Annotated in this window: 45 protein-coding genes and 11 pseudogenes; 33 read left to right on the top strand and 23 right to left on the bottom strand. The window is 68.0% G+C overall.

Features of this window, described 5'->3' with window-relative positions; all coding sequences use genetic code 11:
• Positions 1 to 96 precede the first annotated feature (96 nt).
• From BZY54_RS00605 to BZY54_RS49060, 3 genes and pseudogenes are all read right to left on the bottom strand, one after another.
• Entirely contained in the window at positions 97 to 939 is an 843-nt protein-coding gene (locus BZY54_RS00605; RefSeq protein WP_086722346.1) for an alpha/beta fold hydrolase, read from the bottom strand.
• Positions 940 to 1,225: 286 nt separating this feature from the next.
• Positions 1,226 to 1,459: pseudogene (locus BZY54_RS00600) on the bottom strand (hypothetical protein); the annotation flags it as partial.
• 1,021 nt (positions 1,460 to 2,480) lie between these two features.
• Positions 2,481 to 2,596: pseudogene (locus BZY54_RS49060) on the bottom strand (IS5/IS1182 family transposase); the annotation flags it as partial.
• 67 nt (positions 2,597 to 2,663) lie between these two features.
• On the opposite strand from BZY54_RS49060, the pseudogene BZY54_RS00590 reads away from it, so the two are divergent.
• From BZY54_RS00590 to BZY54_RS00575, 4 genes and pseudogenes are all read left to right on the top strand, one after another.
• Positions 2,664 to 4,053 (top strand): annotated as a pseudogene (locus BZY54_RS00590) (NADP-dependent succinic semialdehyde dehydrogenase).
• A 37-nt stretch (positions 4,054 to 4,090) separates the two neighbouring features.
• Positions 4,091 to 4,999 (top strand): NAD(P)-dependent oxidoreductase, encoded by a 909-nt coding sequence (locus BZY54_RS00585; RefSeq protein WP_086722344.1) that lies wholly within the window; start codon positions 4,091 to 4,093, stop codon positions 4,997 to 4,999.
• A gap of 61 nt (positions 5,000 to 5,060) precedes the next feature.
• Positions 5,061 to 5,864, top strand: a complete 804-nt coding sequence (locus BZY54_RS00580) for a maleylpyruvate isomerase N-terminal domain-containing protein (RefSeq protein WP_086722343.1) — start codon at positions 5,061 to 5,063, stop codon at positions 5,862 to 5,864.
• 36 nt (positions 5,865 to 5,900) lie between these two features.
• Positions 5,901 to 6,123, top strand: a pseudogene (locus tag BZY54_RS00575) (IS5/IS1182 family transposase); the annotation flags it as partial.
• Between the two features lie 6 nt (positions 6,124 to 6,129).
• Here BZY54_RS00575 and fumC read toward each other — a convergent pair.
• The 4 genes from fumC to BZY54_RS00555 form a co-directional block, all read right to left on the bottom strand.
• Positions 6,130 to 7,587, bottom strand: coding sequence for a class II fumarate hydratase (fumC, locus tag BZY54_RS00570; RefSeq protein WP_086722342.1), 1,458 nt, complete (start codon positions 7,585 to 7,587; stop codon positions 6,130 to 6,132).
• Entirely contained in the window at positions 7,584 to 9,239 is a 1,656-nt protein-coding gene (locus BZY54_RS00565; RefSeq protein ID WP_086722341.1) for an NAD-dependent malic enzyme, read from the bottom strand. The genes fumC and BZY54_RS00565 overlap by 4 nt, the downstream gene beginning before the upstream one ends.
• A gap of 150 nt (positions 9,240 to 9,389) precedes the next feature.
• Positions 9,390 to 10,262: an SDR family oxidoreductase gene (locus BZY54_RS00560; RefSeq protein ID WP_086722340.1), complete on the bottom strand. Its 873-nt coding sequence runs from the start codon at positions 10,260 to 10,262 to the stop codon at positions 9,390 to 9,392.
• 346 nt (positions 10,263 to 10,608) lie between these two features.
• Positions 10,609 to 11,301 carry an acetate uptake transporter gene (locus BZY54_RS00555; RefSeq protein WP_086722339.1) on the bottom strand — a complete coding sequence of 231 codons (693 nt, stop codon included), beginning with the start codon at positions 11,299 to 11,301 and terminating at the stop codon, positions 10,609 to 10,611.
• A gap of 560 nt (positions 11,302 to 11,861) precedes the next feature.
• Between BZY54_RS00555 and BZY54_RS00550 the strand changes: the two genes are divergently transcribed.
• The 4 genes and pseudogenes from BZY54_RS00550 to BZY54_RS00540 all read left to right on the top strand — a co-directional run bounded on the left by BZY54_RS00550 (position 11,862) and on the right by BZY54_RS00540 (position 14,452).
• A complete protein-coding gene (locus BZY54_RS00550) occupies positions 11,862 to 12,557 on the top strand; it encodes a type 1 glutamine amidotransferase domain-containing protein (RefSeq protein ID WP_086722338.1) in 696 nt (231 codons plus the stop codon).
• Between the two features lie 77 nt (positions 12,558 to 12,634).
• Positions 12,635 to 13,414: an SDR family oxidoreductase gene (locus BZY54_RS00545; RefSeq protein ID WP_086722337.1), complete on the top strand. Its 780-nt coding sequence runs from the start codon at positions 12,635 to 12,637 to the stop codon at positions 13,412 to 13,414.
• 519 nt (positions 13,415 to 13,933) lie between these two features.
• Positions 13,934 to 14,065, top strand: a pseudogene (locus BZY54_RS52640) (cytochrome P450); the annotation flags it as partial.
• Between the two features lie 114 nt (positions 14,066 to 14,179).
• Positions 14,180 to 14,452 carry a hypothetical protein gene (locus BZY54_RS00540; protein WP_086722336.1) on the top strand — a complete coding sequence of 91 codons (273 nt, stop codon included), beginning with the start codon at positions 14,180 to 14,182 and terminating at the stop codon, positions 14,450 to 14,452.
• Positions 14,453 to 14,762: 310 nt separating this feature from the next.
• On the opposite strand, the gene phnE is transcribed toward BZY54_RS00540, so the two are convergent.
• Genes phnE through BZY54_RS00485 form a run of 12 tightly spaced genes read right to left on the bottom strand, consistent with a single transcriptional unit; the run spans position 14,763 to position 26,032 of the window.
• The gene (phnE, locus tag BZY54_RS00535) at positions 14,763 to 16,463 is read right to left on the bottom strand and encodes a phosphonate ABC transporter, permease protein PhnE (RefSeq protein WP_086722335.1); all 1,701 of its coding nucleotides are present in this window, start codon (positions 16,461 to 16,463) and stop codon (positions 14,763 to 14,765) included.
• Positions 16,463 to 17,308: a phosphonate ABC transporter ATP-binding protein gene (gene phnC / locus BZY54_RS00530; RefSeq protein ID WP_086722334.1), complete on the bottom strand. Its 846-nt coding sequence runs from the start codon at positions 17,306 to 17,308 to the stop codon at positions 16,463 to 16,465. The genes phnE and phnC overlap by 1 nt, the downstream gene beginning before the upstream one ends.
• A 22-nt stretch (positions 17,309 to 17,330) precedes the next feature.
• Positions 17,331 to 18,290, bottom strand: coding sequence for a phosphate/phosphite/phosphonate ABC transporter substrate-binding protein (locus BZY54_RS00525; protein WP_086722333.1), 960 nt, complete (start codon positions 18,288 to 18,290; stop codon positions 17,331 to 17,333).
• Positions 18,291 to 18,337: 47 nt separating this feature from the next.
• A complete protein-coding gene (locus BZY54_RS00520; RefSeq protein WP_086722332.1) occupies positions 18,338 to 19,153 on the bottom strand; it encodes an inositol monophosphatase family protein in 816 nt (271 codons plus the stop codon).
• A complete protein-coding gene (locus BZY54_RS00515) occupies positions 19,150 to 20,352 on the bottom strand; it encodes an alpha-D-ribose 1-methylphosphonate 5-triphosphate diphosphatase (RefSeq protein WP_086722331.1) in 1,203 nt (400 codons plus the stop codon). The genes BZY54_RS00520 and BZY54_RS00515 overlap by 4 nt, the downstream gene beginning before the upstream one ends.
• Entirely contained in the window at positions 20,349 to 21,149 is an 801-nt protein-coding gene (locus tag BZY54_RS00510; protein WP_208640502.1) for an ATP-binding cassette domain-containing protein, read from the bottom strand. Before BZY54_RS00510 ends, BZY54_RS00515 begins: the two co-directional genes overlap by 4 nt.
• Positions 21,150 to 21,157: 8 nt before the next feature.
• Positions 21,158 to 22,060 carry an ATP-binding cassette domain-containing protein gene (locus BZY54_RS50130; RefSeq protein WP_143667964.1) on the bottom strand — a complete coding sequence of 301 codons (903 nt, stop codon included), beginning with the start codon at positions 22,058 to 22,060 and terminating at the stop codon, positions 21,158 to 21,160.
• Positions 22,057 to 22,974 (bottom strand): alpha-D-ribose 1-methylphosphonate 5-phosphate C-P-lyase PhnJ, encoded by a 918-nt coding sequence (locus BZY54_RS50125; RefSeq protein ID WP_143667963.1) that lies wholly within the window; start codon positions 22,972 to 22,974, stop codon positions 22,057 to 22,059. The genes BZY54_RS50130 and BZY54_RS50125 overlap by 4 nt, the downstream gene beginning before the upstream one ends.
• Complete coding sequence (locus tag BZY54_RS00500; RefSeq protein WP_086722329.1) at positions 22,971 to 24,236, bottom strand: carbon-phosphorus lyase complex subunit PhnI; 1,266 nt, start codon at positions 24,234 to 24,236, stop codon at positions 22,971 to 22,973. Before BZY54_RS00500 ends, BZY54_RS50125 begins: the two co-directional genes overlap by 4 nt.
• 1 nt (position 24,237) lies before the next feature.
• Positions 24,238 to 24,861: a phosphonate C-P lyase system protein PhnH gene (gene phnH, locus BZY54_RS00495; RefSeq protein ID WP_158103784.1), complete on the bottom strand. Its 624-nt coding sequence runs from the start codon at positions 24,859 to 24,861 to the stop codon at positions 24,238 to 24,240.
• Positions 24,858 to 25,289, bottom strand: a complete 432-nt coding sequence (gene phnG / locus BZY54_RS00490; RefSeq protein ID WP_086722327.1) for a phosphonate C-P lyase system protein PhnG — start codon at positions 25,287 to 25,289, stop codon at positions 24,858 to 24,860. The genes phnH and phnG overlap by 4 nt, the downstream gene beginning before the upstream one ends.
• Positions 25,280 to 26,032 carry a GntR family transcriptional regulator gene (locus tag BZY54_RS00485; protein WP_158103783.1) on the bottom strand — a complete coding sequence of 251 codons (753 nt, stop codon included), beginning with the start codon at positions 26,030 to 26,032 and terminating at the stop codon, positions 25,280 to 25,282. Before BZY54_RS00485 ends, phnG begins: the two co-directional genes overlap by 10 nt.
• A gap of 530 nt (positions 26,033 to 26,562) precedes the next feature.
• Between BZY54_RS00485 and BZY54_RS00480 the strand changes: the two genes are divergently transcribed.
• From BZY54_RS00480 to BZY54_RS00425, 11 genes and pseudogenes are all read left to right on the top strand, one after another.
• On the top strand, positions 26,563 to 26,805 hold the full coding sequence (locus BZY54_RS00480) for a hypothetical protein (protein ID WP_143667962.1): 243 nt from the start codon (positions 26,563 to 26,565) through the stop codon (positions 26,803 to 26,805).
• A gap of 591 nt (positions 26,806 to 27,396) precedes the next feature.
• Positions 27,397 to 28,248, top strand: coding sequence for a PP2C family protein-serine/threonine phosphatase (locus BZY54_RS00470; RefSeq protein ID WP_244216875.1), 852 nt, complete (start codon positions 27,397 to 27,399; stop codon positions 28,246 to 28,248).
• Between the two features lie 107 nt (positions 28,249 to 28,355).
• Positions 28,356 to 28,574 (top strand): annotated as a pseudogene (locus BZY54_RS00465) (transposase); the annotation flags it as partial.
• Positions 28,575 to 28,960: 386 nt separating this feature from the next.
• Positions 28,961 to 30,019: a zinc-dependent alcohol dehydrogenase family protein gene (locus BZY54_RS00460; RefSeq protein WP_086722322.1), complete on the top strand. Its 1,059-nt coding sequence runs from the start codon at positions 28,961 to 28,963 to the stop codon at positions 30,017 to 30,019.
• Between the two features lie 83 nt (positions 30,020 to 30,102).
• Positions 30,103 to 30,552: a putative quinol monooxygenase gene (locus tag BZY54_RS00455; RefSeq protein WP_244216873.1), complete on the top strand. Its 450-nt coding sequence runs from the start codon at positions 30,103 to 30,105 to the stop codon at positions 30,550 to 30,552.
• A gap of 31 nt (positions 30,553 to 30,583) precedes the next feature.
• Positions 30,584 to 31,255, top strand: a complete 672-nt coding sequence (gene nthB / locus BZY54_RS00450) for a nitrile hydratase subunit beta (RefSeq protein ID WP_086722320.1) — start codon at positions 30,584 to 30,586, stop codon at positions 31,253 to 31,255.
• Positions 31,252 to 31,851 carry a nitrile hydratase subunit alpha gene (gene nthA / locus BZY54_RS00445; RefSeq protein WP_086722319.1) on the top strand — a complete coding sequence of 200 codons (600 nt, stop codon included), beginning with the start codon at positions 31,252 to 31,254 and terminating at the stop codon, positions 31,849 to 31,851. The genes nthB and nthA overlap by 4 nt, the downstream gene beginning before the upstream one ends.
• Positions 31,848 to 32,195 (top strand): nitrile hydratase accessory protein, encoded by a 348-nt coding sequence (locus BZY54_RS00440; protein ID WP_086722318.1) that lies wholly within the window; start codon positions 31,848 to 31,850, stop codon positions 32,193 to 32,195. The genes nthA and BZY54_RS00440 overlap by 4 nt, the downstream gene beginning before the upstream one ends.
• A gap of 439 nt (positions 32,196 to 32,634) precedes the next feature.
• Positions 32,635 to 33,090, top strand: a complete 456-nt coding sequence (locus BZY54_RS00435) for a carbonic anhydrase (protein WP_244216872.1) — start codon at positions 32,635 to 32,637, stop codon at positions 33,088 to 33,090.
• Between the two features lie 102 nt (positions 33,091 to 33,192).
• A complete protein-coding gene (locus tag BZY54_RS00430; RefSeq protein WP_086722316.1) occupies positions 33,193 to 34,263 on the top strand; it encodes an MBL fold metallo-hydrolase in 1,071 nt (356 codons plus the stop codon).
• Between the two features lie 460 nt (positions 34,264 to 34,723).
• Positions 34,724 to 34,942 (top strand): annotated as a pseudogene (locus BZY54_RS00425) (dihydrofolate reductase family protein); the annotation flags it as partial.
• Positions 34,943 to 35,207: 265 nt separating this feature from the next.
• Here the strand turns inward: BZY54_RS00425 and BZY54_RS00420 are convergent.
• Positions 35,208 to 35,411, bottom strand: a complete 204-nt coding sequence (locus tag BZY54_RS00420; RefSeq protein ID WP_086722315.1) for a hypothetical protein — start codon at positions 35,409 to 35,411, stop codon at positions 35,208 to 35,210.
• A 206-nt stretch (positions 35,412 to 35,617) separates the two neighbouring features.
• Between BZY54_RS00420 and BZY54_RS00415 the strand changes: the two genes are divergently transcribed.
• Entirely contained in the window at positions 35,618 to 37,726 is a 2,109-nt protein-coding gene (locus BZY54_RS00415) for a SpoIIE family protein phosphatase (protein WP_086722314.1), read from the top strand.
• Between the two features lie 168 nt (positions 37,727 to 37,894).
• On the opposite strand, the pseudogene BZY54_RS00410 reads toward BZY54_RS00415, so the two are convergent.
• Positions 37,895 to 38,514: pseudogene (locus BZY54_RS00410) on the bottom strand (nucleotidyl transferase AbiEii/AbiGii toxin family protein); the annotation flags it as partial.
• Positions 38,515 to 38,820: 306 nt separating this feature from the next.
• Between BZY54_RS00410 and BZY54_RS00405 the strand changes: the two are divergent.
• Positions 38,821 to 40,005: a pyridoxal phosphate-dependent aminotransferase gene (locus tag BZY54_RS00405; protein ID WP_086722313.1), complete on the top strand. Its 1,185-nt coding sequence runs from the start codon at positions 38,821 to 38,823 to the stop codon at positions 40,003 to 40,005.
• Between the two features lie 9 nt (positions 40,006 to 40,014).
• Here the strand turns inward: BZY54_RS00405 and BZY54_RS52630 are convergent.
• Positions 40,015 to 40,128 (bottom strand): annotated as a pseudogene (locus BZY54_RS52630) (TetR/AcrR family transcriptional regulator); the annotation flags it as partial.
• A gap of 230 nt (positions 40,129 to 40,358) precedes the next feature.
• Between BZY54_RS52630 and BZY54_RS52035 the strand changes: the two are divergent.
• Positions 40,359 to 40,556 carry a hypothetical protein gene (locus tag BZY54_RS52035; RefSeq protein WP_208640501.1) on the top strand — a complete coding sequence of 66 codons (198 nt, stop codon included), beginning with the start codon at positions 40,359 to 40,361 and terminating at the stop codon, positions 40,554 to 40,556.
• 631 nt (positions 40,557 to 41,187) lie between these two features.
• Complete coding sequence (locus tag BZY54_RS00390) at positions 41,188 to 43,956, top strand: SpoIIE family protein phosphatase (RefSeq protein WP_244216870.1); 2,769 nt, start codon at positions 41,188 to 41,190, stop codon at positions 43,954 to 43,956.
• Between the two features lie 47 nt (positions 43,957 to 44,003).
• Here the strand turns inward: BZY54_RS00390 and BZY54_RS00385 are convergent, their stop codons facing one another.
• Positions 44,004 to 44,288 carry a hypothetical protein gene (locus BZY54_RS00385; protein WP_208640500.1) on the bottom strand — a complete coding sequence of 95 codons (285 nt, stop codon included), beginning with the start codon at positions 44,286 to 44,288 and terminating at the stop codon, positions 44,004 to 44,006.
• A 1,163-nt stretch (positions 44,289 to 45,451) separates the two neighbouring features.
• Here BZY54_RS00385 and BZY54_RS00380 point away from each other — a divergent pair.
• The 10 genes and pseudogenes from BZY54_RS00380 to BZY54_RS00335 all read left to right on the top strand — a co-directional run.
• On the top strand, positions 45,452 to 46,396 hold the full coding sequence (locus tag BZY54_RS00380; protein WP_086722312.1) for an alpha/beta hydrolase: 945 nt from the start codon (positions 45,452 to 45,454) through the stop codon (positions 46,394 to 46,396).
• A gap of 150 nt (positions 46,397 to 46,546) precedes the next feature.
• Positions 46,547 to 48,166 (top strand): flavin-containing monooxygenase, encoded by a 1,620-nt coding sequence (locus tag BZY54_RS00375; protein ID WP_086722311.1) that lies wholly within the window; start codon positions 46,547 to 46,549, stop codon positions 48,164 to 48,166.
• Between the two features lie 108 nt (positions 48,167 to 48,274).
• Positions 48,275 to 48,925 carry a GntR family transcriptional regulator gene (locus BZY54_RS00370; RefSeq protein WP_086722310.1) on the top strand — a complete coding sequence of 217 codons (651 nt, stop codon included), beginning with the start codon at positions 48,275 to 48,277 and terminating at the stop codon, positions 48,923 to 48,925.
• A 1,277-nt stretch (positions 48,926 to 50,202) separates the two neighbouring features.
• The gene (locus tag BZY54_RS00365) at positions 50,203 to 50,598 is read left to right on the top strand and encodes an HIT family protein (protein WP_086722309.1); all 396 of its coding nucleotides are present in this window, start codon (positions 50,203 to 50,205) and stop codon (positions 50,596 to 50,598) included.
• Between the two features lie 226 nt (positions 50,599 to 50,824).
• A pseudogene (locus BZY54_RS52625) lies at positions 50,825 to 50,988 on the top strand (aldehyde dehydrogenase (NADP(+))); the annotation flags it as partial.
• Positions 50,989 to 51,384: 396 nt separating this feature from the next.
• A complete protein-coding gene (locus BZY54_RS00360) occupies positions 51,385 to 51,795 on the top strand; it encodes a Zn-ribbon domain-containing OB-fold protein (protein ID WP_086722308.1) in 411 nt (136 codons plus the stop codon).
• Positions 51,796 to 52,758: 963 nt separating this feature from the next.
• Positions 52,759 to 53,175, top strand: coding sequence for an SsgA family sporulation/cell division regulator (locus BZY54_RS00355; RefSeq protein ID WP_086722307.1), 417 nt, complete (start codon positions 52,759 to 52,761; stop codon positions 53,173 to 53,175).
• 193 nt (positions 53,176 to 53,368) lie between these two features.
• Positions 53,369 to 54,037, top strand: coding sequence for a GntR family transcriptional regulator (locus tag BZY54_RS00350; protein WP_086722306.1), 669 nt, complete (start codon positions 53,369 to 53,371; stop codon positions 54,035 to 54,037).
• 781 nt (positions 54,038 to 54,818) lie between these two features.
• Positions 54,819 to 55,312: pseudogene (locus BZY54_RS00340) on the top strand (MarR family winged helix-turn-helix transcriptional regulator).
• Between the two features lie 90 nt (positions 55,313 to 55,402).
• On the top strand, positions 55,403 to 57,671 hold a 2,269-nt coding region (locus BZY54_RS00335), incomplete at its 3' end, for an MFS transporter (RefSeq protein WP_483025141.1).

Here is a 57,671-nt window from a genome sequence, read left to right as displayed (position 1 = left end):
GCCGGCGCTGTCCGCGAGGTGTCAGCAGTTGTTACTGCCGGCACGAACCGCGGCTGGAACCGCAACCCGCCGCTGTGGGAGGCCATGCCTGTTCGTCTACTGGTGGCCGGTGTCGTTGGCTGCGTTGAGGATGAGATCGGTGACGGCTTGAGGGTGGGAGATCAGGGAGACGTGTGAGGAGTTGATCTCCACTGTCTTGCGTGCGTGTGCGCGTTTGGCCTCGTACCGTTCGAGGCTGGGGTTTATGGCCCGATCCTGTTTGCCGACGAGTACGTAAACGGGCTTGTCCCGCCAGGCTGCTTCGGTGACCTTGTCGGTGAAGGCCGAATGTGCGATCGGGCGCTGCGTCGATGCCATGACGGAGGCCTGCTGCTGGGAGAGGTCCTGGGCGAAGGTGGCGTGGAGTTTGGCGGGCTGGATGTACACGTCGGTGCCCGTGGTGCCGTCACCGTTGCGGAACGGGACCTGCCGCAGTGCCTTGGTGAGTGGCGCTGCCGGGAACTTGCCGGAGAGGCTGGCGAAGGATTCTCCCTTGTCCGGCATGATCGCGTTGATGTAGACAAGTGCCTTGACGTTGTCGACGCCGGCGGCCGCCTGTGAGATCACTTCGCCGGCGTAGGAGTGTCCGACGAGGACAATCGGCCCCTTGATGGTCTTCAGGAGGCTGTTCAGGTACGTCGAGTCCTGCGGTATGCCGCGCAGCGTGTTGGGTGGGGCGATGACCTGGTAGCCGTCCTGCTGCAGGCGCTGCACTACAGCGTTCCAACTGGACCCATCGGCGAATGCTCCGTGTACGAGCACCACGGTTGGCTTCTGGCCCGTCGGGGTCGCGGCGAGATCGTCCGCTGCGTGAGTCGGCATCACGGTCATGGCGGAGAGGACCGCGAATCCAAGGGCTAGTCTGCCCATGCCCGATGTCAGGATTCTGGAGACCGTCATGTGCTTCCACTTCCTCGGCGTACAAGGTGGAGTTGGCCTCTTCGGCGGCTGAGAGCGGTGAGGACGTGCGGAAGGCGTCACCCATCGCCGCCGCGATTGTCGTGTGCGGTCGACCGGCAGGGGGCCTCCGACGCGGACATCGTGATGGTCCGCGTTCCGCCGTATAACGGATCACCATCTTCGCGCGTCTCTGCTTGTCGCGCATCCGATGCCGTGCTGGATGATCAGCAGCGGGTGTGATGGGTGCTTAACGGGCCGTCGCTGGCTGGACCGCGGGGTTTTCGCCACGGTATCGCTCATACCGCAGCGCATCGATTATCGCCTGAATCTTCTTCAGACTCATGCCATCCACGGTCTCCTGGGTGGAGCCGGGTGTCATAGAGCCGTCATTGCGGTAGATCTTCCCGTAGGCCCGCAAGTACAGCTCCGGGTTGAACAAATGCCGATACAGCCTCTCCCATGGCAATCCTCTCTTGGCGCGTTCATGGATGATCTCCATCAGGGCTTCGGCTCTCTGCATTACGCGTACCTTGCCTCTCCGACATACAACGCCCGGAGCGGAGCCATGAGCATCAGGCGAATCCCCTTTGCTTCGCCCCAACCCTTCCGGCTGGTGGACGGTGGGCAACAAGCTCACTCAAGGGAACGGACAGGCCGCCTACGTCACGCTCGATACGTCCAATGCAAGAGGAACTCGGGATCACCTAAGGGGCGCGAGCCTTACGGTGACGGGAGTGCCAGTAGTAGTCGTGGGAGTAACGCCCCACCAGGGACATTTCCATCCCTGGGAACTTGGCTTCAAACAGTCTGGTCTTCGCCATATCACACGGACTTTGCGCGGCAGCGCTATAAACGCCTTCACAACGCTCCACGTTTTCCCGCCATGCTGTTGTCCCCTCGCGCTTTCGCGTCCAGGTAAGGCGGGTAGTCCAGAGGCTTCTCCTTCCGAACCTCTACTCTCTGAGAGAGCGATCCAACGCCGAGTTAGACGGCCAAACTTCGCCATGACGCGTCTCTCGCGCGCTCGGACTACTACGGGACCTCCGCCCCACCCCGCGGCCCTCGGCCGGCGGCGGGCCTGCCCTGGACCAGGCCGGCTGCCTGGTCTGGAGGGCGACCGGGGATGGTTCCCACGTTCACTCGATGACCGGTCGACGAGGGAGGTGCCCAGCTCTTGCCCCGGCAGCATCGCCACGACTACGCCGCAGTCCTTCATCGTGGCCTCCTCACCGACGGCACTACGCGGCTTCGGAGTTGACTGCAATGGCGGTCACGCGCTGCATCCCAGCCCATATCCACCAGATTGGAGCCGGTTCGTCGCTTACGGAGCTTTACCACTGGTTCCTCGCGTACACCTTCTCGTCTCGCTTGCCGGACCCGCACAGTCTGGTAGTGCCAGCACGTCCCGGCGTTGTCAGGGCCGCTTCCCACCCTCACCGACGTCCCCCGGATCAGGCTGCCCTCAGCTTCAACCGGACTGCTGCGACAGTCCGGTGGCGGGGTCCTTTCACCCCCGCCCGGTCATCAAGCGCCTCGTGGCGCACGGTGCCGTCCACGATGAGCACGGTGTCTTGGCGAACCGCCTGCGGGGCCACAGGGCAAGCGCGGGACCGAGGTGGTCGATAATCCGGTCGGCCGCGGACTTCGAGATGCTGAAGGCATGGGTGTCCATATTTACGTTCCCAGCTTTTGCGGGGTGTTGCCCGCGGTCGTAGCGTCGATATATGGCTATTGCGACGACGGACCCTGCGACGGGTGAGGTTCTCAAGAGCTTCGACGAACTCACCCCGGAGCAACTGGACGAGAAGCTCGCCCGTGCCGCCGCGGCAGCGGCCGAGTACCGCCTGACGAGTGTCGAGCAGCGCGCTGGGTGGCTCGGTCGGGCGGCCGATGTGCTGGAGTCGGACGCGGACGCCGTCAGCCGCATGATCACGACTGAGATGGGCAAGACCCTCAAAGCGGCGCAGGAAGAGGTGGCGAAGTGCGTGCGGGGATTGCGCTTCTACTCCGCCGAGGGTCCGGGGTTCCTGCGGGACCAGCACGGTGACGCCGAAAGCGTGGGTGCCAAGCAGACGTTCGTGACGTACACGTACCAGCCGATCGGTGTGGTGCTGGCCGTGATGCCGTGGAACCTGCCCTTGTGGCAGGCCATGCGGTTCGCGGCGCCCGCCTTGATGGCGGGGAATGTCGGAATCCTCAAGCACGCCTCGAACGTGCCGCAGTGCGCCCTGTACATGGAGCAGCTCTTCCGCGAGGCGGGGTTCCCCGAAGACGCGTTCCAGACGCTGCTGATCTCCGCGCGCAGGGTGGATCAGGTGCTGCGGGATGACCGCGTGGCGGCGGCGACGCTGACCGGCAGCGAGCCGGCCGGGCGGTCGGTGGCGACCATCGCCGGTCAGGAGATCAAGAAGGTCGTCCTCGAACTCGGCGGGTCTGACCCGTTCATCGTGATGCCTTCGACGGACCTAAAGCAGGCCACGGACGTGGCGGTGCGGGCGCGGACCCTGAACAACGGGCAGTCATGCATCAACGGCAAGCGTTTCTTCGTCCACCAGGATATCGCCGAGCAGTTCCTGGAGAAGTTCACCGCGAAGATGGCCGCGCTTGTTGTCGGCGACCCGATGGACGACGCCACGGACATCGGTCCGCTCGCCACCGAGTCGGGCCGGGCGGATGTGGAGGCGTACGTCGACGACGCGGTCGGCAAGGGCGCGACCGCTGCTGACCGGTGGGAAGCGGCCCGACCGGCCGGGGTGGTTCTACCCGCCGACCGTGCTGACCGGCATCACGCCGCAGATGAAGATGTTCCACGAGGAGGTCTTCGGGCCCGTCGCGCAGGTCTTCACCGTCTCCTCGCTGGAGGAGGCCCTCGAAATCGCCAACGGGCACCCGTACGGACTCGGTTCGAACCTGTGGAGCGAGGATCCCGCTGAGCGTGAGCTGTTCGTCCGCGACGTGCAGTCCGGCATGGCGTTCATCAACGGCAACACCACCAGCTACCCGGAGATCCCCTTCGGCGGCGTGAAGCGCAGCGGCTACGGACGGGAGCTGTCCGACCTGGGCATGCGCGAGTTCATGAACGCCAAGACGGTATGGATCGGCCAGAGCGCCTGAGCCGCAGGGCATCGGGACGCTGACGCGGAGGATTTCCATGAACACACGCGACACCGGGCCGAGGGGACACGGGCGCCCCGTCGTGGCGGTGCTAGGGATCGGCACCATGGGCGACGCGATGGCCAGGAACATTGCCGCCGCGGGGCTCGAACTGCGGGTGTGGAACCGCAGCCGCGAGCCCGCCGAGGCGCTGGCCGAGGTCGGCGCCATCGTCTGCGCAACCCCCTCCGAGGCGTGCCGGGGAGCGAAGGTCGTGCTGACCATCCTCGCCAACGAACGGATCGTCGCCGAGACCATCGACCAGGCCCGCGAAGGCATCGACCGGGACGCCGTGTGGCTGCAGTGCTGCACCGTCTCGCCCGAAGGGAGCCGGCGCCTGGCGGACAAGGCCGCCGCGATGGGCGTGGCCTACGTGGAGGCGCCACTGCTCGGCACGAAGGAACCGGCGGTCGCCGGAACCCTGACCATCCTGGCCGCCGCGTCCGACATGTGCGCGGGCGAGCGCGTCCAACCAGTGCTGGACGCCGTCGGCACGCGCACCGTCTGGCTCGACGCGATCAGCCAGCCCAGCAGCCTCAAGCTCGCCTACAACTCCTGGGTGCTGACCACCGTCGAGGGTGTCGCCGAGGCCCTGGCACTCGCCGAGGGCCTGGGTGTCGACCCGCGCCAATTGATCAACGTCATCAACGGCAGCGCGCTGAACAGCACCTACGTGCAGTCCAAGGGCCCGAAGATGATCAGCGATGACCTCGACACCCCTTCCTTCCCCCTGGAGGCGGCGGCCAAGGACGCCGGGCTGATCGCCGACGCGGCGCGGGATGCGGGGCTGAAGCTCGGAATCGTCGAAGTGGTGCGTGATCGGCTGCAGTTGGCAGTGAGCAACGGTCTGGGCCGGGCGGACGTGGCAGCGACGTACCGGATGTCCCGTCGGGCGCCGGCAGCGTGACACCGGCAGGAGGCTCGTGCGGTGGCCTGCCGCGAGGAGTCCGCGTGGAGGGAAAAGGCTGATGAGTCGAGAGGGTGTCGCCTCGGCGCGGCGCAGCAGCGAGCAGCTGTCGGAGATCGCGCCTCTGGTGGACGACCGCGGATGGGAGTCTCCATCGGCCTGTGCGGGCTGGCGCGTCATCGACGTGCTCGCCCACCTGGGCGCCCTCGCTCATGAGGCCGTCGACCCTCCTGCCCCGGATCCGTCGTGGCCCAAGAACCGCGAGCGCTACCACGACATGAGGGTCGACGAGCGCCGCGGCCGGAGCCACGCCGAGGTGATCGAGGAATGGCGTCGCTTCACCCCCCGGCAGTTGGAGATCCTGGAGGCGGGACAGCAGGTGCCGCAGGCGGACGAACCGGTGCTGGTACCGGGGCTGGGCACCTATCCCCGGCACCTGCTAGCGAACACCATGGCGTTCAACGTTCTGTGCCACCTGCGATACGACATGCTCGAACCCGGCGGTCCGCTTCCCTTCGCGGTCCCTCCGCCCGACGACGCGCTGGTGGCGCCGACGGTCGAGTTCATGCTCGCCGGCATCCCACAGATGCAGGGGACCGAACTCACCGCCACCGTCAGCAGGCCGCTCGTACTCGAGTTCACCGGACCGGGCGCCACGACCGCCACCGTCGTTCCCGCCGACGGACCGGACGGCCTGCTGACGGTGGAGCCAGGTGCCGCGGACGGCGCCGCCGCCCGGATCCACAGCACAGCGACCGACTTCATCGCATGGGGCACGACCCGGACCGCGTGGCGGGACCACTGCCGGATCACAGGCGAGACGGCCACCGCGGAACCGTTCCTGGACTGCCTCAACATCGTGTGAGCAGATCACGTCGTCAACCACCAACGACCAATAGCCACTGTCATCGACACCGACACCCGCCTGGTCGTCGTGGTCGGCCGGCCGCTCGTCGTCAACCGTCGCAACGACTGCAAGGAGTGGGAGGAGTCTGGCGCCAAGGCCGCTGTCGGCAAGACCCTCACGATCGCTGACGGCGGCTACCCAGGCACCGGACTCGTCATCTCGCACCGTTATGAGCGTGGCCAGGCCGAATCCGGATTGGAAAGAGGAGGCACACAAGTGGTTGTCAGGCGCCGGAGGCACCGTGGCCGACCATGGAAAGGGGGTCGACGACGGAGTCGAAGGTCTTCTCGTCGACGTGACCGCTTGCCAGCGCGGCCTCCTTGAGTGTCTGGTCGTTGGCCAGCGCCGCTTCGGCGATGTGTGCGGCGTTCTGGTACCCGATGACGGGGCTCAGCACCGTGACCAGCATCAGGCTCTGGTCCACGTACTGTCCGATCTTCTCCCGGTTGAGTTGCGTACCGCTGACGGAGAAGGTGCGGAACTTCTCCATTCCGTCGGCGAGGATGCGCGCTGAATGGAGGAAGTTGTTGATGATCACCGGGCGCATGGCATTAAGCTCGAAGTTGCCCTGGCTGCCGGCGAAAGCGACTGCCGTGTCGTTGCCGAGCACCTGAATGGCGATCATGACGATGGCTTCGCACTGGGTCGGGTTGACCTTGCCAGGCATGATCGAGGAACCGGGTTCGTTCTGCGGAAGCTCCAGTTCCGCGAAGCCGGTACGCGGGCCCGAGGCCAGCCACCGCATGTCGTTGGCAATCTTCATCAGGGCGACGGCCAGCCCGCGCAGTGCGCCGTGCGCCCGCACCATCGGGTCCAGGGACCCCTGTGCCATGAACTTGTTCTCGGCCGTGACGAAGGACTTGCCAGTCAGCTCGGCGATCTTGCCGGCGACGTCGCGGCTGAAGCCTTCGGGGGCGTTCAGCCCCGTGCCGACGGCGGTGCCGCCCAGCGCGAGTTCGAGCAGGCCGGCGCGGCTGTGCTCGACCTCCTCGATGCAGGCGCGCAGTTGCGCCGCGTAGCCGGACCATTCCTGCCCGACCGTGAGCGGCACGGCGTCCTCAAGGTGCGTGCGGCCGATCTTGACGACCTCGGCCCATTCCGTAGCTTTCGCCTCGATGGACGCGGCGAGCTCCCGGGCCTGCGGCAGCAGGTGCTCGTCGATCTCCTGGACGGATGCGACGTGCATCGCGGTCGGGAAGCTGTCGTTGCTGGACTGCCCCATGTTGACGTCATCGTTCGGGGCGACCGGCTCCTGGGTCCCGAGCGTTCCGCCGAGCAACCGCGACGCACGGTTGGAGATGACCTCGTTGACGTTCATGTTGCTCTGGGTGCCCGACCCCGTCTGCCAGACGTAGAGCGGAAAGTGGTCGTCGAGCTTGCCCGCGATGGCCTCCTCCGCCGCCCGCACGATGGCCTGCTTCTTCCAGCCGGGCAGCCGTCCGGCGGCAGCGTTGACGAGCGCTGCCGCCTTCTTCACGTAGCCGTAGGCGTGGTAGACCTCCTTCGGCATCCGGTCGCCGCCGATGGAGAAGTGGAGGAGCGAGCGCTGCGTCTGCGCCCCCCAGTACCGGTCCGCCGGCACGTCGACCGTGCCCATACTGTCGAACTCCGGCCGGCTCCCGTCGGCATGGATCCCGATTGGCAGGTCCTTCATCTCCGGGGTCGACTGGTTGTCGCTCATTGCCCGTCCTCCAGGTCGTCCGGGCGATAGACCGGGTCCCACATCGCGTCCTGGACCGCCTGAATGAGGTTGTCGTGAGACTTTGTCGCGACACCGTCCACTGCCGCCGCTTTGGCGACGGCGACCGCGACCGTCGCGGACGACGCCCTCAGGTTCGCAACCGGCGGCAGGAGCGATGCTCCGGGCGCCGACACATCGACCTGGCCTGCCACTGCCTCGGCGGCGGCGAGCAGCATGTTGTCCGTGACGCGGCTGGCTCCCGACACGATGGTGCCGAGGCCGAGCCCCGGGTAGAGGAGGGCGTTGTTCGCCTGCCCGATCTCGTAGGAGACGCCGTTGTACTGGACCGGCTCGACCGGGATCCCGACCGCCATCAGTGCCCTGCCCTCGGTCCAGGGCACCGCGTCCGATGGCATGACCTCGATGCGACTCGTCGGATTCGACAGGGGCAGCAGGATCGGGCGCTCGACACCCTCCGCCAGCGCCCTCACGACATCCTCGGTGAACGCGCCATGGGCTGTGGAGGTGCCGATGAGGATGGTGGGCTTGACGTGTCGGATCGTGGTGAGGAGATCGATCTCGCCGTCGCCCCACCCGCCGACCTCGGCCTTGGACCGCGCGTAAACCTGCTGGTAGTCGGGGAGGTCCGGCATGTCATCGGTCACCAGGCCGTGGACGTCGATGAGCCAGATGTTTTTCTTCGCCTCGTCGGGGGTCGCACCGTCCCTGAGCATCGCTGCGTGGATCTGATCGGCCATGCCGGTGCCGGCGGTGCCTGCCCCGAAGACGACGAGCCGTTGCTCGGGCCAGCGTCCCCCGGTGACTTTCAGGGCCGAGAACGCCGAAGCCATGACGATCGCGCCGGTACCCTGCATGTCGTCGTTGAAGATGCGGTACTTGTCGGCGTTCTCCACCAGGATCCGCCGGGCGTTCGACGGCCCGAAGTCCTCGAAATGCAGCAACGCGTTCGGGAACAGCTCGGAGGCGGTCTGAAGATATTGGGCGATGAAGTCGTCGTAGCGCCGGCCGCTGACCCGTGCGTGCCGGTTGCCCAGATAGGACGGGTTGTTGAGCAGCTGCTCGTTGTCCGTCCCCACGTCGAGGTTCACGGCGATGACGCGGTTGGGGTCGATGCCCGCGGCGGCCGTGTAGACGGCGAGTTTCCCGATGGAGATGTCGGTCCCGTTGACGCCCCAGTCTCCGATGCCCAGAATTTCCTGGGCATCGGAGACGACGATCAGATCGACGTCGTCCGCGCCGAGGCCCAGCGATTGGAACGAGGCCTTCATGTCGTCCGGGCGGTCGATCGACAGGTACACCGCGCGCGAGTCGCGGTAGTCGACCGACCACTTCTCTATCGCCTCGCCGACCGTGGGGTCGTAGACGACCGGGAGCAGTTCCTCGAGGTGGTCGGCAAGCAGCTTGAAGTACAGCACCTGGTTCCGGTCGTGGACCTCGTTGAGGTAGATGTACTTGTGCAGGTTGGAAGGCTGCTGCAGCAGCTGTGCGTAAGCCCGGCGGGCCTGCTCGTCGAGGGTCTCGACCGCTGCCGGCAGCCGCCCCGTGATCCCCAGCCTCGCCCGCTCCTCCAGCGTGTACGCGGTACTGCGATTGCGATAGCGATCCTGCAGCACGGTCGGCTTGACGGGCATTGTGGTGTACCTCCAGCTGTTGCGAGTGCTGCGCGCTCAAGAGCGAGCGTGGCTTCACACGTCGGGGAGCCGTCCCGGGTCCCCGGGTCGGCTCCCGCCAAGCCCTTGCTTTGCCTCCACGGCCTGCCCGTGCCGCTGCCCTCAGCGTCCTCAGACGGTCACGGGAGTCTCGGGCTTCATCTCGTAGGAGTGTTGGATGGCCGGATGCCGGGTCCCGAGGCCGTCCGTGACCTTGCGCTCCCATGGAACCGCCTGGAGCTGCTTGGTCTCCTCGAGCATCGATTTGGGCTCCAGGTTTCGGAAGCTGTCGACCTCCCCGGCGGCAACGGCCGTCAGCGTGGCAAACACCGGTTCGGGGTCGAACTGCGGGCGGGGGAAGGCGAGCTTGGAGTAGTCGAAGAGGCGCTGCGAGGCGTCGTCCTCCCAGCTCTCCCAGGTCTGGAACATGCGGTCGTTGAAGCCGGTCAGGAAGGGCCCCGGGTTGACCGTGGCGACTTCGATGTTGTGCTCCTGCAACTCGTAGGCCATGGTCTCGGCGATGGCCTCGATCGCGTGCTTGGAGGCGGAGTAGATGCCGGTGAAGGGATTGACGTTCAAGCCCTCCCGCGAGGACACCCAAACGACGCGGCCGGCCCCGCGCTTGACCATCTGCTTGACGATTCCCTGGGTGAGGACCAGCGGACCGGTGACGTTGACCTCGAACTGGTGCCGGATGTTCGCCTCTGGGATGTCAACTGTGGAGCCGCCCTCACCGACCCCGGCGTTGTTCACCAGGATTTCCACGCCCCAGTCGAGGGCCTTGCGGCGGTCTCCGTCGTTCGTGACATCGAGCTTCACCACCTGAAGCTTGACTCCTCGCTCAGCCGCCTGCCACTTCAGCGTCTGCACCTGGGCGTAGATCTCCACCCCGGCGATCACGTCGAAGCCCCTCTCGGCGAGGCGCATAGCGGCCTCGAACCCGAAGCCGGTTCCTGCTCCAGTAATGAGGACCTTCCTCAGGTCCTTCAATGCTGCATTCGCCATGTGGAGTCGTTCCCTTCACGTCCTCGGTACTCCACGGCGCTGCAGGGACCGGCGCACTGCAGGAAACGCCCAACACGCGCCGCGGGGTGGCTTGGAGCAAGAGGTGAGGCTGGGCAAGACTGCGGTCGAGCCTCGAAGCCGTCTGCACACGCAGCGCCACCTGGATCTTCCAATCGGGCCCCGACGGTCCCCACGCCGTACCCAATATTGAGTCTGGGCTCGCATGCGGCTCCCGGCAACTCGACGGGTTCTACCTGGCCCGCATTGAAGTTCGGTGCCAACGTCTCGGTATCTCAGCGCTGTTGAGCTATTAACCTCGAAGGCTTACCCGGGAATCCGCCGCGGCTCAGTTGGAGAGCTCAGAGTGCTCCGCCGCCGACGAGGTCACCGACGTAGGGCGTGCCTTGCTGCGGGCAAGCCATTCGAGACGTTTGCCGGGGTCCGGGTAGGTCGGCATCACGTGTCGGCCCCACGTTCCGTTGACGAGGCCCGCGAACGCACCGTACAGGCCGAGCGCCGCGGTGAGGAAGCCGAAGCCGCTCGCAACCCTGATCAATGTGGTGGATTCGACGAACTCGCCTGCCGTGAGGACGGAAACGTTGATGGGAGTGGTGACGAATGCGGCCAGGAGTACGCCCGTCGTTCGAACTGCCGCAAGCGTGAGGACGAGGAGAATCACTGCCCACGGCAGCAGAAACCGGCCCGTCCCCGTGTGGGCCTGTACCGCGGGCAAAGCAACGACGATGAACTTGGCGTAGACCACGAAGCACAGCCAGAACGCGCCCAGCACGGTGAACGCCGTGGCGCCCAACCTGCTGCCCTGCCTGAATTCGAAGATTCCCGCGATCATCTGAACAAGGCCGCCCACAAAGAACTCGAGCGGCCACGCGGCAGGAAAGAGAGCCGGATTGACGCCAGCATTGAAAAAACTCTGGATGATGTTTACCATGCTGAATGCAATGAGGCCGAGCGGTGCAGGGTCGGGCGTGGTGAGTCCAGGTGGCGGAGCGACAGGTACGGACGACGACGGATTCGACACGGAAGTACCCCATCTCGCATCTCGTTGTGCTGCTCGTGTCAAGCGGCTGTACGCAAGAACACTGACCAACAGGTTGCATATGGTTCGCCGGAGATGAAGCCGGAGCGGTCACGAGACACTAGCAAGCTGCGGACAAAGTCTCGGTATGACGCTTCGATGGTGCAGCAGCACAGAGCGAATAATCATCATGAGCGCCGCCGGCCTCAAGCACCGCATCCGCTGTCCACCGCGCTGGAGTAGCCGTCTCCACCTTTACCGGGGCGGACACACCTGAACGAATTAGTGACCGAGGCGCGTCCGTCGGAGATCCACCAGAGCGAGTTGCCCCCACTATAGAAGCGCCGGAGGGCAATGAACGTGGCCTGCTGGTAATTTTCACTTGCCACACGACCCCGAAAATCAGACAGCATTGAAACCGACACGGACAGGAAAGTGAATATGGGCGCCACGCATTCAATTTCTGCGTCGCCGCGAATACACCCTCCGGTTGCCGCGGTCGCCCGGCGCGGGTAGTATTAAGGCGACTATACGCTCACCCCAACATCAAGGGGAGATCAGTCGTGGGTCGAATTCTTATTGTACTTACCGGCGTAAGCTACTGGACATTCAAGAATGGACATCGTCATCCGACTGGATATTGGGCTGAGGAATTCGTAGCACCCTATAGCGTCTTTACGGACGCCGGCTACGAGATCACGGTGGCAACACCGGGCGCCGTTATCCCCGTCGTCGACACCATGAGCCTGCAGCCCCGGTACGCGGGCGGCGAGGAGAACATGCTCAAGGAGACGGCAGTCATCGAGTCGGCCGAACAGCTCCGCCATCCCATCGACATCAAGGACGTGCGACTCGAGGACTATGACGCGGTCTACTACCCGGGCGGGCACGGCCCAATGGAAGATCTCGCCTTCGACGCGGACTCCGCCGTACTGCTCCGCAAGGCACTCGCGTCGGGCAAGCCCCTCGCCATCGTCTGCCACGCCCCTGCCGCGATCCTCGCGACCCGCGACGAGCACGGCAAAACGCCCTTCGCAGGCCTCAACGTGACCGGATTCTGCAACGAGGAAGAAGAGGGGGTCGGTTTCGCCAAGGACGCGAAGTGGCTGCTGGAGGACGAGCTGCAGAAGCTCCCCACCAAGTACACACGTGGTCCCGCCTGGGCGCCGTACACCGTGTCGGACGGCAACCTCCACACGGGACAGAATCCGGCTTCGTCGGGGCCGCTGGCGCGGGAAGTGGTCAAGGTTCTTTCCTGAAACCGGCCTTGTGATCCGGACATCCCGGACGCGGCCCGGCGGCACATCAACCTGGCTCTCCTCCGGAAGGTGCACCTATGTCCACACAGAACACCACCCAGCCTCTCCAGGGCCGCGTCGCGGTCATCACCGGAGCCTCCAGCGGCATCGGAGAGGCGTCCGCAGAGAAGCTGGCCGCGCTCGGCGCACACGCCGTCGTCCTGGCCAGACGCGCCGATCGGCTGACCGACCTGGTCGCCAGGATCGAGAAGAACGGCGGCAGCGCCACCGCGATCGCCACCGACGTGACCGACAAGGCGGCGACCCAAGCGGCCGCCGACCAGGTCGCGGCCGAACGAGGCGGCGCCGACCTGCTGCTCAACAACGCCGGCGTCATGCTCCCCGCCCCGATCGAGGAACTGGCCACCGATCAGTGGCAGCGCCAGATCGACCTGAACATCACCGGTCTGATGAACGTCATCGGCGCATTCGTCCCGCAGCTCGTGAAGGCCGCCGGCCAAGGCGGCGGCGTGGCCGACCTGATCAACACCTCGTCGATCGCGGCCCAGAACATCTTCCCGAACTTCGCGGTCTACTCCGGCACCAAGGCGTACGTCACCCAGCTCTCCCGCCACCTGCGCGTGGAACTGGGCCCGAAGAACGTCCGCGTCTCGGCCATCGAGCCAGGCATCGTCGGTACCGAGCTACAGGAGCACGTCACCGACCAGGGGGCGATCGACTGGCTGGAGGACTCCAAGGAGGCCATCGAGTGGCTGACGCCCCAGGACATAGCCGACACGATCGGCTTCCTCGCCTCGCTCCCGCGCCGGGTGAACCTCCAGCAGGTCACCATCATGCCGACGGGCCAACCGTACTGAGGACGGGCATCCGCCACTCTCTACATCCTTCGACTGCGGCGTCAAAGCGGGCCGGGTCCGTCGCCGTTCGGCAGCGTCCCGCCCTGCGGACGCTGCCGAACTCATAGCTGGATCGCTGGGCATCAGGCAGCGCCGGACAAGAACCCCCCATATCCGCGAATGAGGCGGTCGACCCGTCCCCACACATGCGAGCTCAGGGCGTCGCCTACTGATGGACAACTGCTCGACTACAGCGCGGCTGGGCGCCCATAAGTGGGCTCCGCGCTTCGACTACCTCCCCACCCAACAGGCGTTCCCTGCGTTCGGCAACACAGCTGTTGACACTGCTCCTTCGTGGGACGCCCACCGGGCGCCGTCCGGCAGGGCGCCGTCCCACCTTCGGCTGGCCGACGCCGGGCCAGCGGGAAGGCGCGGGTCTGTACGTCTTCGGTGTAACTCTCGACGTCAGACAGGCACGCCTGCGCGCTTGCGGTTGTAGGCGTGGTGGGGACGGGACTGTAACCGTTTGACAGACCCCATCTCGCCGTGCCCGAACTGTTCCGCCGGGTCACGTTCTCCCGGCTGCTCGAGGACCCGCCGCCCTACCGCGCCAACGCCGTACTGCGCTGCCCCCGCCACCTCCCCGTCGCGATCGAAGGCCTCACAGTCTGAACACCGCCGTCTTAGCGGTGAGACTGAGGAAGCCCCCGCTGCCGCGGATCTCGATCACGTCCACATGGGCAGGATCGTTCCCGCTACAAACGTCTCGTTCCCCCTCGCGGCGCCATGAAGGCCCTTGTCGCCGTCGAGCACTCCATGATCGTCGCCATCTGGCACATGCTCACCACCAACCAGCCGTACCACGACCTCGGCGGACAGTACTTCGCCCAGCTCGACCTTGAACGTGCAGCCCGGCGAGCGATCACCCAGCTCGGCTACACCGTCTCGCCCGAAGCCCAGCGGCGATCAGTCCGCCACTGGGCCGCGAGCCATGCCCACACCCACTCTGACCAGGTGGTATTTACGCGTCAGAGCGCTGGGCGACGTTGGTCCGGATGAAATCGACCCCGCACGGATCCAGACCACCGCCACGTCCGGTTAGTCCGTTTCTTCACTGTCGCCACCGGGGCCTTGAGGTCATTCACGGCGAAGACGCGACGAAGTTCTCCGTGTCCGATCCGGGAGCTTCGGTTGCACCGGCATCAGGCAGTCGAGGCAGCAACCCGGCCCGTGGCCAGCGTTTCCGCAGGTCACGGGCCGTTTTCCTAGTGTGGGCAGGTGGCATGCCTAGACTCACAGCGTCTGCGACACGTCCACACCTGGCGCGCTCAATCCCACCAAGGTCCGACCCCGGGTCAACGAGAGACAGTCAGTTGAGTGCGCGCCTCGCCCAGTTGGAGAGTTGCTCGATGAGCAGCACGATCACGAAGGTGGTCGTCACGATTGCGCCGGTGGTGCGATAGTCGAAGGTCTGCACCGTCTGCGCGAGCAGGAAGCCGATGCCGCCTGCACCCACGATTCCGAGGAGCGCCGACGCGCGGAAGTTCACGTCGAGCATGTAGAGCAGGTTGCCCACGATGCCCGGCAGCGCCGGGGGCACCACTGCGGCGACGACCTCCTGGCCGGCGCCTGCGCCCGTCGAGCGGATCGCTCCGCGCGGCCCGGGATTGGCCTCCTCGAGGTTGTCGGACATCAGCTTCGCCAGAAACGCGATCGTGCCGACGATGAGGGCGAAGACACCGGCGAGTACGCCGGGGCCCACGGCGACAACGAACATGATCGCCACGATCAGCTCCGGGATCGAACGACCGATGACCAGCAGCACGCGCACCACGCGGTAGACCCACGAGTTCGCGATGTTGCGAGCCGCGAAGAAGGAGATCACCAGTGCGATCAGGCCACCGACGAAGGTGCCCATCACCGCGGTGACGAACGACTGCCACATGCCCTGCCGCAGCAGCGAGCCTGCGGTGGTGAAGTCCGGCGGGAAGTACTGTGTGACGGCGTGGGCGATCGCACCCGGCGAGGAGAGCAGCTCACTCACCGGCACCTGTGCGTCCCACCACGCCAGCCCCAGGACGACGAGGACGAGGTAGGGGATCGACGCCTTGCCCACCCGCGCACCGGTCCAGTGCGGCCGCACCCGGCCGGGGTCGAAAGGCATCGTGTTGCCGCGGGAGCGCGACTGCTTGCGGAACGAGATCCACCGTCGCCCGGTACGCACCGTGTCGTTGCCGATCAGCGCGGAGCGCAGCAGCGCGGAGAGAAGCTCCATGATCAGGATCAGCACGGTCATGACCAGCACGATCCCGATGGCGAGCTGAAACTGCAGCGTGTTCATCGCCGCCTGCAGGGTGAAGCCGATGCCACCTGCGCCGACGAAGCCGAGCACGACCGAGGAGCGCAGGTTGATGTCGAGACGGTAGAGCGCGTTGGAGAGGATCTGTGGCGAGGCGAAGGGCACGGTCGAGGCACAGATCGTCTGCAGCCGCCCGGCACCCGACGCCATCACGGCCTGGCGTGGCCCCGGCGGCGCCTGCTCGATGCCGTCGCCGTACAGGCGCCCGAGCATGCCGATGGAGTGCAGCCCGAGGGCGAGGATGCCCGGGAGTACGCCGATGCCCAGTGCGTCGCGGAAGATCAGCGCGAAGATGATGTCCGGCACCGCGCGGCAGGCGGTGACGATGGTCCGCGCCACCGCCCGGACGACCGGATGCGGCGTCGTGTTGCGTGCGGCGAGGAAGCCGAGCGGGATCGAGAGGACCATCGCCAGCGCCGTCCCCAGAACGGCCATCGAGACGGTCGAGGCGACGTCGCCGAGCATGTGGCCCAGCGAGTAGTCGGCCGAGGAGAAGTGCGGTGGCAACGTGCTGCGCAGGAACGTCCACATCTCTCCGAGGCCGGAGAAGAGGACGCCGACACCGAAGCCGGTCGCACGCCATGAGACGACGATCAGGACGAGCGCCCCCACGGCGAGTATGCCGAGGCCCACGCCCAGCCGAGTGATCGGGGGCCGCACCCGCTGCTGGGTGACGGCACCGGCCGGGGTTTCGGTCAGGGTAGTGGTCATCAGATTGCCTGCCGGGCGCTGGAGTACGTCGATACGGGCTCGGCGTCGCGAGGAGCCTCACCACCGGTGGCCGGGTCGGGCTCGGAAGCTTCGTCCAGCACACGCCGGTAGGTGTCCATGACCTGGGTCTTGTCCACCGCGGCGGACTCGACGTCGAGCACGAGCTTGCCCTCGCGCAGGCCGATGATCCGCTCGGCCCACTTCATCGCCAGGTCGACCTGGTGGAGGCAGACGACGACCGTGATGTTCTGCTCCTGGCAGATGCTGAACATCAGGTCCATCACCTGGTCGGAGGTCTCGGGATCGAGCGAGGCGACCGGCTCGTCGGCGAGCAGGATCTGCGGCTGCTGCATCATCGCGCGGGCGATCGCGACGCGCTGCTGCTGACCGCCCGAGAGGGTGCCGGCCCGCTGGAAGGCGCGGTCGGCCAGGCCGACCCGCTCGAGCCGGGCGAGCGCCTCCTTGCGCAGGGCCAGCGGGTAGCTCATCGTGCCGAGCCGCGGACCGCGGACCCGGCCGAGGGCGCCGGAGAGGACGTTCTCCAGCGCGGTCAGACGCCCGACCAGCTCGAACTGCTGGAAGACGAAGCCGACTTGGCGGCGCAGCATCCGCAGCTCGGAGCGGCGGGCCGCCGCGACATCGGTACCCAGGACGCGGATCTCCCCCGACGTCGGTCGGTGCAGGCCGTTGATCGTGCGCAGCAGCGTCGATTTGCCGGATCCCGAGAGACCCAACAGAGCGACCATCTGGCCGGCCGACACCTCGAGGCTGACGTTATCCAGAGCCTGGGTGGCTCCGAAGGACTTCGACACATGCCGCAGTGAGATCACAGGTGTAGTGGTCATCTCTGTTGGATCCCTTCGGGAATCAGCCGGCGTTGGTGCAGGAGGTCGACTTGGTCTCCGCGCAGACCTCGTCGATCACCGAGTAGTCGGCCACCGACGGGTCCTTGAAGCCCCACATGCCGAGGGTGTCCTGACAAGCGGTGGCGCCGGAGCAGATGCCGAGCTTGGTCAGCTGGTCGACGTTGCCGTCAGTGGTCAGCACCTTCTTCAGCTGGTCGCGCAGATCCTTCGGGAGGCTGGTGCTGACCGCGATCGGGCTACCGGGGATCGTCGGGGACTGCCACACCTGGCGGACGTCGCTCGCCTTGAGCTTGCCCGCCTTCTCCAGCTGCGGAGCGATGATGTCCTCGCTGAAGCCGACCTCGCAGGTGCCCTTAGCGATCGACTCGATAGAGGCATCGTGCGCACCGGCGAAGACCGGCGAGACGTCCTTCTTCGGGTCCAGGCCCGCCTTGAGCAGGCCGTACGACGGGAAGAGGTAGCCCGAGGTGGAGGCCGGGTCGACGAAACAGGTCTTCTTGCCCTTGAAGTCGGCCACGCTCTTCACGTCGGTCTGCTTGGAGTTCGCCCAGGCGATCGAGTGGTAGCTGCCGTCGTCGGTGGCGGACTGGGTCAGGATGCCGATGTTCTCGACGCCGGCGCCGGTGTGCTTGGCGATGTAGTAGGAGAGCGGGCCGTACTCGACGAGGTCGACCTTGTGGGCCTTCTGGGCCTCGATCAGGGCCGAGTAAGACGTGCCGGAAAAGACCTTCACGTTGATGTCGAGCTTCTGCTTGATCAGGTCCTCTATCGGCTTGAGGGAGGCCTGAAGGGCCGTGGCGTTCTCCGACGGGATGGCGCCGATGGTGATGGTCGACGGCCACGCGGGGTGGGCCTTGTTCGCCGCGGACGCGGCCGGGGTGCTAGAGGAACCGCAACCAACGAGGAAGAGCGACCCGGTGGCGACGAGCGTCGCGAGGGCAACCGTGGAACGACCGAACATGATGCGAGGAGTTCCTATCAGGATGATGAGGCTGGTGACTCAGGGGCTCAGGGGGTTGATGCGTTTTCCACAAGCGGTGCAGCGGTCCGGACGACCTCTGCCAGCTCCGCAGCGAGGTCAGGGCTCGCTGCCACCACGCCACTCCAGCGGCGGGTGAGATCGGTGTCGAAGACCAGCGGCCTTCCGTAGGAGTCGACCACCGCACCACCGGCCGCGGTGACCATGACGACCGCAGCCGCCAGGTCGACCAGCCGGTGCGTGTCGGTGCCGGCGTCGAGGAACGCATCGGTGGCGCCCTCAGCGACCAGCGCTGCCTCCAGGCAGCTGGTCGACAGGATGCGGACCCGCGCGGCCTGGTTGGCCACCGCCCACCAGGCGTCGACCGACGGCTTGCCCGGGTGCGGGCGCAGCAGCGAGACCGCAGCGCCCTTGAGCTGGGTGCGGCCCGAGGTCCGGTACGCCGGTGCCTCGGTCGCACTCGCGCTCCACGAGCGGCCCGTGTCGAGCCAGACCGTGAGCGATTCGGTGAACTCACCGTCGATGCAGACCGCTCCCGCGAACGCGGTCAGCGGTACGCCGGCGGCGCCGTTGGCCGAGCCGTCCAGCGGATCCACAACCAGCGTCGCGGCGTGACCGTTGTCCAGCCAGCCGGTCTCCTCACTGAGGATGTTGACCGGCGCGCCGTCCAGCGATGCCACGATCGCGCACTCGACGATCTCGTCGATCCGCATCGTCGGCGTGCCGTCGGCGCCCATCGCGACCGTCTCGGCCAGCTGTTCGCGGGAGTAGCGGGCGCGGGCATCGGCATAGGCGTTCCTGGCCGCCTCGGCGGCCTGGCGCAGTGCCTGGTTCGGTGTGCTCATCGGACTGACTCCAGGACTCGGGCTGCGGTCGCCGACGTCGGCTGCAGCTCCTCGGCGAGGACGGCGCGGCGTACGGTCGGCCACTGACCGTCGATGGTGGCGATGGTGAAGTCCGCACGGCTGCCGACCTTCAGCGCACCGCGGTCGTCGAAGCCGCCAACGCGGGCGCCGCCGCTGGTGATCAGCGCGATCGCCTGAGGCAGGCCGATCACCTTCCTGGACGCGAGCAGGAGCGCCGCAGCCAGCAGGGTGGACGGCATGTAGTCGCTCGACAGGGCGTCGACCAGCCCCTCGGAGATCAGCTGGGTGGCGCTGACGTTGCCGGAGTGGGATCCGCCGCGCAGCACGTTGGGGGCGCCGGCGACGGTGATCAGACCGGCCTCGCGGGCGGCCCGGGCGGCCCGCAGCGTGGTCGGGAACTCTGCGACCGCGGTGCCCTGCTCCTTCCGCAGGTGGATCTCCTCGACCTCGGCCGGGTCGTGGGCCAGCAGACGGAGCCGACCTGCGAGCGCCTGCTCGGAGAGCCAGGCGACCGAGACGTCGCGGTGCCACTCGATCCCGGCGCGCCTCTCCATGTGCCGGCGGACGTACTCGTCGAGCTGGTCGGTCGGCACGGCGCCGCCGACGGCCCGCTTGTAGGCCTCGACGTCGGCGTACTGCCCCTGCCCCGGGGTGTGGTCCTCGAAGGAGACCAGCGGCAGCGGCGCACCCGGCACGTGGAGCCGCTCGACCGCGCCCTTGAGGGCCTCCAGTGCAGTGGCGGCGCGGGCGTCGAGGCGGAGCAGCAGGCGGTGGTCGACCAGCGCCGCACCGGTCTGGTTGCGCTCGCCGATGACCCGGACCAGCATCTCGGCCTGCTCGACCGAACGATCCTTGGACTCGTTGTCGTGGTAGCCGATGCCGTGGAAGACCGTGGTCACGCCCGCGGCGCGGGCGCGGCCCTCATAGCTCGTGAGCGCGAAGTGCGGGTCCATCTCCGCGCCCGGCCGCGGGCGCAGGTCGCGCTCCAGGCCATCGCTGTGCGAGTCGACCAGCCCGGGGATCAGCAGCGCGCCGCGCAGATCGTCGCCCTCGGCGGCCGAGCCGGGCGTGGACGGGTCGATCGCGGTGATGACACCGTCCTCGGCGACGACCGTGGCGTCCTCGAGGATCCGGTCAGGCAGGACCGCGGTGGCGTGGGTGAGGACGAGGCGGCTCATCTTGCCACCGCCAGACCGTGGTTGGCGCGGAGCACCTCGTGGGGATCGCCGTCGGCGGCCACCCGACCGCCTTCGACGACCACGACGCGGGTCGCCAGCATTTCGATCGCCTCCAGATCGTGGAAAACGGACAGGACGGCCACGCCCTGCTCGCGCAGGCCGGCGATCAGGTCGAGCACCGAAACCCGGTTGACGGGGTCGAGCGCGGAGACCGGCTCGTCGAGGAGGAGGAGCCGCGGCGGGGAGATGGTGCCGGCGGCGATGTTGACACGCTGCTTCTGACCGCCCGAGAGGACGGTGGCGTGTACCGGCCAGAGCGCCTCGTCGATGCCGACCCGGCGCAGTGCGACCGCGGCCGCGTCGAGCGCCTCCCCGCGCTCCATGCCGCGGGCGATGCCCGCGCGAGCGACGATCTCGATGACGGGGCGACGCGGCTCGGCACGCAGGAACTGCGAGACGTAGCCGATCTCCCGGCCGCGCAGCATCGCGACGTCCCAGTCGGGCATGGTGGCCAGGTCGACGACGGCTCCGGTGCTGGTGCGCAGCCCGATGGCGCCCGAGGTGGTCAGATAGGTGCGGTAGACGCAGCGCAGCAGCGTCGACTTGCCCGCACCCGACGGGCCGGCGAGGGCGACGTGCTCACCCTGCTCGACCTCCAGGTCCACGCCCTTGAGGGCGTGGGCGACCCGGCCGTCGACCAGGTGCATCGTGAAATCCTTGGTGAGTCCCCGGACGGCCAGCACGCGGCCCTCCGGAAGCTCCTTCTGAAGATCCAGGGCGGAGTCCATCTCTCTCATCTCTCGTCTCACCCCCGTGCCGCAGCGACGAGCTGCTGGCTGTAGGGGTGCTGCGGGTCCTCCAGGAGCTGGTCGGTCAGACCCGCCTCGACGACGCGGCCGTGCTGCATCACGATCACGCGGGTGGTGAGCATCTCGATGACCGAGAAGTCGTGGCTGACCACGATCGCTGCCACGTTCGTTTCCTCGAGCAGGCCGCGCATCAGGTCCAGTACGCCGGCAGCCACCGAGGCGTCCAGGCCCGTCGTCGGCTCGTCGAGCAGCAGGAGGGAGGGGTCGTTGGCGAGCGACTTGGCAATCTGCACGCGCTGCTTCATGCCGCCGGAGAACGCCTTGACCGGGTGGTCCATGCGCGCGATCGGCACCTCGGTGCGCTGCAGCAGCTCGGTGGCGCGGCTGCGGATGCGGCCGAAGTTGCGCCAGCCGGCCGCGGTCAGCGGGTCGGCGACGTTGCCGCCTGCGCTGACGTCCATGGTCAGGCCGAGCGCCGGGTCCTGGTAGACGACCGAGATGTCGCTGATCCGCATCCGGCGACGCTCGGTCGGGCTCAGCTGGTCGAGCCGCTCCGTGGACCCGCCGTGGTCGGTGAAGAGCATCTCGCCGGCGGTGGCGGGCTCGTCACCGGCGATGCAGCGCAGCACCGTCGACTTGCCCGAGCCCGACTCGCCGATGACGCCGAGCGCCTCACCGGGGGCGACGTCGAGGTCGACGCCCCAGGCGGCGACGATGGCACCGGTGTTCGGGGAGACGGCGGTGCCGAACTCTGGACCGGTGCCGGCGATCGACTCCTCGCTGGTGTCGCCGTAGATCTTGCCGAGCCCGCGGACCGACAGCGTCCAGGCCGGGGCCGGGGCCGGGCTGGCGAGCGGGGCTCCGGCGTACTGCGCTCGCTCGTGGAGGGTGAGGCTCATCGGGAGACCTCTCCTTCGGTCTCGGTCTCGGTGTCGTCGTCGGGGCGGTGGCGGGAGCACCAGTCGGTGTCGCTGCAGACCCAGCGGGTGGTGCCGTCCTCCTCGGGTACGCCGATGAGGTAGGTGTCGTCGCTGCCGCAGAAGACGCAGGCGGCACCCTCGGTGTGCTCGACGGTGAACGGCACGTCCTCGAAGGTCAGCGGCTCGACCCGGGTGTGCGGCGGGATGGCGTAGATCCGCTTCTCGCGGCCGGCGGAGAGGACGACGAGCGCCTCGCTGTCGTTGAGCTTCGGTACGTCGAAGCGCGGGATCGGGCTCGGCGCGATCACGTAGCGGCCGTTGACCAGGCACGGGTAGTCGGCCGAGTGGCTGACCACGCCGTTGCGCACGATGTCCTCGTAGAGGCGGACCCACATCTTCGCGTAGTCGCCCTCGGCGTGCATGCGACGCTGCTCGTCCATGCTGCCCACGACACCGCGCAGCGGCTCCGGCACCGGCACCTGGAGGACCAGGGTCTGGCCGTCCTTGAGCGGCTCCTCCGGGATGCGGTGGCGCGACTGGATCACGTCGGCCAGACCGGTCTCGGTCTCCTCGCCGCAGCCGGCGTTGCCGACGATGAGGCGGCGCAGGTTGGTCGCGTTGACGCCCGCGTCCTCACCCTGGTCGATCACCTTGACGTTGTCATCGGCGCCGATGAGGGCGAGCGTGGCCTGGAGGCCGCCGGAGCCCCAACCGCGGGCGACGGGCATCTCGCGAGAGCTGAACGGCACTTGGTAGCCCGGCACCGCGATCGCGGTCAGCAGGGCGCGGCGGACGGCGCGCTTGGACAGCTCGTCGAAGATGTCGCGGGGCGCTGCGTCCCCCGCCAGTTGCTCGACCGAGCGCTCCGTGAGCTCGGCGGAGAGGGTGGTCATACCAGCGCTCCGATCTGCTGGGTCTCGTTGCCCGGGGTGGGCGTGGCGTCTGTGGCGGCCACTGGCTTGGTCCCGGTCTGCAACGCGCGGATCGCCTGCTTCCGGTCGATGACCGAGCGGAAGTCGACGTGGTGGGGCAACTTGAGGTGTTCGAGGAAGCCGTTGGCCTCGACACCGTCGAGGGTGATCAGCACCTGCTGGGCGACCTCGCTGCTGTTGCCGTCCCGGTGGACCGCCAGGTCGAGACCGGCCATCGCGATCGCCTTGCGCTCGTTGTGGCCGAAGCACAGGCCGTAGCCGACGTCGATCCGGCTGCGGTCCTCGTCGGGTCGGTCGAGGTCGTCGTATGTCTCGACATCGGTCACCCGGACCTCGGCGACCTGGACCGGGTTGCCGGTCAGCGGGTGGTTGACCCGCAGCGGCAACCAGCCGTGGCGGACCTCGCCGGGGATCTCGTGGCCGGCGCTCCTCGGGTCGAAGCGCAGTTTGTACCAGAAGTGGACCAGCGCACCGGTCTCCGCGCGGGCCAGCATGCTGAGCACTGCCGAGCGGGGCGCGCCCGGCCGGGCAGGCTGCCGGGTGACGTCGTAGGGCTCCGGGTCCTCGCCGGTACGACGCTCCACCAGCAGGTCCATCGCCCGCATCAGGTCCATGACGCGCGGAGGGTTGCGGTCGTCGTCGGACTCTGCAGCGACCGCCTGCAGCTCGCCGACAAGGTCGCGGGTCGCGCTGTTCTCAGGGACGCGGTGCTCGTGCTCGTGGTCACCGTGCGTGTGGCCGTCGTGGGAGTGCCCGTGGCCGTGCCCGTGGCTGTGGCCGACGGACGCCTCGAGCTCGGCGACGTACCGCTCGTGGTCCTGCTCGGGCATGAGGTCGAGCAGGCGCCCGACATAGTCGAGGGTGCGGCCTAGGATCTGGCTGCCCGGCGGGTTGCGGAAGGCGGAGCTGACCCGGCGCAGAACGCGGAGCTCGGCGACCTCGACCGGCTCGCTGTAAGCGAGGCGTGGGAGGGTGGAGCGGTGGGCGCGCAGCAGCTGCATCGCCTCGAACTGGTCGCCTTCCGCCTGACGGACGGCACGCGACGCAAGTCCGGGGGACCACAGGCTGGCCTCACCCATGACCCGGTCGACCGCGAGGCGGAGCCGCTCGGTGACCTGATCGAGGGTCAGACGGGGGCTGCTGCCGGCCTCACGACCGCGGCGGACCAGCTGCTCAGCGGCGAGGATCGCCTCCTCGCCGCCCTTGGCGTTGGAGTAGCCCATCTCAAGCTCCCTTCTCGGGCTTCTCGATGGAGATACGGCTGCTGCGCGGGATCGCGGCGATGCGGCCGTCGGGGGCGACCAGGACGAGGTCGATGCCGGCCGGGAAGTCGGCGTTCGCGATCGCCAGCGCGTCGAAGAACTCGGGTGCGAGACCGTCGACGGAGAGGCGGGCCTCGCCGTCGTTGCCGGGGCCGGAGAGGATCAGGGTGGTGCTGTCGGCACCGTCGACGGCGTCGCCGAAGCCGGTGACCGCGGCGAAGACACGCGCGCCGCGCTCGGGATGGAGGGCGTCGCCGCGCTCCAGGCTCGTGAGCTGGTCCACGGTCAGCGGCTGGGTGGCGATGATGTGCTGGGCGCGGGTGATGTCGGTCCGGGTGGCACCGGTCGCGACGAAGAAGGGGCGCTCCCAGTCCTCGTCGAGGACGGCGACGGTCACGTCGACATCGGCCAGGCCGGCGGCTAGGATGATCACCGGCGGGACACCGTCGACAGTGTCGATCGCGGCGATCCGGCTCGGGCGACCGAGCACGTCGATAAGTCGGCGGTAGTCGCGCTGCGAATCCTCGGGTGCGCGACCGATACGGCGGATGGTCTCGCCGTAGGTCAGGGTTCGGGTCGTGGTCACGGCAGGTCCTCGAACTCGACGACGGTCGGGGCGATCTCGTCCCACTCGGCGGCGTGGGCGGCTTCCCGGCGGGTGGAGACGCGGGAGCAGAGCGCCTCCACCTCGGCGGCGGCCGGGTGAGCGGCAGCCGCGACGGCGTCGAGGATTGCGGCGGCGAGGACTGTGACACGGTCGTCGCCCTCGCGCATCGACCAGCCCAGCGCGCCGTCGAGGTCGACGGTCGCTTCGGTGACGAGGACCTCGCCAAGGAAGAACCGCTCCTCGGCGACAGGTTCCCGGACCTGCATCATCACCAGACCGGTCTTGGGCGGCTTGACGACGCTCAGCCCCTCCAGACCGGCGGCGATGAGCCGCTCGGCTAGTTCTGTGAGCTCCTCGGGGGCAGCTGCGGCGAGCAGCTCCGCCCGTGTCTCAGTGGTCAACGGCATCGGCGGGAGGCCTCCTGTTGAGGGAGCCGCACGCCATGCGCGCGGCGGATGAGAGCGTGTGGGTTGAGGGCGTCCGTTCGCATGTAGGTGCGCGCGTACTCGATCGGGGCGCCGTCCACGACTCGGTTGAGGCTCTCCTGCAGCTCGACGGAGATCGGCGTTTGCAGGCCGAACACCTCGCCGACGAAGCGGGGCAGCTCAACGGGGCGCTGCCGCTTCCAGGCCCGGACCACGGGCCGGTGGTAGCGGCGGTCCAGGGTGTCGAAGAGCGAGCCGTATGACTCGAGCTCCGCAGGCAGCGCTTTGAGATCGCGGGCCGGCAGAACGCTGGTGGCAACGCCAACCGGGATGCGTTCGACGGTGAGGAGGCGCCGAATGCACCACACCGCGGTGTTGGGGGACAGACGGAGGTGCTTGCGCTCAGTGGTGGCGACGCGACGGGTTTCGACGCTGAGCAGGGTCGAGCCGGGAGTCAGCCCGGCGTTGCGGATCAAGTGCGCGAAGGACGGCGGCGTGGTCACCGCGACCGACACCATGTCTCCGAGCCAGAAGCTGCCGGAGCCGCGCTGGCGTCGTACCAGACCCTGGCGCTCGAGGTCGGCCATGATCCGGCCGATGACGCCATGGCCGACGTCGAAACGCTCGGCCAGTGCGCGGTCACTGGGCAGGCGCGTTCTGGGCGGCAGTCCACTCCACTCCGCGCAGAGCAGTTCCGCGATCGAGGCGGTGGTCGGTGCGGTCATGGCTGCGATGCTCATCGCCGATGGCGAACTGCAGGTGTCCAACGAGCGGCATTGCAGGGCCCGAGGGTTGTGGAGAAATAATCGATTTGGCCTCTTTCAGTCGGGATGCGCGGGCATGCGAGAGGCCCCCAGGCGTTTGAGGATCGCCTGGGGGCCTCTCCTGGCTGTGTCAGTTCGGGGTCCGCGCCAGCACCACGGCGAGGACCGGGCCGGTCACGGCCGCCGTGAACGCGCTCAGGACGAGCCGGTCGGTTTCCAGGAAGTTGGACATGCCGCGATCTTCACCACGGGCTGGCCGCGCGCAACCGGTTTTCCGACCGACGGCCGTCGGTGGTGTTCATACCGCGCGGGCCGCGGATCGCTCGACGAGGAAGCCCGCTCAATGCTGGCCCCGGCACGGACCAGTGCGACCGAGTAGCGGGTAGGCGAGCTCGAGGTCTGGGAGTACTGAGTCCAGCTGGGCAACCCGCCCTTCTGCGTCAGGCGAGGTGCCCGGCCTGGGGCTGCAGCCCTTGTGCACCGTGGCGCCTTTGGGTGCCAGCATGGGGCATATGGGTGCGAAGCTATGGGAAAATCGCCCAACCGTGCAGGCGAGCCACGCGTTCCTCGTGATCCCGCTCGGTCTGATCGTTGTGATCGTGATTGCGGATGTCCTGACCGGCAAGGGTGTCCAGCTGGGTCCTTTGCTGGTCGTCGCTCCTGCTGTCAGCCGCACCGGGCCGTTCTCACTGCTCAGACTTCCTGCGTTCGGATCGACGTCCACCAGGCGGTGAGGCGGCCGGCCATTCCATCCACGTCGTAAGGGTGGCTCAAGCCGAAGTGCTCCGTCAGCTCGCTGCGCTCGCGCGGCGTTCGGGAGCCCTCGCCCGCCGCGTGCTCCCGGGCCGACTCGGACCTAGCCTGCCCGACGGGTCGGCACAGTCCCTGCGACTCTCCCGGCTACGCTCGCGCAGGAGCGCCCCGCAGCGCGTGGCCGCGGGGCGCCTAGTGGGGTTTAGTCGACCGCCTGGCCGTCGTATGTACCGCCCACGCAGGGGTTGCCCGGCAAGTCGATCCGGGGCGTTCCGCCGCCCTCCCTGCACTGAGAAGGGCTGACGGCGGATGGGGCACCCTGTGCGGCGGTGGCGGTGGCGGCGCCTGTGAGGCCGAGTCCGGCGAGGGCTGCCGTGGCGATGCCAGCCGCGAGGATTCGTCGAATGCGCATTCGGTTCCCCTTTCACGGATTGCCTCAGTTGGGGCACTAGCCAGCGTGACTTTCACCCATGTGGGTGGCACGTCACGTTGCGCCATTCGGGTGACAGCAGCTATCGGGTGCAGGGTCGGAGACGCGACCCGTCGGACAGGCCCTAGCGATCCTGTCTATCTTGGCCGTAATCGTCTGTTTGGTGCGTGACCGGCGCAGTGCAGAGCTCGCCCAGGTGCGGTCCGCTTCCGAGGCCGCGCAGCGGGCGCTGCTACGCCCGCTGCCCCGCCGGCTCGGTTCCCTGGACCTCTCGTGCACGTACTTGGCTGCCGCGAAGGAAGCGCGTATCGGCGGTGACCTGTACGCGGTGGCTCGTACTGGCGACCGCACTCGTGTGCTCATCGGCGATGTCAGGGGGAAAGGACTGTCCGCGGTTGGAGAGGCGGCAGCGCTGATGGCCGCGTTTCAGGAGGTCGCTCACCAGCACGCCACGCTACCGGCCGTCGCCAGCGCCCTGGACCGCAGTATGTGCCGCTACCTGACCCAGTTCCCCGACGACGAGGCTCTGGAGCACTTCATCACCGCGCTGCTGCTAGAGGTCCCTGACCATGGCTCCGTGGCGCGGCTGACGCACTGCGGGCACCCGCCGCCCCTGCTCATCAGCCGAGGGCAGGTGACAAGTGTCCCGAGTTTCCCGGCGCCGCCCCTGGGCATGTGCACGTTCGAGCAGGACGTCCGTACTTCTCACACGTTCTCGTTCGAGGCCGGTGACGTCCTCCTGCTGTACACCGACGGTCTCGTAGAGGCCCGCGACAGCAGGGGAGCCTTCTATCCACTGGAAGAGCGGCTCGCCCAGTGGACCAAGTGCAGCCCTGAGACGCTCATCGAACGCATCCAACGGGACCTCCATGCCCACACGAACGGGGCTCTCCACGACGACGCCGCCATCCTCGCCGTACGGCGAACGGCAACCCCGCACGCCGGACGCCTGGGCAGCGAGGGCCGCCCCATGGCTGACCAAAAACTCTGCTAGCGCAGGACCAGCCTGGCTTTCGCCCTAACGGCGGTCGCCCTCCGCGTGCCGCGCGGCCTTCTTCACGCTGGCCTCCACCTCGTTCCGTGTCTGCCCCTCCGCGTCGGCGGATAGGGAAGGTCGTCTATTCGACGAACTTGATCGAGTCGATCAACGCCAGGCTGCGGAAAACCACTCGTAACCGAGGGCATTTCCCCTCCGAGCAGGCCGCGCTGAAGGTGCTCTACCTCGCGGTGCGCGAGCTGATCATCCCCATCGCGGCACACTGGAAGAAGGCGTTGAACCAGTTCTCACTGTTCTTCGAGGACAGGCTCAACACCACGTGACATCCGAGGACTTACACAAAGTCACTGACACGTCCGACACCGCACCCGTCGGTGGCCTCCTGAGTTCCGAATCGGCGCAGCGGGCATTCTCACCATGGTGCATGGTCCACTGCCGAGAACCTCCCCGAGGCTAGGCGTAGCGTGAAGTGACGGATTCATAGCTGAACTCGTGCTGCGGCGAGGTCCTGGGCTTGCGCCTTGGCAGACCGTGTGAGCCCAGAGCCATTACATGATCACTTTGAGTGAGTCGGTGAGGGTCTGGAGGAGTCCGGTGCCGATCACAGCCTCGGCACTGGCGAGAACGCCGGCCTCAGCATCGCTTTGCCCGGAGCGTCCGCCGGGTTCCTCGCGGACTGAGAGACGAAAGGCCACTCATGCCTCGATCCATGCGCGCGCTCGTAGCTGTAGAGGCTGGCGAGCCCACCGATGTCCTGCGGCTGGAATCCCGGCCCGTTCCCACGCCGGACGCCGGTCAGGCGTTGATCCGGGTGAAGGCGACCCCGGTTCACGCGAGTGATCTGCACGTGCTGCGCGGCCGCTACGGCTTCTCCCCAACGTTTCCCGCTGTCGGCGGCAACATGGAGTGCGTGGGCCGTATCGCGGCCCTGGGCCCGGAAACCGAGGGGCTGAAGGTCGGCGAGCGCGTGGTGGCCGCTACGGTCCCGGCTATACCCGGGCCCCCTGTGGCCGGCACCTGGCAGGAATACCTCGTGGCCGACACACACAGGCTGCTGTCGGTTCCCGACCATCTGAGCGACTCCAGCGCCTGCCAACTCGCTGTCAATCCGTTGACCGCGCTGCTCCTCGTGACTCGCGAACTCGATGTACAGCCGGGCGAATGGCTGTTGCAGACGGCCGCGGGCTCCACCGTCGGCCGGCTCGTCATCCAGCTGTCCCGGCATCTGGGGATTCGCACGATCAATGTCGTGCGGCGACGTGGTGCCGTTGCGGAGATCAAGGCGCTCGGTGGGGATGAGGTCATCTGCACGGAGGTCGAGGACCTGGTGCAGCGTGTGGCTGAGACAGCGGGACCGGCCGGCGTGCGCAAGGCCATCGACTGCGTCGCGGGCCCCGTCGGCGCCCAAGTGTCCCAGGCACTGGCTCCGGGAGGAGAGCTGGTGGTCTACGGCGCACTCTCCACCCACCGGCAGACCGACCCTGCGGCACTGACGATCCCGCTGCAGGCACGCTCGATCATCTACGAGACCAAAACAGTCCGGGGCTTCTGGCTGAACCGCTGGTTCGGCACCGCCTCACCCGAGATTGCCTTGCGCGCGCTGGCCCGGGTCCGAGGTCTCATCGCCGATGAGGTGCTGAGCATTCCCCAAGGCCGGCCCTTCCCGCTCGAACGCTTCACAGAAGCCGTCGCGCTCGCCGAAGCACCCGCACACGGCACCAAGCCACTGTTCGTCTTCGAGGACGGCCGGGACGAAGACGACAGGTAGGAAGCCCTGCCAGTGCGTTGGAGGTGCGGCCACGGCGCGCCAGGGCCGCGAGATCGAGGCCCGTCGTACGGCCGCCTTCTGACATGGACGCCGAGCAGGCGCGCCGGGCGATCAGCACGGAGCCTGCATACTCCGGCCGTCATGAGGGCGTGGTGGCGCCGCTGCCGCTCGCGGGTCACGGGATGCGTGGAGAGACTGAGAGTGGCAAGAAGGAAGCAGGAATGAGCCGGATGGCGCTTTGTGTCCGCTTCACGCTACGTGGCGGTGCTGATGAAGCGTTCGATGAGCTGGTCCGGCAGGCCGCTGCGGCGGTCCTTGAACATGAACCGGGCGCCCTGGTGTACGCCTGCAGCGAGGTCGAGGGAGCGCCCAACCAGCGCCTCTTCTTCGAGCTGTACGCCGACCGCGCAGCCTTTGACGAACACGGATGTCAGCCGCACGTCCGTCATTTCCTCAGCGAGAGCAAGAAGTACGCGGAGAGAACGGAGATCGACCGGCTCCGACCGTACGCCGGTAAATACCTCTTCATCTAGCCGCCTTTGTGGGCGTAAGAGAGGTCATGCCATGGACGGAATCGCCGACATGGGGGGCACCCACGGATGGGGCCCCGTGCATCCACCTCAGCGCGATGAACCCGTCTTCGCGGAGGACTGGCAGCGCAAGGCGTTCGCGCTGGCGATTCTCTCCGGCCGCGCCGCGAACGGCGGCATCAACACGGACGCCTTCCGGCATGCGCTGGAGCGCCTGGACCGAGCGCATTACATCGACGACGGCTACTTCGGGCGCTGGCTCAACGCCGGCGAGCTGATGCTCACCGAGCGCGCCGTCCTGGCGCCGGGCGCGGTCGAGGCCCGGGCCCGCAACCTGCGCGGCGAACACGTGCCGGAGCCGCCCGTCACCGAGCCGGTGCGGCCGCACTACGCGCCCACGGCCGAGGGCTCGCTGCGTTCGCTGGACGCTGCCCCCGCTTTCGGCGTCGGCCAGCGCGTCCGCGCCAGGGACGTGTCCGTGCCCGGGCACACCCGGCTGCCTGGCTATGTCCGGGGGCACACCGGAGTGGTGGAGATCATCCAGCCCGCCCACGTACTGCCGGACACCAATGCGCACTTCCTGGGCGAGAACCCGCAGTACGTGTACTCGGTGTGGTTCGACTCGTACGAGCTGTGGGGCGCCGGCGCCGAACCCTTCACCGTCACCGTAGACATGTACGAGAGCTATCTGGAGGCCACCGCATGACCACCACCGGCGGCTCTGAAAGGAGCCCTTCCGTGGCGCTGCGCACCGAGGCGCTCGAACAACTGCTCACCGAGCGCGGCCTGATCGATCCGAAGGCCATGGACGCGATCATCACCCGCTATGAGACGAGCGTGGGCCCGCTCAACGGTGCCAAGGTCGTCGCCAGGGCGTGGACGGACCCCGACTACCGGCGGCGTCTACTCGAGGACGGCACCGCCTCCATCAAGGAACTCGGCTTCTCGGGGCAGCAGGGCGAGCACATCGTCGTGGTCGAGAACACCCCGACCACCCACAACGTCGTGGTGTGCACGCTGTGCTCGTGCTACCCCTGGCCGGTCCTCGGCCTGCCGCCGAGCTGGTACAAGGACCCCGCCTACCGCGCGCGCGTGGTCAGGGAGCCGCGCACGGTGCTGGCCGAGATGGGACTCACGCTCGACGACGACGTGCAGATCATCGTCCGGGACTCCACCAGCGAGGTGCGCTGGCTCGTACTGCCCGAGCGTCCACCCGGCACCGAGCGCCTCACGGAAGAAGAACTCGTGCCACTGATCACCAGGGATGCGATGGTCGGCGTAGCCAAGGTGGCGACACCGTGAGCACGCCGCTGGCCATCGAGGGCCCGGCAGCACCTCCCCGCTCCAACGGTGAGCTGGTGTTCGCCGAACCGTGGGAAAGCCGCGCCTTCGGCATGGCCGTCACCCTGTACGAGGCGGGCGTCTTCAGCTGGACGGAATTCCAGACCGCGCTGATCGCCCGGATCACCGCCTGGACAGCCTCACGGGAGCACGGCGAGCCATGCCACTACTACCGACTATGGCTGGGCGCCCTGGAGGACGTACTCGCCGGCCTCAGCGCCGTGTCCACGGACGAAGTCATCACACGCGCCCAAGCCCTGGCACAACGCTCCCCGGGGCACGACCACCGCGACCACGCGCGTTGACTCCGACGCCTTCCGGGCCGACTTCCCTGCCGGCGGGTTGATCCTCCGGGAGATTTCGGGGCGAGCGGACGCAAAGGCTCCGCTCGGGGCCACCGAAGTCGCCACCCGCGCGCGAGTGGCCGGCAGCCCGGCACGAGGACATGCGGCGACCGTCAACGGCCGCCCCGGCGTCATCTCCTAGACCAAGGACGGCACCCCGCCCTTCTTGTATCGGATCACGCAAGGCGTTGACCTGCGTGATCACGATTTGCCGCACAGCCGAGTGGCATGGGAGGCGGCGGCGGGCCAGGATTGGCGGCAACCTGAGGTCGCAGTCGGCGTCACCAGGGGGCCAGGCTCAGAGCAAGATGGGGTTACCGGCACAGTGATCGACACGGACGAGCTAGCGAAGCGGAATGCCGGGTTCGCCGACGGCGGATCATTCGCCAACCTCAAGCTCATGCCCAGTGGCAGTCTGACGGTCATCGGATGCGTCGACCCGCGTGTCGACCCGTCCGACGTGCTCAGGCTCAAGCTCGGCGAGGCAGCGGTGATCCGCAACGTCGGAGGGCGGGTCACCCCCGCGACACTCCGGACGCTGGGGATGCTCTCGAAGGTCGTGCAGGCCCGCACGGGCGGCCCTGGCCCGGGCGACAACCACTATGCGGTCCTGCATCACACCGACTGCGGGATCGCGGACCTGGCCGCGTTCCCCGAGCTGCTGGCCGATTACTTTGAAGTTCCGGCCGGAGAGCTGGACGCCAAGGCGGTCACCGACCCGGTCGCCGCCGTCCGCGTCGACGTCGGAATCCTCAAGCAGAAGCTTCGGGCCGGAGTCTTCGTCTCAGGGCTCGTGTACGACGTGGCCACCGGGCTCATCGACGTCGTCATCCCGCCGGCGCAAGTGGAAGCATGACACCGCGCGGCGCCCGCGGCCGGTCCGGCGGGCGCGACCGCCATGGGCCTGCGGCTTGTACCGGGATCTGCCGGTCGTATCGGTGGGGAGGCGCTTTCTAGCATGTGCGACGATCACGGGCACTCGGCGGCCGAGGCGGCGTGGTCAGCGCCTCGCGCCGCGCAGGAACCGGCTGTCGACCCGGTGACGCTGCCCGAAGTCGACGAGGTCCGAGTCACGGCGATGGTCGACAACACCTTCGACGCCCTGCTGACCTCTGCCGAAGGCGTCGCCCGGGCGTCGATGGACGCCGGGCGGACCGCCGCGCGGCAGTTCGCCGGCGGCGAGGCCCTCGCGGGGCTGCGTGCCGAGCACGGCTTCTCCGCCCTGGTCACCGTCCAAAGCGGGAACGCGAGCAGCACGCTGCTGTTCGACACCGGCGCGTCGCCGGACGGGCTGGCGGTGAACGCCGAGCGTCTTGGCATCGATGCCGGCGGCCTGCAGGGCGTCGTGCTCAGCCACGGCCACTTCGACCACGCGGGCGGCTTCGACGGCCTGGCCCGGCTGCGCGGGCGCTCGGGCCTGCCGCTGACCGTCCACCCCGCGGTCTGGACCCGCCGCCGCCTGGCACTACCCGCCGGCCAGGGTCTGGAGATGCCCACGCTGTCACGGGGTGCCCTGGAACGCGAAGGGTTCGAGGTGATCGAGCGGCGGCAGCCGTCGCTGCTGGCCGGCGGCATCCTGATCACCGGCGAGGTGGACCGCGTCACCGAGTTCGAGCACGGCATGCCGCAGGCACACCAAGCCTGGGACGGGAACGGCTGGCGACACGACCCCGCCGTCATCGACGACCAGGCACTCGTCATCAACGTGCGCAGCCGGGGACTTGTCATCATCACCGGGTGCGGCCACGCCGGAGTGGTCAACATCATCCGGCACGCCATGAGGCTGACCGCCGTCAGCAAACTGCTGGCCCTCATCGGCGGCTTCCATCTCAGCGGTCCCGCCTTCGAACCGGTCATCGGCCCGACGGTGGCCGCCCTCACCGAACTCGCACCCGAGTTGATCGTCCCCGGTCACTGCACCGGTTGGCGCGCCCAGCACACCCTCGCCGCAGCCCTCCCGGACGCATGGGTGCAGACCAGCGTCGGAACCACCTACACACTCAGCGCCCCTCAGTCGGGCGCTGCCTGATCCCGGCTCAGGGGCCCGCAGAACGGTCAGCTCGTCGGCTTCGTGGCGCTTGACCGAACCGAGTGCGGTGCGTACGTGAACACCTCGACCCCGGCACGTGGGGGGAGGCGCTGCCTCGGCATCACGCGAATCGTCCACGTGCTCGATAGTGGGCATCACACACACAACGCCGCCAGCCCGCGCGTCTGCCGCACCACCTCTACGGGGCGTGCCCTGTGAATCGGTGCTCAGCCACAAACGGCCGCGATGATGATCTCCGGCCGGTAGTAGGCCACTCGCTTCGCGTAGCGGGTGGCCAGGGCGCGGAACTGCGCGGGCAACCCCGACGAGGTGCGCGTCGTCCGGGATCTGACGCTTGACGGAACCGGCCGGCCGGCCGATCGATGAGTTCCGGGTCGTGCGGAGGTCACAGCCTGCAGGACCGCTTGCAGACTGACGCGCTCGTACCCGAAGGAGACGCATGGCAAAGCTCATCTACTCGATGATCACCTCGCTCGACGGCTACGCCGAGGCGGCGGATGGCGACCTCGGCACCGGGCCCGCCGACGACCAGGAGGTGCATACCTTCATCAACGACCTCTTCCGCCCCGTCGGCACGTACCTCTACGGCCGACGGATGTACGAGACGATGGTCTACTGGGAGACCGCGCACACCGAGCCCGACCAGCCGCCGCACATCGCGGCCTGCCAGTCGCGGGCGTACTGCAGGAAGAGACTGGACGGCTCCTGTAGGTGTCCAGTCGCCTTCCAGGGGCGGCACCCCTGACACCCCAACCGGTTCTGGCGGAACCTGACCGCTGCGGAGCTGCAGAAGCTGACCAAGGCGGAGCTCTGCCTTCTGCCGCTCGGTAAGCGGGTGCAGATCGCCTGCTCGGACAGCGAAACCTCGCATACCGGCACGAGCTTCTCGGCCCTGCGCCCGCACCTCCACCCCCACGCTCCGATCACTCTGCACGCAACTCAGGCCACTCAACTGACCAGACCACCTCTGCCAGTTCGAGGGACGGCGTAGGGCCATAGACCGCACCGTGGTCGTCGGCGACGCCATACAGCTCCCGCACGTCGCGTAGACCGGGCCGGAACGCGAGGCTCTTATGCGCACAGATGCGGGCCTGAGCCTCGCAGACCGCGGGCTCCCCCTCCTCCATGGGCACCCACCTCGCCCCGAGGCCGGGCTTACCAACCCCAAGGCGGCCGTACCTCCCGTCCTGGTCAAACCACGTCGTCCAAAGACCGACACTCGTCGGCAGCAGGCCGGTGCCAGACCGTCCGCTGTGGGGTCACCATGGGAGGAGCAGCTACCGGAGCCCGTCACGGCACCCAGCCGCGCGGCCGGGGCAGGAGGAGGACGAGGATGGGTACGGGCGGCACGTTGCACCTCAAGCCGGGGCAGCTGAGGGCGGGTCCCGCCCCGCCGGGCAGCCTGATGGACGTCCTTACTGTCGCCGCCGTCGTCCTGGACGCCGAAGGCCGGATCGTACTCTGGAGCCCCCAGGCCGAGCAGCTGTTCGGCTACACCGCCAAGGAAGCCCTCGGCCAGTACGCCGCCCGCCTGCTGGTCGACGATCAGCACCTGGACCTGGTCATACACCTGTTTGGCCAAGTCATGGGCAGCGGCGGGAGCTGGGCCGGCGTCTTCCCGATCCGGCACAAGGACGGCACAACCCGCCTGGCCGAGTTCCGCAACATGCGCCTCGAAGACGAACGCGACGACCTCTACTCATTGGGCATCGCCACCGACGAGGCAACCTTGCGCACCATCGAGCGGGACCTGGCCCTCTCCTCCCGCCTGGTCTCCCAGTCCCCCATCGGGCTGGCCGTCCTCGACACCGACCTGCGATACGTGGCGGTCAATCCCGCCCTGGAGAAACTCAACGGGATCTCCGCCGAAGGACACCTCGGCCGCATGCCCCGCGAGATCGTGCCCATGCTGGGCGCCGAGGAAATCGAGGCGGCCATGCGCCAGGTCCTGGAAACCGGCGTCCCGATCCTCGACCAGGACCGCGTCGGCCGCACCCCCGGCGACCCCGACCATGATCGCGCCTGGTCCAGCTCGTACTACCGGCTGGAAGACCCCAGCGGGCACGTGCTCGGCATCGCCATCTCCCTGGTGGACACCACCGAACGACACCAGGTCGCCCTGGAGGCCGAGCACGCGCGGCGGCATCTGGCCCTGGTCGCCGACGCCTCGGTCCGCATCGGCACCACCCTCGACCTCTACCAGACCGCGCAAGAGCTGGCCGACCTCACCGTCCCGCGCCTCGCCGACATCGCCACCGTGGACGTCCTCGACTGCGTCCTGGAAGGCAGCCCCGCCATCCCCGAGACACAGGCACCCGCTGTCTTCCGTGCACTGGCCCTCACCTCCGCCGAGCGCAGCGAAGCCGTTCAGGCCGCCGACCAGCCCGGCCGCATCGCCACCTATGGTCCCGATCGCCTCGTGACCCGAGCTGTTCGCACCGGCCGGCCCGTCCTCCTCCCACACGTCGGTGACGACGACCTGCCCCGCATCGCCCGGGACCAGGAGGCCGCCGCCCTGCTGGCCCACGCCGGCGTCCACTCCTATCTCGCGGTACCGCTGACCGCCCGCGGTGAGGTCATCGGTGCGCTCGACCTCAAGCGCACCCGAAACCCCGAACCGTTCGACCGCGACGACGCGATGCTGGCCGGGGAGCTGGCCACACGAGCAGCGATCAGCATCGACAACGCGCGCTTGTACCAAAGCGTGCGCAACACCGCCCTCACCCTGCAACGCAGCCTCCTGCCCGAGCACCCCCCGGCCCTGGTGGGGCTGGAAATCGCCTCCCGTTATCAGCCCGCCGGGGCCGCCAGCGAAGTCGGCGGCGACTGGTTCGACATCATCCCGCTCTCTCACGACCGGACCGCGCTCGTCGTGGGCGACGTGATGGGCAACGGCATCGGCGCCGCGGCCACCATGGGCCGCCTGCGTACCGCCACCCAGGCTTTCACCGAGCTCGATCTCGCCCCCGATCAGGTGCTCCACTACCTCGACAAGATCACCAGCGGTCTGGAGCACTACATCGCCACCTGCATCTACGCTGTCTACGATCCCCACCACGGCCAGTGCCGCATCGCCAACGCCGGGCATCTGCCTCCAGCCCTGGTCCGCGCCGACCGGTTCCCAGAGCTGATCGATCTCCCCGTCGGCGCGCCCCTCGGCGTCGGCGGCATCCCCTTCCGCACCACGATCCTCCACCTGAGCCCCGGGGACCGGCTCGTCTTCTACACCGACGGCCTGGTGGAAATCCGGGGCCAGGACATCGAGACGCGCCTGACCGCCCTGCTCGCCAACCTCGCCGCCGCCACCGACGGTTCCCTGGACAACATGTGCGATCGTCTCCTGGACAACCTGCGGGACCCCGCCGGCCATGACGACGTCGCTCTCCTGATCGCTCGAGTCCAGCCCGATGCCGGGGCCGGCGATTGTCCGACGGGGCGATGAGGTCCGCCGGTGGCATCATCCGGAGCGCGCCGTCCCGCACGACCACTACACCGTGTGACCAGATCGGCCGGCACGCAAAAGGAGCCGAATGACGCCACGGAAGCGCCTCACTCCCCTCGATAGCCCACCCCACGGACCGTCAGGCGTTCTCGTCGTGGATCCGCGCCCCAGGTCCTCCGCCCACGCCAGCGCCCAGATCTTGAGCTCTTCGATCTGGCGGGAGGTGAGCCCGTACGCGGCGTAGTCCTCGTCCTCGTACCAGTCCGTACCGGTGAGCCGGTCACGGAGGTTTTCCAGGCTGAACTCGTCGGGGGCGCGGCCGCGGCCGAGCGATTCGAGGTCGGCAGAGGAGCGGTGGCGGGAGGCGACCCGGACGTCGATTGGTCGCGGACGGTCCCGCGGTCGGCGAGGGCACGGACCCTGGTGCCGATCACGTCGCCGAGGAGGATGGGGCCGTACGGGGTCTGGGTGGGCGGGGCCCAGAATGCCTCCGTGAGGACGTCTACCTCGCACTCCTCGCCGGTGTCCGGGTCGGTGGCAAGGAACCGGCCGCTGAGTGAGTTGGTCTGGACATGTGTGATCCGCCAGCCGCGCGCGGTGAGGCCGGCTGTGAGCGCAGCGACGATCTCGTCCATCGGAGCGGGATTCTCGGTGGCGACGTCGAGGTCACGGCTGAAGCGTTCGACCAGGCCATGGGCCTGCACGGCATATCCGCCGGTGAGGACCAGAGGATAGGGGGAGCCGAGGTCGGGGCCTTGACCCGACTGGCCTTGACCCCGACGGGTCAAGGCCCCTGTTCGCCGCGTTCGACGACCCCGGCCTGATCGCGCATGCCGGGCTGGTCCCGACGATCCGGCTGGCCGAGCGGTGCGGGCTGGCCGCGCTGGTGGCCGCGAAAAGCGCCCTGCACAGCGCGGCACCCCTGCGGCCGCCCTGGAACCGATCACCGATCCGGACCGACTCAACCGCTTCCAGCCCATCGCCGTAACCTACCCGGCGGCCTCGTCTATAAGTACGAACATACGGTCTCACCAGCTCAGATGTAATAATCGGCACCCGCAGGTTGTGTTCGCTGTAGAGCCGGAGGTCGTGGCATGAGCGATGTACGGATTTCGCAACGCGCTCAGGCCGTCGCCCCGTTCTACGCCATGGAGTTCGGCAAGCAGGCCGCCGCGTTGGAGGCCCAGGGGCACCACGTCGTCAAACTCAACCTCGGTGAACCGGACTTCGGCGCGCCTCCGGCCGTTCGGAACGCGATGCGCGAGGCCATGGACGGACGGCCTATGCCCTACACCGCGGCTCTCGGACTGCCCGCGCTGCGGCAGGTCATCGCAGGGTTTTACGATAATCAACACGGCGTCGAGGTTGACCCGGCCCGGGTCGTCGTCACGGCAGGCGCCTCGGCCGCCCTGGTACTGGCCACGGCCGCGCTCGTCGACCCCGGCGACGAGGTGCTCATCGCAGACCCGTCGTATCCGTGCAACCGGCAGATCGTCGAAAGCTTCGGTGCCCGGGTCAGCCTGGTCCCCACCACCGCTGAGACCCGATTCCAGTTGGACGCCTCGTCGGTACGGTCGAGCTGGACGGACCGGACGCGCGGTGTCATGATCGCCACTCCGTCGAACCCGACGGGCACCTCGGTGCCGGCCGGTGAACTCGCGGAGATCTGCGACCTCGCACGCGAGCGTGACGCGTGGCGCATCGTCGACGAGATCTACCTCAACCTCAGTGACCACGACGCCCGGGGCCGGCCGCCGCGCAGCGCGCTGTCGTGCGACCCCGACGCGGTCGTGATCAACAGCTTCTCGAAGTACTTCGGCATGACCGGCTGGCGGCTGGGGTGGTGCGTCGTGCCCGAGGCTCTCGTGCCAGCGATGGAGCGCTTGGCCCAGAACTACTTCCTGTGTGCCTCCGCTCCCGCCCAGCATGCCGCCCTGGAGTGTTTCACCGCCGAGTCCCTCGCGGTCTGCGAGGCCCGCCGCATCGAGTTCGCCGAGCGTCGCGCGCTCGTCCTCGACGGCCTGGCACGGATCGGGCTGCCGGTCCCCGTCCCGCCCGACGGCGCCTTCTACGTCTACTTCGACGTCGACCACACCGGTCTCACCTCGTGGCAGTTCTGCCAGCGAGCTCTCCAAGAGGCACACGTCACCCTCACTCCGGGCAGGGACTTCGGCGTCCACACTGCGGAAAGCCACGTCCGACTCTCGTATGCGGCATCGGCCGACGAGCTCCGCGAGGGGATCACCCGGCTGGAGAAGTTCCTGGCCAGACTTCCATAGGACGACCGGTCAGCCGTCGTCGCTCACCGCCGCGTCCGGCAGGGGGCCGATTTTCCGGGTCACGGTCGTCAGAGCTCGTGCGTCCCGCTCGGCCCGGGCGATGAGGATGGCCCCGGCCGTTGATCATGAACATGGCGAGCAAGCGGCCGCCGCTTCCTTCCTGGCCGCCGGCACGTCGGACTCCAGCCGGACCTACGTCTGCGCATTCGGAGAAGACACGCCCATAAGGTTGCGGGGTGCGTAGCACGAGCGCCGAGTCTTTGTGCGTGCAGTCAGAAGCACCGGGTCACAGTGCGGTGAGCACAGTTACCAAGGGCCTCTGTGACGCGAACATGGTTGCGACCAAATGGGGCATGCGGAGTGCCCTGAGTTCGGTGGAGCCGCGTCACCCGCGTCACCCCTCTTCCACCACGGCCTCCCGCTTCTCCGCAAACAAGCGCAGCCCCGGCCGCCTCGCCCGGCAGGGGCCACCGCTGCTGCGCCTGGGCTCTGTTCGAAGCGGCCACATGCGCCGCCCGGCGCGGCGCCCCGACCACGCCTACTACCAGTAGATCGAGGAGCGGTGCGGCGGCAACCGGGACGCACTGTCGGTAGCCCGCAAACTCGTCCGCCGGGCCCGCCACGCCCTGCGCGGCGAGGCACTCACCCCAGCCTGACGTCCCCGGCACCCGGTGCGCGACCTTGCCCGATGACTTCCACGATGCCCGCGGCCGGCTCCCGCAGGTCCCCCTGCCCGGCGGCCTCGCGCCGCCTGACCGCCTCAAAAGACCGAGCGGCCGCACTCCCGTGGCCCGACCCCATTGATCATCATGTCGCCAGACAACCCATCCCTGGTGTCTGAGCACCGAGAAGGCTGGGTCGGCCACACACCACATCGTCTGTCGTCATGCCCGGCCGGACTTGACCCGGCCCATCCAACATATAGGGGGACTTGACCGCCCCGGATCCCAGTCTGGGGACTGCCGCATTGGATTCGGCTTGCGCCGGAAGTCGGCAGCTTCATGTGCCAGCCAGCCGTGAAGTCGTGCGCACCCGCGTCCTCGACGGACTGATCAACGACTACGGCTATGCCGCTTGACCAGCCACGATGGCTATCCGAGCACCGCACGAATACTTGGCATTTGCCGTCAGCAGGTGGAAACTGGACTACGCCGAGGGAACTGGCCAGAGGAAGTGGATCAGGTGACGGTCAGGCCGGACGTTTCTGCTCTCTTCGAAGCCCACGAGCGGCTCCTCGCGGACATGCCAGTGGGGTCGTTCGTGCGCGATCCCGTTCTGGCCTCCTGGCGAAGGTGCCGGTCCCTGGGTCTCGAGCCGGACCACCACGATGACCTCCCATATCAGCAGGATCCGGACGACGTCTACAGTCTCGACGACGCCGCCCGCCCCGTACTCGAGGCCCTGGGGTCCCGCCTCTCGGGCCTCGGGGTGACCATGCTCCTCAGCGACGAACGCGCCCGGCTGCTCCAGCGCCGGGTGGGCGAGGCCCCGCTCCACCGGTATCTCGACTCCGTCCAGGTCGCTCCGGGGTTCGCCTTCCCTGAGGAGATCATCGGCAACAACGGCGTCGGCACCGTCCTGGCCACGCGGCGACCCACCTTCGTAACCGGCCGCGAGCACTTCACCGACCAGTTGGGCGGGCTCGCCTGCGCGGGGGCGCCCGTGCGCGATCCCCTGAGCGGGCAGATCATCGGGGTGTTCGACCTGACCGGTCTGAGCAGTCACGCCGATTCCTCCATGTTGACCGTGGCCCTCGAGGCGGCCCGCGGCATCGAGCAGCGGCTGCTGCAACGCGTCACGTCCCGCGAGCGCGCCCTGCTCCAGGCGTTCCACGAGGCCCGCCGCCGGACGATCGCCAACGGAGGTGTCGAGGCGGGCGTCCCGGCGACCGAGCTGCTCGACCGCCACGATCAGCGGATTCTGGAGGAGAGCGCGGCTGCGCTGATCTCCTCGGGGCGGACCGGGCTCGCCGAGGTACGCCTCCCGCGCGGGCGCACGGCCGTCCTCCTCTGCCGACCGGTCACCAGCTCCTGCGGCGTCGCAGGCTTCGCCGTCGAGGCCGCCCTTCCTGCCGGTGTCCTGCGTCGCCTCACCCCGGCGGCGCCCGAGGCCGCGTCGCCGGTCGCCATGCCCTGCCGCAGGCCCGCTGTCGTGAGCACACCTCGGATGGCGACCCCTGCCACGACCGGTCCTCCCGCCGAGCCCTCGGCGTGTACCGGCCCATGGCTGCTGGCCGTGGGGGAGCCTGGGATCGGCAGGCTCGCCGTACGGGCCCGGGAGCGTCTGGGGCTGCTCTACGACGCCGGTGCCTGCGTGGGCACCACGCTGGACGTGACCCGGACCGCAGAGGAGCTGACCGAGGTGGCCGTCCCCCGGTTCGCCGACTTCGCCGCCGTCGACCTGCCGATGGCAGTCCTGCTCGGCGAGGAACCGATCCGCGTGGACGGGCCGCTGCGCCGGGCGGCGATCGCCGGTGTCCACGAGGGCTCCTACCTCCGTCCGGCCGGCGATCTGATCACCTACGTCGCGTCCACCCCGCAGGCCAGGTCCCTCATGAGTGAGGAGCTGGTCCTGGAGCCGGAGTTGGCCAAGGCCACGGGCTGGGTCGCCCAGGATCCGGTCCGCGGCGAGAAGATCCTGGCCGCTGGGGTCCACTCACTCATCACTGTGCCCATGAGCGCCCGCGGCACCGTGCTCGGCGTGGTCAGCTTCTACCGCTCCCGGCTCCAGGAACCCTTCGAGGAGGACGACCTGTCGCTGGCCGAGGAACTGGTCGCACGTGCAGGGGTGTGCATCGACAATGCCCGCCGCTTCACTCGCGAGCGCGCCGTGGCCCTGGCTCTGCAGCGCAGCCTGCTGCCGCGTGGCCTTCCCACGCAGTACGCCGTGGAGGCGGCCCATCGCTACCTGTCCGCGCGATCCGGGGTCGGCGGCGACTGGTTCGACGTCATCCCGCTCTCCGGGGCGCGGGTGGCGCTGGTCGTCGGCGATGTCGTCGGCCACGGGCTGCACGCCGCCGCCACCATGGGCCGGCTGCGCACCGCGGTCCACAACTTCTCCTCCCTCGATCTCGCCGTCGACGAGGTCCTCACCCAGCTGGACGACCTGGTCGGGCAGCTTCACCTCGACCAGGAGGAGGCGGAGACGGGGAGCCGGGAGGAGACGGGCTGCCAGGAGATCATCGGTGCGAGCTGCCTGTACGCCGTCTACGACCCGACCACCCGCTGCTGCACCCTGGCCCGCGCCGGCCACCCCCCGCCGGCCCTGGTCCTGCCCGACGGCACCGTGGAGTACCTGGAGCTGCCCGCGGGACCCCCGCTCGGCCTGGGCGGTCAGCCCTTCGAGACCGCGGAGGTCGAGGTGCCCGAAGGCAGCCTGCTGGTCCTCTACACGGACGGACTGATCGAGCACGTCGGCAACCGGGATGTCGAGCTCGGGCTCGATCGGCTGCGCAGGGTGCTCGCCCACCGGGGCCGAACCCCGGAGCAGACCTGCCGGATACTGGACGCACTGCTGCCGGCCGACCCCGCCGACGACATCGCCGTGCTCGTGGCCCGTACCAGGGCGCTGGATGCCGGCCAGGTCGCCACCTGGGACGTGCCCGCCGAGCCCGCCGTCGTCTCCCGGATCCGCGCAGAGGCGATCACACGACTGACGCAGTGGGGCCTGGAAGAGCTGGCGTTCATGACCGAGCTGACCGTCAGCGAGCTGGTCACCAACGCGATCCGCTACGGCGCAGAGCCCATCACGTTGCGTCTCCTGCGCGACCGCACACTGATCTGCGAGGTGTCCGACGGCAGCAGCACCTCCCCCCACCTGCGCCGGGCCCGCACCACCGACGAGGGAGGTCGCGGGCTGTACATGGTCGCCCAGCTGGTCCAGCGTTGGGGCACCCGGTACGGCGCCCACGGCAAGGTCATCTGGACCGAGCAGCCCCTCACACCGCTGTGAGCGCGTTGCGGCAAACGGAACTGTTCCAGCAGGTGCCCTGCTTCCGATCACCACCAGCCGCCGCGGCAAGAAGCCACCGCTGGGAGCCGGGCCTGATCCCGGCTCCCAGCGGTCCTCGACTGGCGCGACAGCCTGCGAACCGCAGCAACCAGGGCAGCGAGCACCGCACGGTCCCCACGGGTAGAGACCGGCTTGGGGCTGCTGCGCTGGAGGACGGCCAACTGCTGGCGGAACACCAAGATCTCGATGTCCTTGGCCCCCGTGGAGCGGGCCAGCGGGCGCAGCCGGCCGAGCAGGGAGCAGCCGAATCGGTAGGCCAGACGGAACGTCACGCTTTCGTCCGTCGAGGCCTTCTCAATGACGCCCACATACTCACCGACCGCTCGTCTCTCAATAAGGAGCCTGATTGACATAGGAGCAAGAGGACGCAACGACGAGTGGGTGGCTGAGGCCGGACCTCGGCAACTGCCAAGTGCCACACCACAGGTCGGCGTAAGGCAAGAGGCGCTCCGCACCGCCGGGACAGCCGTCGCAAGACGGCCGCCCCGGCCCTTGGTCGCCCGCCCCACACCTTCCCCGAATAAGCTCGATTCTGAACCTGATGCAACTTTGCGTAGGAGCGCTCAAAGGCGTCCCGAACACCAGGCAGTCGGCCGGAAGTTCATGGCGCCAGGTCGGCGCGACGCAACACAGGGGGGACGCCGACGGGGTCCAGGTCCACAGCCAAGCCCCCGCTGCCGTCGGACCTGAGGCGGAGCCGGGTGCCTCCGGCCTGCCTCTCGGTGATGTCTCGCAGGCCCGGCCCCGTGCCTGAATGGGGACTCCTTGCGTGTGGTGCCAGACGCTAATGACCGAGGGTGGTCCTGGGGCGGAGGATTCGATGGGCGCGAACTCCCTTGCGTCCTTTACGGCTTGGCGCGGTGGGCCGCTTCCGCTGGAGACTGCGCGGACAACGTAGCCAACAGCGCGCACAGTGCGCTCGACCAGTGGCACAGCCAGGCATCACCGCAAACGCACTCGGCATCACATTGGCCACCGAGGTCATCACGTTCACCGGCACACCCGTCCGTGCGAAGCACTCGTTCTTCGCGCTTCACAAGCACTCCACGACTGCCGGGCCGCCTTGCGGCCGTGGAACTCGGCCCCGGCCGGCAGTCGGGCGGCGGCCCCGTCGTGGAGCCGTTCGCCCTTGGCTCTCCCCGAGCCCCGCAGACATACACCGCCACGCCTGTGGCGGCGCCCGCGCGATCAGACGGTGCTGGCACGAGCCGCAGCGGGAGTTGATGGACAGTGCCCTGCGCGCTCGAAGTCCCCTGCTCCAACGCCTCTGCGAGCAAGGGAAGTCGCTGCAACGCCTCACCCGATCCGTGGGTCACCTCACGGCGATGCAGGATGCATTTTTCCTTCTGTTTGGGTTGACGCCGCCGGAATCCTCCTTAGTGTCCGTGACATGCATCACATCCGCGAGTTCTCCGGATCGATGAGGGGGTAAGTCATGGCTCTCGACGAAGCGACCACGGCGTTCCTGTCCCAGATGGCGGAAAGCGGGATGAAGCCGTTGCATGAGATGACGCCCATCGAGGCCCGCGGCCTGGGCGGTGCACTCCACGAGATGTACGGCCCAGGACCGGAGGTTGCCCGTGTCGCCCATGACACCGTGGCGGTCGACGGCGGCCAGGTCCCGGTACGGATCCTCGCCCCCGAGAACCCCCGCGCCGTGATCGTTTACTATCACGGCGGTGGCTGGGTCATCGGCGCCATCGACGAGTTCGACACTCTGGCCCGGCAGATGGTGCAGCGCACCGGCGCTGCCGTGGTACTGGTCGACTACCGGCTGGCTCCGGAACACCGCTACCCCACAGCTGCCGAGGACGCCTGGGCGGCACTTCGATGGGTCGAGGCCCATATCGGCGAACAGGCCACGCCGCTGCCGCTGATCGTCGCCGGCGACAGCGCTGGGGGAAACCTCGCGGCGATCGTCGCGCAACGCGCCAAGACAGAAGACGGTCCGGAGATCTCACTGCAGGTACTCGTGTACCCGGTCACCGACGCCGACATCGACAATGCAAGCTACCGCGACCTCGACAACCAGCTCATGCTCACCCGGGACTCGATGATCTGGTTCTGGGACCACTACGCCCCCGACCCGGCCTCCCGCCGAAACCCCGATGCCTCCCCGCTACAGGCCACGGACCTGTCCGGTCTTCCGCCAGCCGTGGTTCTCACCGCCGAGCACGATGTGCTCCGCGACGAGGGAGAGGCCTACGCAGAGAAGCTGCGTGCGGCCGGAGTCCCTGTGGTGCACCGGCGCTTCGCCGGTCAGATGCACGGTTTCTTCACCATGGTCAACGTACTGCCCAGTGCCGCCGAGGCCATGGAGTACGTCGGTGAACAGATCGACGGCCACCTTGCCGCCCGCCCCCTGCACAGCCCTGCCTGACCAAGCTCTCCCCCGCAACACGGTGTCGGGAGCCTTCCCGCCGGCGGCGGAGCGGACACGCCGCCGCCGGCTTCAGTGCCGTGCACGCTCCCCACAGACCTCCAACGGCGAAGGACAGCGGTCGAACCGACCGCGTTGAGGAGGAAGCAAATGACCGATCCTCGGAAGATCGACGCCATCATCGTCGGCGCGGGCATCGCCGGGCTTTACCAGCTCTACAAGCTGCGCGAGCTCGGCATGAACACCCGAGTGCTCGAGGCCGGTGACAATGTCGGCGGCACCTGGTACTGGAACCGCTACCCCGGCGCGCGCTGCGACGTCGAGAGCTTGTCGTACTCGTACTCGTTCTCCCCGGAGCTCGAACAAGAATGGACCTGGACCGAGCGCTACCCCGCTCAGCCGGAGATCCTCCGCTACATCAACCACGTCGCCGAGCGCTTCGACTTGCGCAAAGACATCACGTTCGGCACTCGCGTGATCTCAGCGGTGTACGACGAGGCCGTGCAACGGTGGCTGGTGGACACCGACACGGGCGAGTCCATCGACAGCCAATTCCTCATCATGGCAACCGGCTGCCTGTCCGCCTCAAAGCTTCCCGAGGTGCCCGGCCTGGAACGATTCCAGGGCCCGACCTACCACACCGGGCACTGGCCGCATGAGGGTGTGGACTTCACGGGCATGCGCGTCGGCATCATCGGCACCGGCTCCTCCAGCGTCCAGTCCACCCCGGTCATCGCCGAGCAAGCGGCCGACCTCACCGTCTTCCAGCGAACCCCGGCCTACTCACTCGCCGCCCGCAACCGGCCTTTGGAACAGTCGGAGATCGCCGAGATGAAGGCGAACTACCGCGCCTGGCGGGAGGCCCAGCGCACTTCCGGGTTCGGGGTACCGGTCGAACTGCCCACCCAGTCCGCGCTGGAAGTCTCCCCGAAGGAGCGCACCGCCAAATACGAAGCCGGCTGGCGGGAGGGCACCCTCGTGTCCATCCTCGGCGGCTACACCGACACCCTCACCGACCAGGAGGCGAACGAGACCGCGGCCGAGTTCGTCCGGCAGAAGATCCGCGAGCGGGTGCACGACCCCGAAGTCGCGGAGACGCTCAGCCCGCGCACCTACCCGTTCGGCACCAAACGACCGTGTCTCGACACCGGCTACTACGAGACGTTCAACAAGTCCCACGTCCACTTGGTGGACCTGCGCAAGACCCCGCTCGTCAAACTCACCGAACGGGGGCTTCGAACCTCCGAGCAGGAATATGAGTTGGACGCGATCGTCTTCGCCACCGGTTTCGACGCGATGACCGGCGCCCTCAACGCGATCGACATCCGCGGCAAGGGCGGAACAGCGCTGCGGGACAAATGGGCCGAGGGACCACGGTCCTACCTCGGGCTCGCCGTCGCAGGCTTTCCGAACCTCTTCACGATCACCGGCCCGTCCAGCCCGTCCGTGCTGTCCAACATGATCGTGTCGATCGAGCAGCACGTCGACTGGATCACCGACTGCATCGCGTACCTGCGCGAGCACGACATAGCCGCGATCGAGCCCACCGCCGACGCCGAGGACGGCTGGGTGGCCCACGTTGAGGAGGTCGGCAACGCCACCCTCTATCCCACCGCCGACTCTTGGTACATGGGCTCGAACGTGCCGGGTAAACCGCGAGTGTTCATGGCCTACATCGGTGGCGTCGGGGTCTACCGGCAGCGGTGTGACGAGGTAGCGGCGAAGGGGTACCAGGGCTTCACACTCCAGGAAGCATTGACCCGTACCTGATCCGCGCCAGACCCCGTTCATGAGGACCGGCGTGGAGCATGCCAGCATGCTGCACCCCGGTCCTCTTTCGCTCTAAGATTGCTTGTCCGCCAGGGGAGGAGCGTCGCGATGTCCTATGCCGTCCCGTTGACCCGGCGCGAGGCGATCATCCGGCAACTCCGCGACGAGATCGTCACCAGAGTTCTGCCACCGGGCGCGGTCATCAAGGACGCCGAGGTCGCCGCGCGGCTAGGAGTGAGCATTACCCCAGTTCGCGAAGCCATCGCCCAGTTGGCTGCTGAAGGACTCATCGACATTGCACCGAACCGGGTCCGGCGCGTCACCTACGTCACGCAGAAGAACGCACTCGAGCTGATCGACGTCATGGGCGTACTCGCCTGCGCCGGCGTCGAATGGGGGGTGGACAACCTCACCGAGACGCACCTGGAGCAGATGCAGGAGCGCTTGGACGAATTCGTAGCGGGCCTGCAGCGCGGGGATGTGACGGCCGCCGCCGCCGCGGGCGCTGACTTCAGCACGATCATGATCATGGCCAGCGGAAACCGCGAGTTGCAGACCCATGTCGATCTCGTCGTCGCCCGCACGTTGCGGCTGCTCGCCCTCAACAGCGACAGCGACCTATGGCAGATCTGGGTCGACGGGTACCGCGAGGTACTCACGCTGCTCGAGCGCGGCGACCGATCCGCAGTCGTCGAACGTTACCGCGCCATCTACCAGGAGTACCGAGCGCGCGTGCAAAGCCTGCAGTTCCCCCATTAAGACGACGGCGAGTGGGTGGCGGATTTTCGGGACGGTCAGCGTGATCGGATCGCGGCTTCCTGCGAGGCAGTGCGCATCTGCGGGCCGTCTCAGGGTCGCGTCGGCGGCGAGGGCGGTACCGGTCTGACACGACGTCACTGTCCCCTACCCACTGACACCAAGCCACGCGAAGGCGACCCCGATGGCCGCGTGCCGGTGCTGCAGCTGTGCTCGTCACACCGACCACCAGGTGCGGTCGTTGTCGTAGCCGCGCTGCAGGATCTCAACGACGGACTCGTGGGTGAGATCGCGCGGGTTGTTGGCCGTCAGGCGGGTCGCGAGCATCGCCTGGTCGGCGTCCGTCCGCGGGCTGACTCAACAGTGGCGTGTCCCGGCCGGTTGGTTCCGGAGGTCGGCGTGTCGGCCGTGGCTGCCCTGTCGTCCGACGGCGAGGAACACAGTCCAGTGATATCGCTCGGCGTCGATCCCCACAGGTCCCCCCTTACCGCCACCGGCGTTGAGTCGGAACCAAACCAGCGGATCGGGACAATGCAGATCGAGGCGAGCCTGACGGACTTCCGCCGGCTGCCGGCCTGGGCCAGGCGGTGGCCTCAGCGGAGGTGGGCGGTGGAGAACGCCGACGGACCGGGCCGGCATCTCGCTCAGTGGCTCATCGCCCGCGGCGAGAGCGTCGTCGACGTGCTTGCCGCAGCGACCAGTCGAGTGCGCGAACTCTCCCGCCGTGGACGGCGCAAGAACGGCCAGATCGGCGCCGCGGCCACGGCCACCGCCACCTGCCCGCAGGGAGTCGAGCCTGAGGATCACACCACGGCGCTGGCTCTCCTGGACGAACTGCGTGTGAACCTGGCCAAGGCCCGGGTACGCACGTCAATCAACTCCACGCGCTGCTGCGTGATCTGCTGCCCAGCGGCGCCCCGACTCAGCTATCCGCGGGCCTGGCCGCCAAACTGCTGCGATGCGTCCGTCCCGTCGGCGACGTCGAGACCGTCCGCAAGGACGTCACCGGGAATCTGGTCGCCGAGATCCGGAAACTGGACGAGCAGCTCACGGACAATGCTGCCCGTATGGAGAGCCTCGTGGAGGCATCGGGCAGCGCCGCGCCGCCTCGAAGTGTGCCTTCCTCGAAGCCGTGACAGGGCTGCCGCAGCAGCTGCGACTCGCCGCGCATTGCGACAGTGCAAGGACGAACCGCCGGCTAGTCCACCTCCGCCTCTCTGCTACCCGCAGGCCAAGGCCCGCTGCCCACACGCCGACCGGGCACCAGGGACAATGCCAGCATGCCCACGCTCTTCACCAAGATCATAAACGGCGACCTGCCAGGCCGGTTCGTCTGGACCGACGACCGGGCGGTGGCCTTCCTGACCATCGCCCCCGTCACCCCCGGACACACCCTCGTGGTGCCCCGCGAAGAGGTCGACGACTGGACCACGATCGCACCCGACCTGATGAGCCACCTCACGACCGTCAGCAGCAAGATCGGCGCAGCGGTCCGCCGCGCCTTCGACGCACCGCGCGCCGGGCTGGTGGTGGCCGGCTTCGAAGTTCCCCATTGCCACCTGCACGTCTTTCCCGCGTGGGGACTGGACGACTTCGACTTCCGCCGTGCCAACAGCAACGCTTCGGCAGCAGAACTCGACGAGGCCCACGAACGCATTCTCGCCGCCCTCTCGTGACTGGTCACCACGCCGTCCGGCGGCAGGATGGGCCTGCTCCGTGCCACAGAGGCCAACGCCCCTCGTGGCTGGTGCACCTGACCGTCCAGTCCGCCGGAGGCAGTCGGCCCGGGAGACGCGTATCTGCGGAATCATCGCGGTCGGTGGTGTGATGACAGCGACGTACAGCGCACCGAAGAACTCGAAGTCCCCCGCCCGGCGTGGCAGCCCCACACGCGATGCAACACACGGCGGACCCTTCCCCGCCACCACCGAGCCCACCAAAACATCCGTCGGTGCCGCCGCGATCGAGCGGCCTGCGGTGGCCAACAGTCGCGGCCGCAGCGGCTGCTGCCCCCGCCGCTGCGCGACGACAACCCCTTTGGCGTGCCCCGGAAGGTACACGAGTAGCAAGGCCGTGGCGACCGGCCCTCGCGCGGCGAACCGGCCGCCTCCACGCCACCGGCGGTAGGGGACACGGGGAGCGGTATGCGGACCACGCATCGCCGCCACTGACGCGCACCCAAGCAATTCCAGCCGGTGGGCGCCCGGGCCGGCGAGTTCTGCATCCAGGCCCGGCTCCTCACCGAGGCCGGATCGGAGAGCAGCCGCAGAGCCGGCATCCGGCCGCCCGCACCCCGGCCGTGCTGATCATGCGGGCGGCAACTGATGGTACGGAGTGCCTTTACGTGTGGCACTCAGTGCCATAATCTGTGGCCGTGCACGGCGGCAGCGCAACCGCGCACAGGCGTGCACGACTGCCTCACGCACGCGGAATTTCCGGCCGAGCGCAGGAAGTTGGCCAGCGTGTACCACCACTCAGGAAACTCCACTCATCCGGCGGCGGACTCCGCGACCGGCCTCCTCGAGCCCACAAGTCGCGGACCGGAAGCCCTGTATTTCCAGCGCTGCACCTGGTGCGGCACCGCCATGTACCACCGCGTGCTCTGTCCGGTCTGCCGAGGCAGCAACCTGCGGACCGCGCGCAGCCACGGCACCGGCGCCGTCCGACACTCCACCGTCGTGCACCGCAACGGCCCCGCCGCGCACAACGTGTCCCTGATAGAGATGGACGAGGGTTTCGTCGTCCGAGGCCGGGTCATGGGCCCACTCAATGGCATCTACCCTGGCGACCGGGTACGGCTGTCCACCGCGCAGGGCCTGGTACGGGGCGAGCCCGTCTTCCAGTTGCTGGACGAGTACCGCGCCCGTAGCTGACTCTCCGCCAACCTGCGGTGGGCGCCGATAGGTCAGGGCAGCAGCGACCTGTCCGGCGGGGTCCGGACCTCGAGCGGTTCCCGGGCACCGACCTACTCCTCGCAGCGTCCGCGGCCGACGGCCAGCGCCTGCAAGGTCAGCACCGCGCAGACGGCGCAGACACTGCTGGGCCAAACAAGCGGCTTGGGATACGGAATGGGTACGCGGGCTCATAAGGCTCTTGGGGGCTGGTACCGAGGACATCGGAGGCGGACCGATCGTGGGACCGAGGTTCAGTGATCCTGGTGACCAGTTGCGCCGAGGGGCGCTGCTCTGCTTCGTCGCCTGCGCGGGGTGTGATCTCGTCAATCCGTACCTCGGACGCCCCAGCAACCAGGCCTCGGTGAGCCAGCGTTGCCTCGGAGACCGCATGGTCGACGGACATGGCGTCCAGCAGGTTCCTCAGAGCCAGTGGACTGCAAGGCTCGTATGCAGCGGGGCATCGAGGTGTTCCCGGGCTGCTGCGAGGACGAGGCATGCAGGTCCGAGGGCCATGGGACGGGCAGGAAGCACGCACGTTCCGAAGTGCCGCAGTGCTGATGGCGACATCCGGAGCTATGCCCATACACGTTAGCCAGCTAAGTCAAACAAATCGCCTAATTCGTATCGCTGACGTTACATTGCGCATGTGCGGCTCCGTTCAGCCTTGGATTGTTCCCACGCAACAGACCGACTGTTCATGGTCTATGTCACTAAGCGGAGCGGTTTCATTTCTCAGTCGTCGGGCGTACTTTCTTGGCAGTTGGGGTCAGTGGACCTGTCGCCCGGAGCGGCAGCGATTGAGGCGTCAGGGCCGGCGACAGGCTCACGAAGCCCGCAGCAGGTCGCTTCCTTCACAGTCATGGAGCCCGCACTCCGACATGGGGCCAGCACCACGACGTGACTCTGGACCTGACGCCAATTATTTTTTTATGGAGTAACGATATGGATTCTCTCACAGAACTCGATTGCACCCTACAGCTTGTGGTCGCCCCAGGGAGAACCATCCCTGTATCTGCTCGACTTTCCTACTGTTCAAACGATCCTTTTGCGGTTCACGTCGCCTTCCATACCCACGCGCAGGCCCCGGTCAGGTGGGCTTTCGCACGTGACCTGCTGGCTCAAGGCATGACTCGGCCCAGCGGACAGGGTGATGTTCGGATCTGGCCAGGGCGTGCAGAAGAGCCAGGACTGCTATGTCTTGCTCTGTCCTCACCTGGCGGGTATGTGCTGTTCACCGCCCCTGCGGCCGTGGTGAGGCCGTGGCTGATGCGGACCTACCACCTGGTCCCGGCCGGTCATGAGCAGGCAACGCTCGACCTCGACAGAGAGTTGTCCCAACTGCTGGGCGAGGTCGCCTGACGGCACCGAGGGTGATGCAACAAAGGAAGCCGCAGGACCGCGTCTTGAGATCTCCCTTCCCCCCGTGCGATGCGATGACGCTATCGAAAGTCGAGTTGGTTCGTTCGACCCCTCCCGACAGGAGCAACGGTGGGCAGTCCACCTGTTGAGCTGTAGTTGAGCGGTAGCGGAGTGTGTCACTACGGTTCCGGTCATGGCGGCACTGGACGGACTGATAGACCGGACGACTACGGCCCAGCAGGTGGCAGACGGGCTTGCGGAGCGGATCTTCACAGGGGATTTCCGTCCCGGTGAGCGGTTGCGGGAGAGTACCCTCTCCGCCGGATTGCGCATTGCACGCAACACGGTCCGGGAGGCGATGCATCTTCTGGAGCTGGGCAGGCTGGTCCGCTTCGAGATCAACCGCGGCGCCGTGGTCGTCTCCCCGGCCCCTGAAACGGTGTACGCGGCACGAGAGCACCTGGAACAGGCGGCGCTGGCCGCCCCGCTGAACGGCGACAAGCTCGCCGGCGACGAAGCTGCCTTCGCGGACTTCACCGCGGCGGCCGGTTCACGAGACCGGGCGCGCATCGTGGCCGCCGACCTGGCCTTCCACGCGGCGATCGTCGCAACGCTCGGAAACTGCCGGATCGACGACCTCTGCACGGTGCTGACCAGGGAACTCCGTTTCTACCTCATGGCGCTGTCCGCCCAGGACCGCGAGTTCGAACATGAAGACAGGGTGCTCGCCGAGCACAAACCCCTGATGGACGCCATCCGCGCAGGAGACAGCGAGCGAGCCCAGCGGGAGGCAAGCCGCCACATCGCAGTAAATGCCGCCCGGGTGCAGAAGGTACTGGCCGCCCGCAGCGGTGGGGCCTGAGGTCCGCCCCCTCCGACTCCGCGCCCCTTACACTGTCGCCGGGCAGGCAGGCTGGCCGGTGCTGCGGCTGGTGTGATCCGGCGCCGTTGCTCGCGCGGGCATCCGGCCGGTCGGATCCCTCGGCCCGACCTACAGCACCTTGATCAGGGCGTCCTCCTCCCAGCCGTCGCCGTCCTCGAAGTGGCCTTCCATCGCGGCGCTGTTGTCGACGCCCATCCGCCCTGCTTGGCGATGACCTTGCGGTCGCTGCCGGCGCGCTTGGAGCTGGTGGCCAGCCCGCGGCGCGGGGAGTGCCGGTGGGGCGGAAGGACAGCGCGACCCACGCGCCCAGCCGCGTGATGACGTCGCCGATGGTCTCCGGTTCGAGCCCGCCGTCCAGGACGTTGTGCCAACGGTTGTGCAGCGGCTTGTAGGCGAAGTCGTCGGGGTCGCTCAGGCCGGCCGACTCCTTCCAAGCCCGCCACGCGCGCACCGAGCAGCTGCTCGCCGGAACCGAACGGCACCTTCACCTTCCTGGGCTTGACCTTTGACACCCGCACGTCGACTTCCATGCCGTGCTCGGTCTCCACGAAGTCACGCACCGACGAAGTGGGGCTGCGCCTCCGCATCCGCAGCCCCCGACGAACCCGTACCCGCCGGACCGTGTGCACTGCCCCGTCTGAGAGTTCACGTTCGCCAATACTTGCCTTTGCCAAATCTTTAATCTCAACCCCCCTCTTTCAGTTGCCTGCGGCAACCAACCTAATTATGGTTGCCTCAGGCAACGAACTTAGGAGGCGCGATGGCCCAGCAGGCGCAGTACGAGGAGCTGGTGCGCCAGTTCAGCGCCTTCGGCGCCGTGAAGAGGGACATGGGGCGGATCCTGCCGTCCGACTGCCCGAGTGGCTCCGTCGCTGTACTGACACTGCTCGGCCACCACGGCGACATGCGCATGAGCAAGCTCGCGGAGCTGCTCGCCGTCGACATATCGGTCACCAGCCGCCATGTCGCCCACGCCGCAGACCGCGGCTGGATCGAGCGCTCCCTCGACCCTGCCGACAAACGCTCCCGGATCCTGCACCTGACGGCACCCGGCCGGGCCCAGCTCGACGAGCTGTCCCGGCGCAGCGCCGCGCTGCTGGCCGAGCGGCTGAACGACTGGTCCGACGAGGACGTCGACGGGCTCATCCGACTCATGACCAGGCTGCGGGCGAGCTTCGGCGACTGCCGGACCACCGCGATCCGGGTCCCCGTCCCGTAGTCGAAGAGACCACCCGTACACCCGCAAGCACGTAAGGAAAAGTAAGGAAGCCTATGGCAACGACCACACCAGCCGGTGTGCGGGCTCACGCCAAGCATGGGGGAGGCTCCACGGGGAGCGCTCCGATGACGCACCGGCAGATCATGGAGGCGCTCTCCGGGCTGATGCTCGGCATGTTCGTGGCGATCCTGTCGTCCACGATCGTCTCCAACGCCCTGCCGAAGATCATCGGCGACCTCGGCGGCGGCCAGTCCGCCTACACCTGGGTGGTCACCGCCTCCCTGCTGTCGATGACCGCGACCACTCCCCTCTGGGGCAAGCTCGCCGACCTGTACAGCAAGAAGGCGCTCGTCCAGATAGCGCTGATCATCTTCGTCATCGCCTCGGCCTGCGCCGGTCTGTCGCAGAACCCCGGCATGCTGATCGCCTGCCGCGTGGTCCAGGGCATCGGCACCGGCGGTCTGTCCGCACTGGCGCAGATCGTCATGGCCGCGATGATCTCCCCGCGTGAGCGGGGCCGTTACTCCGGCTACCTCGGCGCCACCTTCGCCGTCGCCACCGTCGGCGGCCCGCTCCTCGGCGGTGTCATCACCGACACCTCCTGGCTGGGCTGGCGCTGGTGCTTCTACGTCGGCGTGCCCTTCGCGATCATCGCGCTGATCATGCTGCAGAAGACCCTGCACCTGCCCGTCGCCAAGCGCCAGGTCAAGGTCGACTGGGCCGGCGCGTTCTTCATCTCCGCCGCGGTCTGCCTGCTGCTGGTCTGGGTCACCTTCGCCGGTGACAAGTACGACTGGATCTCATGGCAGACGTACACGATGGTGGCCGGTTCGATCGTCCTCGGCGCGCTGTTCGTGCTCGTCGAGGCCAAGGCCAGCGAGCCGATCATCCCGCTGCGGCTGTTCCGCAACCGCACCATCACGCTGTCGTCGCTCGCCTCGCTCTTCGTGGGCATCGCGATGTTCAGCGGCACCGTCTTCTTCGCCCAGTACTTCCAGCTGGCCCGGGACAAGTCCCCGACGATGTCCGGCGTCCTGACGATCCCGATGATCGGCGGTCTGTTCGTCTCCTCCACCGTCTCCGGTCAGTTCATCACCCGTACCGGCCGCTGGAAGGGGTGGCTGGTCAGCGGTGGCGTGCTGGTGACGGCCGGTCTGGGCCTGCTGGGCACCATCCGGTACGACACCGACTACTGGAAGATGGCCGTCTTCATGGCGCTGCTGGGTCTCGGCATCGGCATGATGATGCAGAACCTGGTGCTGTGCACGCAGAACCAGGTGGCGCCGAGCGACCTCGGTTCTGCCAGCTCCACGGTCAGCTTCTTCCGTTCCCTGGGCGGTGCGGTCGGCGTCTCCGCGCTCGGCGCGGTAATGGCCAACCGGATCACCCACTACGTCAAGGACGGCCTCACCGACCTCGGCCCCAAGTACGCGCACCTCGCCTCCGGCTCGGGCTCCGGCGGCTCCATCCCGGACATGAACAAGCTGCCCGCGCCGCTGCGCACGGTCATGGAGAGCGCCTACGGGCACGGCATCGCGGACGTCTTCCTGATCGCGGCCTGCATGGCGTTCCTCGCCTTCGCGATCACGCTGTTCATCAAGGAGGTCCCGTTGAAGACCAAGGGCGGCCTGGCGCAGGCCGAATCGCCCGAGTCTGAGCAGGCTGAGGCACCGGCCGCGGCCGCCGCCGAGGCTCCCGGCCCCGTCGAGGAGACGGCCCCGCGCTGGGCGGTGACGACCACCCAGACCCGTCCCGAAGACGCGGCCACGCAGAAGCTCGCGGCCGCCGCCACGGTGGCTCCGAGCGGGCCGGCCGCCGGTGCCGGCGGCGGGGTCCCGGTGCGCGGCTTCGTCCGTGGTGCCGAGAGCGCGCCGGTGCCGCAGGCCGCGGTCACGCTGATCTCGCTGGCCGGCCGCCAGCTGGGCCGGTCGGTCTCGCAGGCCGACGGTGCCTACGCGGTGGACGCGCCGGGTGCCGGCTCCTACGTCCTGATCGCCTCCGCCGACGGCTTCCAGCCGCAGGCGTCCACGATCGTCGTGAACGGTGAGCCGGTGGCGTACGACATCCTGCTCAGCGGCACCAGCGGGCTGACCGGTGTGGTGCGGGCCGTGGAGAACGGGCTGCCGGTGAAGGACGCCATGGTGATCGTCACCGATGTGCGCGGCGACCTGCTGGCCACCTCGACCACCGGTGAGCAGGGCGAGTTCTCCTTCGCCGAGCTGGTGCCGGGTGCGGTGACCGTCGCGGTCAACGCCACCGGGTACCGGCCGCGGGCGCTGCCCGTCGAGGTGGGCGGCACCGGGGTCACCCGGGTCGAGATCGACCTCGACTCCGGCGCTCAGTTGCAGGGTGTCGTCCGTGCCCCGCACGGGCCCCTCGCGGACGCCCGCGTGA

The organism is Streptomyces carpinensis (assembly GCF_002154505.1).
GTDB classification, from domain to species: domain Bacteria; phylum Actinomycetota; class Actinomycetes; order Streptomycetales; family Streptomycetaceae; genus Streptomyces; species Streptomyces carpinensis.
This window is presented reverse-complemented; position numbering and strand designations above follow the sequence as displayed.

Bases quoted from the DNA above. Each gene is read 5' to 3' on its own strand.
- BZY54_RS00605 (WP_086722346.1), bottom strand. From the start codon at position 939: ATGACGGTCTCCAGAATCCTGACATCGGGCATGGGCAGACTAGCCCTT.
- BZY54_RS00585 (WP_086722344.1), top strand. From the start codon at position 4,091: ATGAACACACGCGACACCGGGCCGAGGGGACACGGGCGCCCCGTCGTG.
- BZY54_RS00580 (WP_086722343.1), top strand. From the start codon at position 5,061: ATGAGTCGAGAGGGTGTCGCCTCGGCGCGGCGCAGCAGCGAGCAGCTG.
- fumC (WP_086722342.1), bottom strand. From the start codon at position 7,587: ATGAGCGACAACCAGTCGACCCCGGAGATGAAGGACCTGCCAATCGGG.
- BZY54_RS00565 (WP_086722341.1), bottom strand. From the start codon at position 9,239: ATGCCCGTCAAGCCGACCGTGCTGCAGGATCGCTATCGCAATCGCAGT.
- BZY54_RS00560 (WP_086722340.1), bottom strand. From the start codon at position 10,262: ATGGCGAATGCAGCATTGAAGGACCTGAGGAAGGTCCTCATTACTGGA.
- BZY54_RS00545 (WP_086722337.1), top strand. From the start codon at position 12,635: ATGTCCACACAGAACACCACCCAGCCTCTCCAGGGCCGCGTCGCGGTC.
- BZY54_RS00540 (WP_086722336.1), top strand. From the start codon at position 14,180: ATGAAGGCCCTTGTCGCCGTCGAGCACTCCATGATCGTCGCCATCTGG.
- phnE (WP_086722335.1), bottom strand. From the start codon at position 16,463: ATGACCACTACCCTGACCGAAACCCCGGCCGGTGCCGTCACCCAGCAG.
- phnC (WP_086722334.1), bottom strand. From the start codon at position 17,308: ATGACCACTACACCTGTGATCTCACTGCGGCATGTGTCGAAGTCCTTC.
- BZY54_RS00525 (WP_086722333.1), bottom strand. From the start codon at position 18,290: ATGTTCGGTCGTTCCACGGTTGCCCTCGCGACGCTCGTCGCCACCGGG.
- BZY54_RS00520 (WP_086722332.1), bottom strand. From the start codon at position 19,153: ATGAGCACACCGAACCAGGCACTGCGCCAGGCCGCCGAGGCGGCCAGG.
- BZY54_RS00515 (WP_086722331.1), bottom strand. From the start codon at position 20,352: ATGAGCCGCCTCGTCCTCACCCACGCCACCGCGGTCCTGCCTGACCGG.
- BZY54_RS00510 (WP_208640502.1), bottom strand. From the start codon at position 21,149: ATGAGAGAGATGGACTCCGCCCTGGATCTTCAGAAGGAGCTTCCGGAG.
- BZY54_RS50130 (WP_143667964.1), bottom strand. From the start codon at position 22,060: ATGAGCCTCACCCTCCACGAGCGAGCGCAGTACGCCGGAGCCCCGCTC.
- BZY54_RS50125 (WP_143667963.1), bottom strand. From the start codon at position 22,974: ATGACCACCCTCTCCGCCGAGCTCACGGAGCGCTCGGTCGAGCAACTG.
- BZY54_RS00500 (WP_086722329.1), bottom strand. From the start codon at position 24,236: ATGGGCTACTCCAACGCCAAGGGCGGCGAGGAGGCGATCCTCGCCGCT.
- phnG (WP_086722327.1), bottom strand. From the start codon at position 25,289: ATGCCGTTGACCACTGAGACACGGGCGGAGCTGCTCGCCGCAGCTGCC.
- BZY54_RS00485 (WP_158103783.1), bottom strand. From the start codon at position 26,032: ATGACCGCACCGACCACCGCCTCGATCGCGGAACTGCTCTGCGCGGAG.
- BZY54_RS00460 (WP_086722322.1), top strand. From the start codon at position 28,961: ATGCGCGCGCTCGTAGCTGTAGAGGCTGGCGAGCCCACCGATGTCCTG.
- BZY54_RS00455 (WP_244216873.1), top strand. From the start codon at position 30,103: ATGGACGCCGAGCAGGCGCGCCGGGCGATCAGCACGGAGCCTGCATAC.
- nthB (WP_086722320.1), top strand. From the start codon at position 30,584: ATGGACGGAATCGCCGACATGGGGGGCACCCACGGATGGGGCCCCGTG.
- nthA (WP_086722319.1), top strand. From the start codon at position 31,252: ATGACCACCACCGGCGGCTCTGAAAGGAGCCCTTCCGTGGCGCTGCGC.
- BZY54_RS00435 (WP_244216872.1), top strand. From the start codon at position 32,635: ATGCCCAGTGGCAGTCTGACGGTCATCGGATGCGTCGACCCGCGTGTC.
- BZY54_RS00430 (WP_086722316.1), top strand. From the start codon at position 33,193: ATGTGCGACGATCACGGGCACTCGGCGGCCGAGGCGGCGTGGTCAGCG.
- BZY54_RS00420 (WP_086722315.1), bottom strand. From the start codon at position 35,411: ATGGAGGAGGGGGAGCCCGCGGTCTGCGAGGCTCAGGCCCGCATCTGT.
- BZY54_RS00415 (WP_086722314.1), top strand. From the start codon at position 35,618: ATGGGTACGGGCGGCACGTTGCACCTCAAGCCGGGGCAGCTGAGGGCG.
- BZY54_RS00405 (WP_086722313.1), top strand. From the start codon at position 38,821: ATGAGCGATGTACGGATTTCGCAACGCGCTCAGGCCGTCGCCCCGTTC.
- BZY54_RS52035 (WP_208640501.1), top strand. From the start codon at position 40,359: ATGCGGAGTGCCCTGAGTTCGGTGGAGCCGCGTCACCCGCGTCACCCC.
- BZY54_RS00380 (WP_086722312.1), top strand. From the start codon at position 45,452: ATGGCTCTCGACGAAGCGACCACGGCGTTCCTGTCCCAGATGGCGGAA.
- BZY54_RS00375 (WP_086722311.1), top strand. From the start codon at position 46,547: ATGACCGATCCTCGGAAGATCGACGCCATCATCGTCGGCGCGGGCATC.
- BZY54_RS00370 (WP_086722310.1), top strand. From the start codon at position 48,275: ATGTCCTATGCCGTCCCGTTGACCCGGCGCGAGGCGATCATCCGGCAA.
- BZY54_RS00365 (WP_086722309.1), top strand. From the start codon at position 50,203: ATGCCCACGCTCTTCACCAAGATCATAAACGGCGACCTGCCAGGCCGG.
- BZY54_RS00355 (WP_086722307.1), top strand. From the start codon at position 52,759: ATGGATTCTCTCACAGAACTCGATTGCACCCTACAGCTTGTGGTCGCC.
- BZY54_RS00350 (WP_086722306.1), top strand. From the start codon at position 53,369: ATGGCGGCACTGGACGGACTGATAGACCGGACGACTACGGCCCAGCAG.